The sequence below is a fragment of the Streptomyces sp. NPDC046349 genome, from assembly GCF_055587885.1.
In genome coordinates this window covers 278,870-334,019 of sequence record NZ_JBVJFK010000001.1, presented here as the reverse complement: position 1 = coordinate 334,019, position 55,150 = coordinate 278,870, and the positions used below count along the sequence as shown (strand labels likewise).

The 55,150-nt window shown below is 71.5% G+C and carries 56 protein-coding genes (2 of these 56 cut by a window edge); 24 read left to right on the top strand and 32 right to left on the bottom strand.

Annotated elements, in window-relative coordinates; all coding sequences use genetic code 11:
- Nucleotides 1–74 carry the 5' portion of an AAA family ATPase gene (locus ACZ6JS_RS01620; RefSeq protein WP_469295078.1) on the bottom strand. The gene continues 964 nt to the left of window position 1, outside the view, so 74 of the gene's 1,038 nt are visible here — the first part of the coding sequence; its start codon is at nt 72–74; its stop codon lies beyond the left edge, outside the window.
- Nucleotides 75–115: 41 nt separating this feature from the next.
- Nucleotides 116–2,269: a VMAP-C domain-containing protein gene (locus ACZ6JS_RS01615; protein WP_469295077.1), complete on the bottom strand. Its 2,154-nt coding sequence runs from the start codon at nt 2,267–2,269 to the stop codon at nt 116–118.
- Between the two features lie 134 nt (nt 2,270–2,403).
- Here ACZ6JS_RS01615 and ACZ6JS_RS01610 point away from each other — a divergent pair, with 134 nt between their 5' ends.
- Nucleotides 2,404–2,589, top strand: a complete 186-nt coding sequence (locus ACZ6JS_RS01610) for a DUF6104 family protein (protein ID WP_010061466.1) — start codon at nt 2,404–2,406, stop codon at nt 2,587–2,589.
- A gap of 135 nt (nt 2,590–2,724) precedes the next feature.
- On the opposite strand, the gene ACZ6JS_RS01605 is transcribed toward ACZ6JS_RS01610, so the two are convergent.
- From ACZ6JS_RS01605 to ACZ6JS_RS01580, 6 genes are read right to left on the bottom strand one after another with little or no spacing between them, the layout of a single operon-like run.
- A complete protein-coding gene (locus tag ACZ6JS_RS01605; protein ID WP_469295076.1) occupies nt 2,725–3,933 on the bottom strand; it encodes a GNAT family N-acetyltransferase in 1,209 nt (402 codons plus the stop codon).
- 11 nt (nt 3,934–3,944) lie between these two features.
- Nucleotides 3,945–5,243 carry an ATP-grasp domain-containing protein gene (locus ACZ6JS_RS01600; RefSeq protein WP_469295074.1) on the bottom strand — a complete coding sequence of 433 codons (1,299 nt, stop codon included), beginning with the start codon at nt 5,241–5,243 and terminating at the stop codon, nt 3,945–3,947.
- On the bottom strand, nt 5,240–6,562 hold the full coding sequence (locus ACZ6JS_RS01595; protein WP_469295072.1) for an MFS transporter: 1,323 nt from the start codon (nt 6,560–6,562) through the stop codon (nt 5,240–5,242). Before ACZ6JS_RS01595 ends, ACZ6JS_RS01600 begins: the two co-directional genes overlap by 4 nt.
- Nucleotides 6,559–7,950: a diaminopimelate decarboxylase family protein gene (locus ACZ6JS_RS01590; RefSeq protein WP_469295071.1), complete on the bottom strand. Its 1,392-nt coding sequence runs from the start codon at nt 7,948–7,950 to the stop codon at nt 6,559–6,561. Before ACZ6JS_RS01590 ends, ACZ6JS_RS01595 begins: the two co-directional genes overlap by 4 nt.
- Nucleotides 7,947–8,780, bottom strand: a complete 834-nt coding sequence (locus ACZ6JS_RS01585) for a class I SAM-dependent methyltransferase (protein WP_469295069.1) — start codon at nt 8,778–8,780, stop codon at nt 7,947–7,949. The genes ACZ6JS_RS01590 and ACZ6JS_RS01585 overlap by 4 nt, the downstream gene beginning before the upstream one ends.
- Before the next feature lie 5 nt (nt 8,781–8,785).
- Nucleotides 8,786–9,472, bottom strand: a complete 687-nt coding sequence (locus ACZ6JS_RS01580) for a 2OG-Fe dioxygenase family protein (RefSeq protein ID WP_469295068.1) — start codon at nt 9,470–9,472, stop codon at nt 8,786–8,788.
- 422 nt (nt 9,473–9,894) lie between these two features.
- Between ACZ6JS_RS01580 and ACZ6JS_RS01575 the strand changes: the two genes are divergently transcribed.
- Entirely contained in the window at nt 9,895–10,332 is a 438-nt protein-coding gene (locus ACZ6JS_RS01575) for a hypothetical protein (RefSeq protein ID WP_469295067.1), read from the top strand.
- Here ACZ6JS_RS01575 and ACZ6JS_RS01570 read toward each other — a convergent pair.
- On the bottom strand, nt 10,326–11,060 hold the full coding sequence (locus ACZ6JS_RS01570) for an IclR family transcriptional regulator (RefSeq protein ID WP_469295066.1): 735 nt from the start codon (nt 11,058–11,060) through the stop codon (nt 10,326–10,328). The genes ACZ6JS_RS01575 and ACZ6JS_RS01570 overlap by 7 nt on opposite strands.
- Nucleotides 11,061–11,247: 187 nt before the next feature.
- On the opposite strand from ACZ6JS_RS01570, the gene ACZ6JS_RS01565 reads away from it, so the two are divergent.
- The 3 genes from ACZ6JS_RS01565 to ACZ6JS_RS01555 are packed head-to-tail and all read left to right on the top strand — an operon-like array spanning nt 11,248 to nt 14,026.
- Nucleotides 11,248–12,237 (top strand): TauD/TfdA family dioxygenase, encoded by a 990-nt coding sequence (locus ACZ6JS_RS01565; protein ID WP_469295065.1) that lies wholly within the window; start codon nt 11,248–11,250, stop codon nt 12,235–12,237.
- A gap of 51 nt (nt 12,238–12,288) precedes the next feature.
- Nucleotides 12,289–13,056: a TSUP family transporter gene (locus ACZ6JS_RS01560; protein ID WP_469295064.1), complete on the top strand. Its 768-nt coding sequence runs from the start codon at nt 12,289–12,291 to the stop codon at nt 13,054–13,056.
- Between the two features lie 4 nt (nt 13,057–13,060).
- Complete coding sequence (locus tag ACZ6JS_RS01555) at nt 13,061–14,026, top strand: hypothetical protein (RefSeq protein WP_469295063.1); 966 nt, start codon at nt 13,061–13,063, stop codon at nt 14,024–14,026.
- Between the two features lie 2 nt (nt 14,027–14,028).
- Here the strand turns inward: ACZ6JS_RS01555 and ACZ6JS_RS01550 are convergent, their stop codons facing one another.
- A complete protein-coding gene (locus ACZ6JS_RS01550) occupies nt 14,029–17,037 on the bottom strand; it encodes an AfsR/SARP family transcriptional regulator (RefSeq protein ID WP_469295062.1) in 3,009 nt (1,002 codons plus the stop codon).
- Between the two features lie 324 nt (nt 17,038–17,361).
- On the bottom strand, nt 17,362–17,757 hold the full coding sequence (gene sodN / locus ACZ6JS_RS01545) for a superoxide dismutase, Ni (protein WP_030036761.1): 396 nt from the start codon (nt 17,755–17,757) through the stop codon (nt 17,362–17,364).
- 161 nt (nt 17,758–17,918) lie between these two features.
- Here sodN and sodX point away from each other — a divergent pair, with 161 nt between their 5' ends.
- Nucleotides 17,919–18,341: a nickel-type superoxide dismutase maturation protease gene (gene sodX, locus ACZ6JS_RS01540; RefSeq protein ID WP_469295061.1), complete on the top strand. Its 423-nt coding sequence runs from the start codon at nt 17,919–17,921 to the stop codon at nt 18,339–18,341.
- Here sodX and ACZ6JS_RS01535 read toward each other — a convergent pair.
- Complete coding sequence (locus ACZ6JS_RS01535) at nt 18,245–18,874, bottom strand: CGNR zinc finger domain-containing protein (protein WP_469295060.1); 630 nt, start codon at nt 18,872–18,874, stop codon at nt 18,245–18,247. The two genes, sodX and ACZ6JS_RS01535, sit on opposite strands and share 97 nt — an antisense overlap.
- Nucleotides 18,875–18,954: 80 nt before the next feature.
- On the opposite strand from ACZ6JS_RS01535, the gene ACZ6JS_RS01530 reads away from it, so the two are divergent.
- Nucleotides 18,955–19,746, top strand: a complete 792-nt coding sequence (locus ACZ6JS_RS01530; RefSeq protein ID WP_469295059.1) for a class I SAM-dependent methyltransferase — start codon at nt 18,955–18,957, stop codon at nt 19,744–19,746.
- A gap of 109 nt (nt 19,747–19,855) precedes the next feature.
- Here ACZ6JS_RS01530 and ACZ6JS_RS01525 read toward each other — a convergent pair whose 3' ends face one another.
- From ACZ6JS_RS01525 to ACZ6JS_RS01515, 3 genes are read right to left on the bottom strand one after another with little or no spacing between them, the layout of a single operon-like run.
- Complete coding sequence (locus ACZ6JS_RS01525) at nt 19,856–20,617, bottom strand: amino acid ABC transporter ATP-binding protein (RefSeq protein ID WP_469295057.1); 762 nt, start codon at nt 20,615–20,617, stop codon at nt 19,856–19,858.
- Nucleotides 20,617–21,558: an amino acid ABC transporter permease gene (locus tag ACZ6JS_RS01520; protein ID WP_381823521.1), complete on the bottom strand. Its 942-nt coding sequence runs from the start codon at nt 21,556–21,558 to the stop codon at nt 20,617–20,619. Before ACZ6JS_RS01520 ends, ACZ6JS_RS01525 begins: the two co-directional genes overlap by 1 nt.
- 39 nt (nt 21,559–21,597) lie before the next feature.
- A complete protein-coding gene (locus ACZ6JS_RS01515; protein ID WP_469295055.1) occupies nt 21,598–22,560 on the bottom strand; it encodes an ABC transporter substrate-binding protein in 963 nt (320 codons plus the stop codon).
- Nucleotides 22,561–23,086: 526 nt separating this feature from the next.
- Between ACZ6JS_RS01515 and ACZ6JS_RS01510 the strand changes: the two genes are divergently transcribed.
- From ACZ6JS_RS01510 to ACZ6JS_RS01495, 4 genes are all read left to right on the top strand, one after another.
- Nucleotides 23,087–24,289 carry an NAD(P)-dependent malic enzyme gene (locus tag ACZ6JS_RS01510; RefSeq protein WP_469295053.1) on the top strand — a complete coding sequence of 401 codons (1,203 nt, stop codon included), beginning with the start codon at nt 23,087–23,089 and terminating at the stop codon, nt 24,287–24,289.
- Between the two features lie 232 nt (nt 24,290–24,521).
- Nucleotides 24,522–25,484: a zinc-binding dehydrogenase gene (locus ACZ6JS_RS01505; RefSeq protein ID WP_469295051.1), complete on the top strand. Its 963-nt coding sequence runs from the start codon at nt 24,522–24,524 to the stop codon at nt 25,482–25,484.
- Nucleotides 25,485–25,541: 57 nt separating this feature from the next.
- A complete protein-coding gene (locus ACZ6JS_RS01500) occupies nt 25,542–25,751 on the top strand; it encodes a helix-turn-helix domain-containing protein (RefSeq protein ID WP_030013034.1) in 210 nt (69 codons plus the stop codon).
- The gene (locus ACZ6JS_RS01495) at nt 25,751–26,323 is read left to right on the top strand and encodes a Clp protease N-terminal domain-containing protein (RefSeq protein ID WP_469295050.1); all 573 of its coding nucleotides are present in this window, start codon (nt 25,751–25,753) and stop codon (nt 26,321–26,323) included. Before ACZ6JS_RS01500 ends, ACZ6JS_RS01495 begins: the two co-directional genes overlap by 1 nt.
- Before the next feature lie 196 nt (nt 26,324–26,519).
- On the opposite strand, the gene ACZ6JS_RS01490 is transcribed toward ACZ6JS_RS01495, so the two are convergent.
- Together ACZ6JS_RS01490 and ACZ6JS_RS01485 are read right to left on the bottom strand one after the other, a co-directional pair.
- Nucleotides 26,520–27,419, bottom strand: coding sequence for a helix-turn-helix transcriptional regulator (locus ACZ6JS_RS01490; protein WP_469295049.1), 900 nt, complete (start codon nt 27,417–27,419; stop codon nt 26,520–26,522).
- Nucleotide 27,420: 1 nt separating this feature from the next.
- Complete coding sequence (locus tag ACZ6JS_RS01485; protein WP_469295048.1) at nt 27,421–28,362, bottom strand: DUF4097 family beta strand repeat-containing protein; 942 nt, start codon at nt 28,360–28,362, stop codon at nt 27,421–27,423.
- 152 nt (nt 28,363–28,514) lie between these two features.
- Between ACZ6JS_RS01485 and ACZ6JS_RS01480 the strand changes: the two genes are divergently transcribed.
- Nucleotides 28,515–29,324 carry a hypothetical protein gene (locus ACZ6JS_RS01480; RefSeq protein WP_469295527.1) on the top strand — a complete coding sequence of 270 codons (810 nt, stop codon included), beginning with the start codon at nt 28,515–28,517 and terminating at the stop codon, nt 29,322–29,324.
- Nucleotides 29,325–29,340: 16 nt separating this feature from the next.
- On the opposite strand, the gene ACZ6JS_RS01475 is transcribed toward ACZ6JS_RS01480, so the two are convergent.
- The gene (locus tag ACZ6JS_RS01475) at nt 29,341–30,276 is read right to left on the bottom strand and encodes a LysR family transcriptional regulator (RefSeq protein WP_469295047.1); all 936 of its coding nucleotides are present in this window, start codon (nt 30,274–30,276) and stop codon (nt 29,341–29,343) included.
- A 210-nt stretch (nt 30,277–30,486) separates the two neighbouring features.
- On the opposite strand from ACZ6JS_RS01475, the gene snpA reads away from it, so the two are divergent.
- A complete protein-coding gene (gene snpA, locus ACZ6JS_RS01470; protein WP_469295046.1) occupies nt 30,487–31,155 on the top strand; it encodes a snapalysin in 669 nt (222 codons plus the stop codon).
- A 1-nt stretch (nt 31,156) separates the two neighbouring features.
- Here snpA and ACZ6JS_RS01465 read toward each other — a convergent pair whose 3' ends face one another.
- From ACZ6JS_RS01465 to ACZ6JS_RS01445, 5 genes are all read right to left on the bottom strand, one after another.
- Complete coding sequence (locus ACZ6JS_RS01465) at nt 31,157–31,357, bottom strand: hypothetical protein (protein ID WP_469295045.1); 201 nt, start codon at nt 31,355–31,357, stop codon at nt 31,157–31,159.
- Nucleotides 31,358–31,394: 37 nt separating this feature from the next.
- Nucleotides 31,395–31,979, bottom strand: a complete 585-nt coding sequence (locus ACZ6JS_RS01460) for a dihydrofolate reductase family protein (RefSeq protein WP_469295043.1) — start codon at nt 31,977–31,979, stop codon at nt 31,395–31,397.
- Between the two features lie 107 nt (nt 31,980–32,086).
- Nucleotides 32,087–32,680, bottom strand: coding sequence for a GNAT family N-acetyltransferase (locus ACZ6JS_RS01455; RefSeq protein ID WP_469295042.1), 594 nt, complete (start codon nt 32,678–32,680; stop codon nt 32,087–32,089).
- A gap of 126 nt (nt 32,681–32,806) precedes the next feature.
- Entirely contained in the window at nt 32,807–33,859 is a 1,053-nt protein-coding gene (locus ACZ6JS_RS01450) for a family 2 encapsulin nanocompartment cargo protein polyprenyl transferase (protein WP_469295526.1), read from the bottom strand.
- Nucleotides 33,856–35,262: a family 2B encapsulin nanocompartment shell protein gene (locus ACZ6JS_RS01445; protein ID WP_469295041.1), complete on the bottom strand. Its 1,407-nt coding sequence runs from the start codon at nt 35,260–35,262 to the stop codon at nt 33,856–33,858. The genes ACZ6JS_RS01450 and ACZ6JS_RS01445 overlap by 4 nt, the downstream gene beginning before the upstream one ends.
- A 235-nt stretch (nt 35,263–35,497) precedes the next feature.
- Here ACZ6JS_RS01445 and ACZ6JS_RS01440 point away from each other — a divergent pair, with 235 nt between their 5' ends.
- The 4 genes from ACZ6JS_RS01440 (at nt 35,498) to ACZ6JS_RS01425 (ending at nt 39,201) form a co-directional block, all read left to right on the top strand.
- A complete protein-coding gene (locus ACZ6JS_RS01440; protein ID WP_469295039.1) occupies nt 35,498–35,953 on the top strand; it encodes an RrF2 family transcriptional regulator in 456 nt (151 codons plus the stop codon).
- Between the two features lie 159 nt (nt 35,954–36,112).
- The gene (locus ACZ6JS_RS01435) at nt 36,113–37,309 is read left to right on the top strand and encodes a globin domain-containing protein (RefSeq protein ID WP_469295038.1); all 1,197 of its coding nucleotides are present in this window, start codon (nt 36,113–36,115) and stop codon (nt 37,307–37,309) included.
- A gap of 128 nt (nt 37,310–37,437) precedes the next feature.
- Nucleotides 37,438–38,028 (top strand): N-acetylmuramoyl-L-alanine amidase, encoded by a 591-nt coding sequence (locus tag ACZ6JS_RS01430; RefSeq protein ID WP_469295036.1) that lies wholly within the window; start codon nt 37,438–37,440, stop codon nt 38,026–38,028.
- A gap of 279 nt (nt 38,029–38,307) precedes the next feature.
- Complete coding sequence (locus ACZ6JS_RS01425) at nt 38,308–39,201, top strand: 1-aminocyclopropane-1-carboxylate deaminase/D-cysteine desulfhydrase (RefSeq protein ID WP_469295034.1); 894 nt, start codon at nt 38,308–38,310, stop codon at nt 39,199–39,201.
- Between the two features lie 223 nt (nt 39,202–39,424).
- On the opposite strand, the gene ACZ6JS_RS01420 is transcribed toward ACZ6JS_RS01425, so the two are convergent.
- Nucleotides 39,425–41,005, bottom strand: a complete 1,581-nt coding sequence (locus ACZ6JS_RS01420) for a Na+/H+ antiporter (RefSeq protein WP_469295033.1) — start codon at nt 41,003–41,005, stop codon at nt 39,425–39,427.
- Between the two features lie 55 nt (nt 41,006–41,060).
- Between ACZ6JS_RS01420 and ACZ6JS_RS01415 the strand changes: the two genes are divergently transcribed.
- The 3 genes from ACZ6JS_RS01415 (at nt 41,061) to ACZ6JS_RS01405 (ending at nt 42,962) form a co-directional block, all read left to right on the top strand.
- Complete coding sequence (locus tag ACZ6JS_RS01415; protein WP_469295031.1) at nt 41,061–41,321, top strand: UBP-type zinc finger domain-containing protein; 261 nt, start codon at nt 41,061–41,063, stop codon at nt 41,319–41,321.
- A gap of 205 nt (nt 41,322–41,526) precedes the next feature.
- On the top strand, nt 41,527–41,940 hold the full coding sequence (locus tag ACZ6JS_RS01410) for an ATP-binding protein (RefSeq protein WP_030012703.1): 414 nt from the start codon (nt 41,527–41,529) through the stop codon (nt 41,938–41,940).
- Between the two features lie 11 nt (nt 41,941–41,951).
- Nucleotides 41,952–42,962: an RNA polymerase sigma factor SigF gene (locus ACZ6JS_RS01405; RefSeq protein ID WP_469295525.1), complete on the top strand. Its 1,011-nt coding sequence runs from the start codon at nt 41,952–41,954 to the stop codon at nt 42,960–42,962.
- 7 nt (nt 42,963–42,969) lie between these two features.
- Here the strand turns inward: ACZ6JS_RS01405 and ACZ6JS_RS01400 are convergent, their stop codons facing one another.
- Nucleotides 42,970–43,416 carry a hypothetical protein gene (locus tag ACZ6JS_RS01400; protein WP_469295030.1) on the bottom strand — a complete coding sequence of 149 codons (447 nt, stop codon included), beginning with the start codon at nt 43,414–43,416 and terminating at the stop codon, nt 42,970–42,972.
- A gap of 85 nt (nt 43,417–43,501) precedes the next feature.
- Between ACZ6JS_RS01400 and ACZ6JS_RS01395 the strand changes: the two genes are divergently transcribed.
- Both ACZ6JS_RS01395 and ACZ6JS_RS01390 read left to right on the top strand, forming a co-directional pair.
- Nucleotides 43,502–44,467: a diacylglycerol/lipid kinase family protein gene (locus ACZ6JS_RS01395; protein ID WP_469295029.1), complete on the top strand. Its 966-nt coding sequence runs from the start codon at nt 43,502–43,504 to the stop codon at nt 44,465–44,467.
- A gap of 323 nt (nt 44,468–44,790) precedes the next feature.
- On the top strand, nt 44,791–45,048 hold the full coding sequence (locus ACZ6JS_RS01390) for a WhiB family transcriptional regulator (RefSeq protein ID WP_003953983.1): 258 nt from the start codon (nt 44,791–44,793) through the stop codon (nt 45,046–45,048).
- Between the two features lie 171 nt (nt 45,049–45,219).
- Here the strand turns inward: ACZ6JS_RS01390 and ACZ6JS_RS01385 are convergent, their stop codons facing one another.
- Nucleotides 45,220–46,689 (bottom strand): sensor histidine kinase, encoded by a 1,470-nt coding sequence (locus ACZ6JS_RS01385; RefSeq protein ID WP_469295523.1) that lies wholly within the window; start codon nt 46,687–46,689, stop codon nt 45,220–45,222.
- A gap of 356 nt (nt 46,690–47,045) precedes the next feature.
- Nucleotides 47,046–47,636 (bottom strand): TetR/AcrR family transcriptional regulator, encoded by a 591-nt coding sequence (locus ACZ6JS_RS01380; protein ID WP_469295028.1) that lies wholly within the window; start codon nt 47,634–47,636, stop codon nt 47,046–47,048.
- Nucleotides 47,637–47,720: 84 nt separating this feature from the next.
- On the opposite strand from ACZ6JS_RS01380, the gene ACZ6JS_RS01375 reads away from it, so the two are divergent.
- Nucleotides 47,721–48,482 (top strand): SDR family oxidoreductase, encoded by a 762-nt coding sequence (locus ACZ6JS_RS01375; RefSeq protein WP_469295027.1) that lies wholly within the window; start codon nt 47,721–47,723, stop codon nt 48,480–48,482.
- A 10-nt stretch (nt 48,483–48,492) separates the two neighbouring features.
- Here ACZ6JS_RS01375 and ACZ6JS_RS01370 read toward each other — a convergent pair whose 3' ends face one another.
- Nucleotides 48,493–49,374, bottom strand: coding sequence for a leishmanolysin-related zinc metalloendopeptidase (locus ACZ6JS_RS01370; protein WP_469295026.1), 882 nt, complete (start codon nt 49,372–49,374; stop codon nt 48,493–48,495).
- 260 nt (nt 49,375–49,634) lie between these two features.
- On the opposite strand from ACZ6JS_RS01370, the gene nagB reads away from it, so the two are divergent.
- On the top strand, nt 49,635–50,420 hold the full coding sequence (gene nagB, locus ACZ6JS_RS01365) for a glucosamine-6-phosphate deaminase (RefSeq protein WP_469295024.1): 786 nt from the start codon (nt 49,635–49,637) through the stop codon (nt 50,418–50,420).
- A 117-nt stretch (nt 50,421–50,537) separates the two neighbouring features.
- Here nagB and ACZ6JS_RS01360 read toward each other — a convergent pair whose 3' ends face one another.
- From ACZ6JS_RS01360 to ACZ6JS_RS01345, 4 genes are all read right to left on the bottom strand, one after another.
- The gene (locus ACZ6JS_RS01360) at nt 50,538–52,040 is read right to left on the bottom strand and encodes a glycoside hydrolase family 3 protein (RefSeq protein ID WP_469295023.1); all 1,503 of its coding nucleotides are present in this window, start codon (nt 52,038–52,040) and stop codon (nt 50,538–50,540) included.
- A 7-nt stretch (nt 52,041–52,047) separates the two neighbouring features.
- Complete coding sequence (locus ACZ6JS_RS01355; protein WP_206310033.1) at nt 52,048–52,938, bottom strand: carbohydrate ABC transporter permease; 891 nt, start codon at nt 52,936–52,938, stop codon at nt 52,048–52,050.
- On the bottom strand, nt 52,935–53,954 hold the full coding sequence (locus ACZ6JS_RS01350) for a carbohydrate ABC transporter permease (RefSeq protein WP_469295021.1): 1,020 nt from the start codon (nt 53,952–53,954) through the stop codon (nt 52,935–52,937). The genes ACZ6JS_RS01355 and ACZ6JS_RS01350 overlap by 4 nt, the downstream gene beginning before the upstream one ends.
- 126 nt (nt 53,955–54,080) lie before the next feature.
- Nucleotides 54,081–55,150, bottom strand: the 3' portion of a protein-coding gene (locus tag ACZ6JS_RS01345; RefSeq protein WP_469295020.1) for an extracellular solute-binding protein. Its footprint extends 211 nt past the window's final position; only the last 1,070 of its 1,281 coding nucleotides appear in the window; its start codon lies off the right edge, out of view; the stop codon is at nt 54,081–54,083.

Genomic DNA, 55,150 nt, shown 5'->3' with positions numbered 1-55,150 from the left:
GGCGGGTCGGGCAGGGCGTCGATGCCGTCGTGGGGCTCGCCCGCCCCGCGGTAGATGAGCCAGTCGTCGTTCATGGTGCGTGTTCCCTCCCTCGAATCCGCCGGGCCGGGCGCCGTCACAGGTCGCCGTGGAGCGGCTCGACGTCCGGCAGCGGCCGTGCCGGGTCCTCCCACACCAGCCCCGCCCCCGCAGCCCAGTAGGCGTCGGGGTCCGCCCCGTACGCCCGTCCCCGCAACGTCTGGAACCGCAGCGGCAGCACCTCCGCCCGGCCCGCGTCGGCCAGTTCCTCCCGCAGCCCGCGGTGGAACGGCGCGCACGACACCCCGGGGTCCGGCGGCGGCCTGCGGGTCACGGCCACCCCGTAGCCGGCGTCCCGTACCGCGTGCAGCGACCCCAGCGTGGGCTCCTGGTCGGCGGCCCGGCAGTGCACCGGGACGGTGGTCTCGGGCAGGCCCGACAGCCATGCGGCGGAGGGGGCGCGCGGGCGGCCGCCCGCGCAGTCGGCCCGTTCGTCCTGGAGCGGTCCCGCCTGTACCCGGGCCCACCGGGCGGCGGCCCGGCTCCCCTCGTGGTCCGCCGGGTGGGCGTCCGGACCGCCCGGGTGGGCGTCCTGAACATGGCAGTTCTCGCCACCGGGGTGGCGCAGCACCACGGGCCGCTGCACGCCCAGCGGAACCCCGCCTGCCACCACCCAGTCCTCGACCGGCAGTCCGAACAGTTCGGGGGCCACGGCCACTTCGAGCAGAGCCGCCGCCACGTGGGTGTCGCACCGGCGGAAGGCCTCCGCGAGCGGGGCCCGCAACCGCTCCGGCAGGTCCGCCACGGTGGCCCGGACGCCCGAGTCCACGGGGGTCAGCCGGCCGGGGTGGGCCGGGCCCGCCAGCACGGAGACCCGCCAGTCGTAGAGGTGCTCCCAGCCGTGCGCCCACACCTCCAGCAGGACCGACGCCCCGGGCGGCAGTCCGCCGTCCCGGCGGGCCGGGCCGCCCGCGGACCGCCCGGCCGAGGCCCGGCGGCGGCGCTCCCGCTCGGCGAGGCCCCGCTCGTGGCGTTCGCCGAGTTCGCGCCGCAGCGGCCGCCAGAGCCTCTCGGCCGTGGCCCGTACCCAGTCCCACAGTTCCTCGTCGGCTCCCGGTGTCGGGGGCTCGCGGTAGTCGGCCACGCTGACGTCGGTGGCGTAGCGGAGCATGGCCGCGGCCTCGCCGGTCAAACCCGGCGGGTCGTGCAGCAGCCCCAGCCCGTCGCGCCAGCTCAGCGGGGCCGGCGGCTGCGGGTCCGGCTCCTCGCCGCGGACGGCCTCGACCAGGGCACGTACGGCCTCGGAGGAGCTGGGCGGGGGCAGTTCGGCCAGGAGGCCGCACAGAGTGGTGCGCTCGCCGGGGGTGAGCCGGCCGCGGCCGCCGTAGGGGTCGCGCTCCTGCGGCGGGAGCTCGCCGTGCACGTCGGTCCAGGTGCGGCGGTTGTCGAGGTCGCTGAGGTGCTGGTCGTAGTGGTACAGGTCATGGGCCTGCATGATCCGGCGGTAGAGGCCGACCTGCCCCCGCGCGGCCATCGGGAGGGTGCGCAGCTGGACGACGGAGACGGCGAGGCCGCCGCCCCCCGTCTGCCGGCGGGCCTTGACCACGCCGACGACCTCCCCTCGGGCCAGGTCCACGACGGGCCCGCCGGACATGCCGGGGTCGATCTCGTCGTCGTCGGCGAGCCGGATGGCGGCGCCGTTCCCGGCGGTGCCGCGCAGCCGGGTGGTGCGGCCGGTGATCTCGGGGGTGCCGAGGTCCTCGGTGCAGCCGAAGTAGGCGACCTCGTCGAAGCGCGGCCGGGAGCGGTCGGTGAGCCAGACGCAGGCGTGGGACACGGGGGCCAGCACCCGGACCAGCGCCAGGTCGGGCAGGTCCCACAGGGCGTGCCGGCCGGGCCGCCGGTCCTCCAGGCGCTCGGGCAGTACGCACTCCACCCGCCCGGTGACCGTCCCGGTGACGGCGCCGGGCGCGCCGGTGCCGCCGTGGCGGTGCCTTGCGGAGTGGAAGGTGATGCCGACCTCGCGGCCTGTCAGACGCACGGCGGCCCCCCCTTCGCCGACCACGTGCGCGCACGTCAGGACCCAGCCGGGGGCGATGAAGAAACCGCTCCCCCAGGTGGGACCGGTCCGATGGCTGCCGGGGTTGTCATACCCGCCCGGCGGGGCGTGGACGCGTACCGTCGCCGCCTGGACGAGGGGTTCGAGGAGCTCGAAGGCGCGCGCCGTCCCGGTCGTGCGCCCGTCGGTCATCCACGCCCCCCGCCCGCTCGTGAGACATCCAGGCTAGCGGCGGTGGCGCCGGGGGCGGGAGGTCTCCCGGGCGTCGCGGATTATCCTGGCGGGAAACACCCCCTGCACATCCACATCACGGCACGGAGCCCGACTTGTACTTCACCGATCGCGGCATCGAGGAGCTGGAGAAGCGGCGCGGCGAGGAGGAGGTCACCTTCGAGTGGCTCGCCGAGCAGCTGCGCACCTTCGTCGACCTGAACCCGGACTTCGAGGTTCCGGTGGAGCGGCTGGCCACCTGGCTGGCCCGGCTGGACGACGAGGACGACGAGGACGAGTGATCCCCCGGGGCCGGGCGGCGGCCTGCCCGGCCCCACCCGGACCCCACTCCTACTGGCCGGTTCTGCCCACTCCGCGGTCCCGGCCCGGGCTCCAGGAACCGGTGGGGCGAGGCCGCGTGCGGACCCGGCCCGGCCTCAGGCGCTGTCCGACGCCGAGCTGCCGGACACCCCCGTGGCCTCGGTTCGGCGGCCGGTCGCGAGGGCCACCGCCTCCCGGTGGGCGGACCGTTCGGCGAGCCGTTCCAGCCGTTCCTGCAGCGCGGGGCGCCGGGCCTTGACGTAGGCGATCTGTCGGCGCGGGGTGCAGCCGCGCGAGAGTTTCGCCCGGTCCGAGCCGGTGGAGTAGTGGATGTGCGTGATCCCTTCGCGCAGCGCGAGACGCAGCAGCTCGTAGTAGACGAGGCCGAAGTAGAGCGGGATCCTGCCCTGTACGGCGTAGTCGAAGCCGGCCTGCCGTGCGTACAGCTCGCCGCGGTGGGTGAAGGTGAGCGCGAATCCCGCGAGCTGTCCCCCGACGTGCGCCGTGGTGACGCGGGCCGCGGAGGCGGCGTTGGCGGCGACGCTGCGTAGTACGGCCTCGAACGCCGTGGCGTCGGCGGGCGTGCCGTACTTGGCGTACAGGGAGAGTTCCAGCGGGGCGAGTTCCCCGATCAGCTCCTCGGTGAGCGGCTGGGTTCGGTAGCTCACGCCGGCGTCGTCCAGTGCGCGGAGCTCACGGTTCAGTTTGCCCCGGCGGCGGCGGTCGAAGCGGGCCAGGTACGCGTCGAACCCGCCTTGCTCGGGGACGGCGAGGGAGTACGCGGTCTGACCGGGCAGAGCGGCGTAGCCGCGCCCTCCGAGGACGGTGCGCAGCGGCGCGTCGTCCTCGTCGACGTAGAGGAAGGAGACGGCCTCCAGCCCCGCCCGCCGGGCTTCTCCTTCGGCGGCCTCCACCAGCGCGGCCAGTACCTCCTGCTGTGCGTCCGGTCCGAGGTCGCCGGCCAGGCCCGCCTTGGTGTGCGAGGGGTTGCGGCCGCCGCAGGCCAGGGCGGGCAGCAGTTCGAGGGCCCAGGGGGCGTCCTGCCCGGTGGTCTCGCGGTGGACGGTGTCGACGACGCGGCCGGGGCTGCAGAAGACGAACGGCGTGCCGGGGTGCAGCGGATAGCCGGGCAGGACCCCCACGGCCCGGCCGTCCCGTGACGCGGTGAAGTAGTAGGGCGAGGGGTCGGCGGTGGCCTGGGCGTGGCGGAGCCAGGGACTCGCGGCGTAGAAGCCGCGGGGTCCGAGGAGCTCGTCCCACTGCTGGGTGCACGACTCGTCCAGGACTCGGGCGACCGTCACGCCGGGCGCCGCGGAATGGGCCATGGGTGTGGCCATCACGCGCCGCCGGCCGCAGTGCCGGAGCCGTCGATCACGGGGGTCAGCTGGCCGAGGGCCGCCTCCGCGCTGCGTACCGCATCGCCGGTGGTGTCGCCGACGGCGACGACGTAGCCCAGCAGGTCGAGATTGCTCTGGGCGGGGCGGACGGTCTCTCCGGGGCCCGCTTCGAGGTCGACGTCGACGACACCGGGGACGCGTCGGGCCAGGTCTGTCCCGCCGATGGAGGCGAGGACACCGGTCCGGGCGGCCGCCAGGTAGCGGGACGCGGCCGCCCGGCTGCGGGTGACGGTCAGGTCGGCGGGCTGCGCCGCGTGCAGCCGGACCACCTCGCGCTGAAGGTAGATGCCGGTCGCCTCGCGGATCAGCTGGGTGATTTCGGCGCCGGGCATCCGCCCGTTGACCTCGACGACGAAGGGGCCGTCCGCGGTCACCTTGACCTCGACGTGCGCTGCGCCGAAGTCGTGTCCCACGGCTTCCAGCGCACGGCGGGCGAGGTCGGCGCACTCCTCGCGCACGGGCGCGGAAAGCATGGAGGGGAAGGTGTCGCCCATCTCCACGAAGTGCGGGTGCGGTCCGAGCGCCTTGTCCGTGACGCCGAGGAACACCCGCTCGCCTTCCACCAGCACGGACTCGACGCTCACTTCGAAGCCGATCAGGTACTCCTCGACCAGGGCTCCGGGCCGTCGGGGCTGGCCTCGGAAGTCGGTCGGCTTGGAGCTGATCTCGCGGTAGGCGGCGAGGACTTCGTCGGGGGTGCGGCACAGGGTCACGCCGATGCTCGCTGATTCCGTCATCGGCTTGACGACGCACGGGTACCCGAAACGGCCGGCGGCCGCCAGCGCGTCCTCCTCGCCCACCGCCTGGTGGAAGCCGGGGACCGCGACGCCCGCCGCCGCGCAGGCCTCCCGCATCAGCAGCTTGTCCCGGCACGTCGCAGCCGCCTTCGGGTCGAGCCCGGGCAGGCCGAGGCGGGCGGCCGCCTCGGCGACGATCGGGATGTTGTAGTCGGTGACCGTCAGCACGCCGCGCAGTCGGCCGTCCGCCCGGAACGGCTCCAGCGCGCTCACGACCGCGTCGACGGAGTTGGTGTCCGTGCACACGATCTCGTCGATGTGCCGGCTGAAGACCTCCTCGGCGAGACTCACGACGCGGTAGCGGTCGGGGTCGTTGCTCACGAGCACGGTGTGGAAGCCGAGTTCGTGGGCGGCGCGCAGGGGGGTCAGGCCGAAGTTGGACAACTGGCTCTCGACGACGGCGAGTACGCCGGGGCCGGCGGAGTGGGTGGGGGTGGTCATACGCGCTGTTCTCCGTGTTCGGGGGTGGGAGGGGTGGCGGGCCCGGGCGGGTCGGGTGGGGTCACAGCCGCGAGAATAGGCCCGCGGGCTGCCAGGCTCACCCCCAAGGCGGCCAGGGTGAAGGCGGCCGGCAGGGCCAGCGCGGCCGTCGGCCCCAGGCGCTCGGCCACGAGTCCCGCCACGGCGGAACCGGTCGCGCCACCGACCGCGATGAAACTGCCGACGCCCGCGAAGGCCTGTGTCGCCTTCTCCCGGGCGGTCATGTCGCCGATGAGCTGGAACTCCTCGGCGCCTGCCGGCGCCATCGGCAGCCCGCTCAGCAGCAGCAGACCGCCGAGCAGCACGACGGTCCAGGCGGGGTCGAGCCCCGCCGCGCGGGCAGGGTGGACCAGGGGCAGCAGCGCCAGTGCGAGGGTCAGGACGACGAGGAGCCTCATGTAGCGGCGGTAGGTGGTTCCGCCCCACGCACGGGCGCCGTACACCAGGCCGCCCAGCACGCTGCCCACGGACTGCATGGCGATGAGCGTGCCCGCGAACTCGGCGGGCGACCCCTGGTCCCGCAGGACGGCCGTGACGGCGACGGCCAGCGCGGCGGACAGCGCGGCGGTCAGCGCGATGGCGACCAGCACCGCCGCAGCCGCGACCCTCGGGGGTCCCTGGCGGGTGGCTTCCGCCGTCCCGTCGTGCGCGACGGCGATGCCCTTGCCACCGCCCTGGCGTTCCGCGCCGGCACGGTGGCGTACGGCGGGCGACTGCCCGTATCCCAGGCCGCCCGCGCCCAGCAGTACCGCGGTCACCAGCAGGGCGCTGTCGGCGTCCGCCAGGGCACCGAAGAGGGTGACCGCCGTCGGCCCGAGGACGAAGAGCAGTTCGCTCAGGGTGGCTTCGAAGGAGTAGGCACGCCGCCGCAGCAACGGGTCCTCGGTGAGGTGGGGCCACAGGGCCCGCATCGAGGCACCCACGGGTGCGGTGGTCAGCCCTGCGGCGAGGGCGCCGCCGAGCAGCACCGGCACCGGCGCCGCGTCGGCTCCCAGCGCCACCGCGATCAGCAGCAGCGCCGTGAGGGGGGCAGTCACGCGCAGCACCGTGCTCGGGCCGGTCCGGTCCATGAGCCGTCCGACGACGGGTCCGCCGACGGCGCCGCCCAGTGCGTACGAGGCGCCGGCGCTGCCGGCGACGGCGAGGGAGTGCCCCGCGTGGACCGTCGTCAGCAGCAGGGACAGCGGCACCATGGTGCCGGCCAGGCGCGCGAGCGCGGCGGGAGCCGCGGCCGCGCGCGCGCCCGGAAGCCGCAGCAGCTCTGCGTAGCCTTCGGTCACCGTTCGGTCCCGGCGGCGAGGGCCGCCGGCGCTGCGGACAACCTGGCGGGCGGTGTGGATGCCGCTGCCGGGTCGGCCCCCGGGTCGGCCAGCAGGAAGACGTCCGTTCCGGTCTCGGCGCGCCAGACCAGTGTCTCCTCGTCCCCGTCGAGGGCGACGACGGCCGCCCGTGTGCGGATGAAGTTGTTGCTGCGCCCCAGCGAGTACGCGCCCGTGTCGCGCAGGCACAGGAGGTCTCCCGGCCCGGTGTCGTCGGGCAGGTCCACTGCGGACGCGTGGATGTCGTTCTCGTAGCACAGCGGTCCGGACACCGACCAGGTGCTGGTTCGGGACGAGTAGGTCCGCCCGATCGGCTCCATCCGGTGGACCTCCCCGGACCCCGCCCAGGGGGCGACGTTGCTTCCACCGTCCAGGATCAGCCAGCGCGCCTCGGGCAGCTCCTTGCGCGACACCACCCTGGTCACCAGGCTCATGGCGTCGGAGACCAGCCAGCGGCCGGGCTCGCAGGCGAGGGTCACGCCGCCCAGGCCCGCGCGCTCCATGAGCTCGTCGACCGCGGGCAGCAGCCGCGCGACGTCCAGGAAGGGCTCGTCGTCCTGCACCGGGGTGCCGCCCTGCTGTGCCCACAGTGCGCTCAGCGGTCCGGTGCGCGGCCGGCGTATGCCCGGAACGCCGAATCCGCCGCCGATGTTCACCTCGCTCAGGCCGAAGCGGCGGTGCAGCTGCGCGGCCTCGTCCAGAACCCGTCCGATGGCTTGGAGCATCAGCTCCTCGTGGACGATCTGGCTGCTCAGGTGCGCGTGCACGGCGGTGAGCGTCAGATGGGGGGAATCAGCGATCAGGGCGACGATGCGCGCCAGTTCGGCCGAGCCCGCCGGCCAGCCGAAGCGGTTGCGCAGCGCTACGGCTGCGGCCTGGGCCCGGTAGGAGGGGTCGCTGGAGGTCGAGACCGGGATCCCGGGAGAGATCCGGATGCCCACCTCCACAGGACGACCGGCCTCGGCCGCCAACTGCTCCAGGGCCGCTATCTCCTGCTCGCCGTCGATGTGGACGCGTACGCCGTGGCGAACTGCGGCGGCGAGCTCCTCCGCCGTTTTGACCGGCCCGTTGAACACGATGTCCGCCGGGGCGAACTCGGCCGACAGCGCGGCGTCCAGCTCGTATCCGGACACGACGTCCGCGCCCATCCCGCGGGCCGCCAGCCTGCGCAGGATGAACGGCAGGTAGTTCGTCTTCACCGAGTAGTAGACGCGGGTTTCGCGGCTCAGGGTGGCGAGTATGTCGGCCAGCCTGTCCGCGGCCGCGTCGAGGCGGCCGCAGTCGAGGACGTGGAACGGAGTGGCGTGGCGCTCTGCGAGGCCGGCGAGGCGCTCGTGGTCGGCGCTCACGCGGACGCCCCGGATGCCCCGGCGGTCGAGGCGCGCGGGGAGACGCCCGTCACCAGGCGGAATCCGGCGTCGAGGTGGTCGCGGTCCAACAGGTCCTGGTAGCGGCTGTGCCACGCCCCTGAGGCGAGGTCCTCTTCCAGGCGGGCGACGCCGCGCGCGATGGCCACCGGGTCCGTCAGCGCGAACGCCGAGCAGGCCCGGCGGGTCGCGGGATCGAGGAACGCGCCGGGCCGTCGCCAGAACGCGGTCATGAAGCCGTCGGTGAAGTCGTGCCAGACGGGGAGGTCGGCGACCTCGCACGGTCCGAGCAGCGAGGTGAGGCGCTCCATCGAGGGGACGCGGGACCGTTCGGCGTCCGCGATCTCGGGCACGTAGTCGCGGGTGAACCAGAAGTCGGCCTGGACGTCCATGTCGTACGTGACGATGGCGAAACGGCGGGCGACCCGGTGGAGTTCCGCGATTCCCGCTTCGAGGTCGGACCAGTGGTGGACGGTGAGCACGGCCATGACGGCGTCGAAGCTCTGGTCGTCGAAGGGCAGGCGCTCGGCGCCCGCCGCGACACAGGGGGCGGCGTCCGCGGGCCGTTGGGACCGCATCTCCTGTGACGGCTCCACGGAGACGAGCCTGACGCCGGTCGGCTCGTAGGCACCCGAGCCGGCACCCACGTTCAGCACCGTACGGGCGTTGCCGAGCGCGCTGTGGATCAGCGCGGCCCAGCGGGGGTCGGGGCGGCGGACGGAGGAGTAGCCGATGCCGATCCTGTCGTACACGGCGGCGGTGGCACCGGCGAGGGAGACCGGCGAGGGCGAGGCGAGGAGCGGATTGGACATGGGGGTCATGCCTTCGCGCTGGCGAGGACGGCGGCTTCGTACTCCTCGCCGTAGCGGCGCTCGTCCCACGGGTTGACCGCCACCAGCCAGACGTCGCGGTGGCCGCCCTCCTCGGTGAGGTGCTCGATGTCGGTGACGTGGTGGAACATCAGGCGGTCGTCGAAGACGATCGCCTGGCCGTCCTGAAGGGTCGTCCGGAAGAAGGGCTCGCCGCCGCCGAGGGGCATCAGCTGCGTCTCGCCGCCGGATATGTTGTGGCGGCGTGTGACGGCGACGATCCCGTAGTGGTGGCCGTCGCGGTGCGGGCCTTCCGGCGCCGCGACGCCCTCGACGTCGGGTGTGGACACCACGCGGCACTGGTGGACGTTGAGCTGCCAGACGGTGTCCCGGTCGAGCCCGAGCGCGTCCGCGCCTGCCGCGATCAGCGGTGTCGGATCGGTGGTGAGCGGCTCCAGGGTGCGCAGTTGGCCGCCGACGAGGTCGTTGTACTGGCGCGGCTGCGCGAAGTGGCGGTGCGGCAGCAGTTCGAGCTTCCACGCCCCGTCGTGCTCGAGGCGGAACTGGGAGAAGCGCCGGTAGCGCTGGGTGGACCCGGTGTAGGGATCCAGTGGCAGCGTTTCGAACTCCCCGAGTACGTATTCATCGAGCGGAGGTGTGTCGATGACGGTGAAACCCTGCTCGTTGAGACTCATGCCGAACTCCCCGTTGTGTGCGCCCAGTCCTGTCCCTGGGGCGGCCAACTGCGTGGCCTATGAACTGATCTTGGCGATGCTAGGCAGCTGGACTCGAGGTGAACAAGATGGGTATCAGGCCAGAACAACAGGTGAATTTTCGGGTGCCTGCGCTGCTCAACCCATCCCGGGCGGGCGATGCGGAGCGGTTTCGAGCCTCGGTCCGCACGTCTCGGGGATGGCCGAAAAGTTGCCTGCGGCAGGGGCGGGACGGAGAGCCCGCGATCGGGACCGGGTCGCACCCCGGGGCCGCGACCAGGTGCCGTCCGGCCCGCACGGGACACGCGTCCGGTCGTCGGCGTCATTCCGCAGGCCTTCCAGGGATACGCCACCATGCTTTCGGTTTCGTTTGGGTCACCTGCTGACCTATTCGACTCACCGCATTGACCTTCATCGTGACGACCCGCTTGCATTCCGACGCAGGAGCAATTCCGCTCCGTTCTCGGCAGATGAAAGCAGGCGTGATGAAAATCGCTCGCAACCCCGTGAAGAAGGCCGTTTTCGGGCTGGCCGTCGCCGCCGTGTTCAGCGGACTTCCCGCGCTCACCTCCACGGCCGGCGCGGACCCGAGTTGCATCACCAGCGCGAACGCGACCGCCTCGCGCGACTCGGTGACGGTTCGCGTCTCCAGCAATCCGTGCAATCGCCAGGTGCGCGCCTGGGCGGAGTGCATAGCAGAAAACGGCGTGAAGTCCCAGCGGACCGGTTCGGCCATCACCGGTACCGGAACGGCCAGCGTCAGCTGTGGATTCGCGTACGTCAACCGCAAGGGGCACGAAGTGTACGTGCCCGGACAGGGCTGGGCGCGCTACGTCTACTGATCCGCTGCAGGCGCGAGGGAGCGGGCGGACAGATCGGCAAGCGAAAGCGCCGCCCGCTTCAGCGCCGGAACGTAGGACGGTATCCCGTTGCCGTCCTCTTCCGCTCCGGCTGTGATGCTCAGCGCCCCGACGGGCAGCCCGAAGCGGAGCAGCGGCACGGCGGTCATCCGCGATCCCGGTACCGGCCCGGGCGAAACGGCCCATCCGCGGAATCGGACGGCGTACCGCTCCTCCGGTTCGGGGTGGGGCAGCCGGAGGTGGGCGAGGATCGCCAGTCCGGCGGCGTCCTCGCCCAAGGGCCTCGGCACTCCGAGCAGTGTCCTCTGCGACAAGCCGCTCGGACCGTCCAGACAACTGACGCAGACCTGCACCGGAACGTCGGTCAAGACCGCGGCATGCAGAGCGGCGGTGTGTCCGGTCTGTTCGGAGAGGACGCCGAGGACATGGCGCCCGGCCGCCGATGCCGGAATCCACTGCCGGGGAAAGAACGCGTTCCTTTCCTGAAACGCGGTGAGCGCGTAGTAGCCGTGCCTCGGCTGCCATACCACATCGTTCCGCATGGCTGATTGAATCAGCCGCTGCACGGTGGAACGGCTTAATTTGGTGTGGCTGATGATGGAGTGGAGGGAATGAGGTCCGTTCCCTAGGCTGCGCATTGCTCCGAGAATCCTGAACGCACGGTCCGAGACATGCTCGCGTTCTTTGCTGCCGTCGGCCGGGGCATGCAAAAGAAGGCTCCTTACATGAGGGGGAAGTCGCAAGATCGGCTGGTCGAAATTAAGGGTGTCCTCGTCGGCCTGTCAAGGACAGGCAGATGACAGAGCTTTGACACCGAGGGGACATCGCTTCCTTCTACGGTCGGTTCAGCAAGCAGGCGACTCGGGGGTCGCCGGCTCTTCGTAAAAGGAGCATCCGATGGAACTGACGGTGTTGAAGCAGTCCGAGGTCCAGGTGTCCGCCGAGGACAGCCGGACGATGTGGGAGCTGTCCGTGCGGGCCGCAGCCCTTCCGGCGGCGTCGACCCCGCAGCTGGCCGACATGCTGCTCGACATACCCGCAAGCGTGCGGGATCCGCTCATGGGTTTCGCGGGGGGAACCTCGCATACGGGGTACCTTCTGCTCCGCGGGCTCGAGATCGGGGACCTGCCCCCCACGCCCACCGGGCACGGCTCACACCTGCTGGACGGTCACGGCACCTCGGGCACCATGGCGCTCGTCGCCGACCTCGTGGGATCGCTCATCGGCTACCAGGACGAGAAGAACGGCGCCCTGATCCACGACGTCCACCCCGTACGGGGCGAGGAAACCCGCATCGAGAACAGCGGGTCGGTGGCCTTCGACTTCCACACGGAGAACGTGCACCACCCGCTGCGGCCCGACTTCCTCGGTCTGCTCTGCCTGCGACAGGACCACGAGGGCGTGGCGGCCACCCGGGTGGCGTCCGTCCGCGAGGCGGAAACCCTCCTCACCGAGGAGCAGCGCCAGGTCCTGCGCACCCCGCGCTTCCAGAGCGCCTACCCGACCTCGTTCGCGCGGAACATCCCCGGTCCCCGTCCGACAGCCGGCCCCCACCCGGTCCTGTTCGGCCGAGAGGGCCAGTCGTTCATGCGGTTCAACTCGCACAACACCACCGCCGGCGACGCCGAGGGCAAGGCGGCCCTCGAAGCGCTGTCGGCCGCCCTGGAAACCGTGTGCCGCGACATCGTCCTGGATCGCGGAGACCTCGTCCTGGTCGACAACAACATCGCAGCGCACGGCCGCTCCTCGTTCACTCCCCGCTACGACGGCGCGGACCGATGGCTGCGACGGTGCTACTCGCTGCGCGCCACCCCCCGCTGGGCGGAGCACATGATGCACGGCCGGCGCGTCGTTCCGGAGCTGGCTCAGATCGCCGGCGTCTTCTGAGCGCCGCAGGCATCGCGAGGCCGAACGGGAACCAGGAACCAGGAAGAAATCGTGGACTTTATCGATGTCGCCGGCCTCTTGGCCGTAGCGGGAGCGGCCGGCTGGGTCGATGCGGTGGTGGGAGGCGGCGGCCTGATCCTGATCCCGGCCCTGCTCCTGGCCTTCCCCCAGCTTCCCCCCGCGGTGGCGCTGGGCACCAACAAGGCGACGGCCATCGCGGGCACCACCGTGGCGGCCGTCACCTACGCCCGGCGGACGAAGCTTCCCCGGTCGGTCGCCCTGCCAGCGGCGATGTTGGCCGTGCCGGCGGCCGGATTCGGGGCGTTGTCCGCGTCCATGGTGCCCAAGGACTGGTTCCGGCCCGTGGTCATGGCGCTGCTCGTCGGCGTGGCGGTCTTCGTGAGCATGCGCCCGACCTTCGGAGCGGTCGAGGGGGCGGACAGCGTCAGCCGGCGCAAGCGCATCCTGGTGATCGCGTTGGCAGGGTGCGGGATCGGCTTCTACGACGGTGTGTTCGGCCCGGGTACCGGCACCTTCCTGATCCTCGCGTTCACCGGGCTTCTCTCCCTCGAGTTCCTGCAGAGCTCTGCGTTGGCCAAGGTGGTGAACGTGGGCACCAACCTGGGCGCGTTGTGCGTCTTCGCCGCGCAAGGGCAGGTGCTGTGGACCCTCGCCGCGGGGATGGCGGTCTGCAACATCGCCGGTGCCGCCCTCGGCGCCAGGACCGCTCTGAGCCGCGGATCCGGATTCGTCCGTGCGGTACTGCTGATCGCCGTCGCGGGCATGGTCGTCAAGCTCGCCTACGACCAATTCGGATGACGGTGTGACGATCGACCAGCACGTCTTCGACCCGCAGGGCAGGGCGTTCCCCAACGCGGTGCGGCTGCGGCCCCGGTACGACGTGGAGCGCATGGCCGGGGAGCTCGCGCGGTTCGTGGCCGCCTCCGGGAACGCCTTCAGCGTGGCCAACGGACGCAGGGTCCTGCCCCTGCGCAGCCCCGACGGCGACCCTTGCCGTACGTCCACGGGCGGTCCCGGCATCGGGAGCTTCCGCGACACTCCCTGGCTGCGTCAGCTGCCCTACTTCGGCGACATTCTGGACGGCCTGCCCGCGCCCGTGCGGGGGGCCCGGCTGTGGGCGGCCGCTCCCGGGACCGAGGCCAGGGACATGCGGGCGCCGAAGATCGGGCCGCCCTGGGGGTTCTGCCGCCTCCACCTCCCGATCGCCGGAGGGCCGCTGGCCCGCTGTCTCTTCGTCGGAGAGCAGCACCCGTGGGATCCGGGCACCCTGTGGTTCGCGGCGTCCTGGCGCAGCCACACGATCGTCAACCGCGATGCCGCCGACCTCGTCCATCTCATCGTCGACGTCTTCCACACCCCCGAGACCGAGCTGCTGTTCCCCGCCCGCCTCCGTGCCGGGGCGTCCGGCCCGCGCGCTCTGCTGCACCGCCCCGAGGTCCCTCTGTCGGCCGGCGAGGCACAGCGGTACCGCTCCCGCTTCAAGCTGCCCGAGCTGTTCTCCAACTGGGAGTGCGCCGGGCACCGGGTCCAGTCCGGGGCGAGCGGCGCGGACATCGACGCGGAGATCGCCGTCCGGCGGGGATCTCCGGTGCTGCTTCTGGCCGGGCGGCTCTTCTGCGGGCTGGACCACGTCGGCGACGGCGAGTTCCGCCTGCGGAGCTGGAGCGACGAGCGGACCCTCCAGGTGACCCCGGCCCCCCGGCCCGCCGCCGTACTCCGCCTCCGCGAGGGATCGAACACGTACACGTTCCGGCTGCCACTCCTGTAGCCCTATCGCGAAGCGCGGGCCAGCTCGGCGATGGCTCCGTTGAACAGGTCGAGGCGGGCGGGCGCACCCATCAGCAGGCACATCTGCGCGCCCTCCCGCAAAATCGCACCGGCCGCCTCGAGGTCGCCCTTGCGCTTCTCGACCTCGGCCGTCGCGAGCAGGATCTGCGCCGCCATCAAGGGGTCGTGGATCGCACGGGCGAGTTCGAGGCCCGCGTGCAACCGCTCCTGGGCCTGCGAGAGCCGCCCTTGCAGGACGTCGGTCCAGCCCAGACCCCACAGTGCGTAGCAGTGGCCGCTGAGATCACCGTTCTCCTGCGTTTGCGCGAACCCCCGGGCGAACTCCGCCGCCGCCAGGTCCGGCTTGCCCTGTGCCAGGTGAAGGTCCCCCAGGCTCAGCCGCACCTGCGGCGCGCTCCGTCCGCCGAACGACGTGACGAGCTCCGCGGCCTCGAGGAGGAAGGAGGCGGCTTCGTCCGGCCGGCCCAGTTCGAGCAGCGTCTGCCCGGTCCACCGCAGGACCTGTGCCTGGACCTCGATGTCGCCGACCTCGCGCAGCGTCCGCATGGCCTTCTCCCAGCTTTGCAGGGCCTGCACGAAACGTCCTTGGACGCGGTCCGCGCACGCGGACTTGCGAAGGGCCAGGGCGAAGCCGTACCGGTCACCGACCTTCTCGAAGAGCTCCTGGGACCTGGCCAGCAGCGGAACCGCCTCGCCGTACTGCCGTTTGGTCAGGTGCAGGTCTCCGAGGCCCAACAGCATCGCGGCCGCGCCCCGTTCGTTGCCGTGCCGTTCCGCGGCCGCCAGGGCGACCTCGTGGGTCGCTTTCCAGTCGTCGAAATGGAACCTCAGGCTGAACAGGCAGCGGCAGGTGGCCGCCAGGTCCCATGCCAGTTCCTCGTGCCCCTCGACCGCGAGTTTTTGGCACAGGGCGGTGAGCGTCGGCCGGTCCTCCTCGTACCACCGCAGCCATGGGTGGCCGACCGTCTCGAGTGCCTCGGGTGCTGCCCGGGGCCGGGGGATGAGGCTGTGCACCGTGGCGAAGTCCCCACCGCACACGGCGCGGTGCGCATCGTCCGCGATGGCCAGGGCAACGGTGCCGACCCGGTGCAGTGCCGACGCACGCTCCTCGCCCGGCTCCATCTCGTCCGCCAGGGCGACCGCGTACAGCCAGACCAGGTCGTGCATCCTGTAGCGCGGCTGAGCGGCTCCGGCGGGCGTGGTCACGTCCAGAAGGCGCGTGTCCAGCAGCTCCTCCAGCAAGTCCTGCGCCTCGGTGAGCGGCAGGTCGACCAGGGGAGAGCAGACCCATTCGGCGAAGTCGGACGCGCTCACCAGGGACAGCCGCCTGAACAGGGTCCGAGCGGGAGCGCTGATCCCCTTGTACGACAGTTCGAGGCATGCCCTGACCTCGAGGTTCTCGTGCGACAGTTCGTTCAGCCGGCGCCGTTCGTCGGCCAGCCGGGATGCGGCCTTGCGCAGCGACCAGTGCGGCTTGGCCGCCAGTTTCGCGCCGACGATGCGCAGGGCAAGGGGCAGCATCCCGCAGTAGCGGATCAATTCCAGAGCGGTGTCCGGCTCCTCCTGCAGCCGAGCGGAGCCCACCAGGCCGGCCAGCAGCTCCAGCGCCTGGCCCTCGTCCAGTACCTCCAGCTCGAGCGTGCACGTGCTGGGGACGGTGGCCAGTCGCATCCGGCTGGTGACGATGACCGCGCAGCTGGGCGTTCCGGGAAGAAGCGGCAGCACTTGCCGGGTGTCGCTCGCGTCGTCGAGGACGATGAGCATGCGGCGGTGTGCGGCCAGGCTGCGGAACACCGCAGCGCGCTCGTCGAGGGTTTCGGGAAGCGGCCCCTGGAAACCGAGTTCGCGCAGGAACAGGGCCAGCGCCTTGTCCGGCTCCACGGCGGATTCGCCCATGCCGTGGAGGTTGACGTAGAGCTGCCCGTCGGGGAAGGCCGGCCGCAGGTCGTGGGCGGCGTGCACGGCCAGCGCGGTCTTCCCCGTACCACCCGCGCCTACGACCGCGACGACGGGAACGGAGGTCGCGCTCCTGGTCAGGGCTGCCGCGAGAGTACGGAGTTCCTGCTGCCGGCCGGTGAACTCCACGAGGTCGCCTGGCAACTGGGCCGGTACGGGACGCCCCGCGGGTGCGGCCGGTCCCGCCGGCGGGGTGGGTCCCGCCGGTGCGGTCGGCCCCGGCCGCCCTGCCGGCGTCGGGCGGCCGGTCGGGTCGGGGGCTCGGACGCCGGTGTCCCCGAGAAGGACCCGCTGGTGGAGCGCCTGGAGATCAGCCCCTGGCTCCACACCGAGCTCTTCTCTGAGCAGGTCGGCCGTACTGCGGTACAGGCGCAGGGCGTCCGCCTGCCGTCCGGACCGGTGGAGGGCCGTCATGAGGATGCCGCGGGGCTTCTCCAACAGGGGATGCTGCCGGATGAAGGCCGACAGGCTCGCGATGAGGTCCTCGTAGCGACCGAGCTCGAGCTGGATCTCGGCACACGCGATGCGGATCGCCGCTTGTTCCTCGTTCCAGCGGTGCACCTCCGGCTGCCACACACGGCGGTCCATACCGGAGAGGACGGGCCCGCGCCACAGCGCGAGGGCCTGTTCGAGGGCGGTCAGGGCCGCCTCCGGCTCGTTCTCGGCCATGCGCTGCTGGGCGACGAGCCTGAGGTCGCGGACGGTGTGGGTGTCCAGGCGCACCCCTGCCAGAGGAAACACGTACCCGGGCAGCTGCGTCACCACGAGTTCTCTGGTGCAGCCCGCCTTTCGGAACGCCCTGCGCAGCATGGACATGCACGCTGCGACCTGGTTGGCGGGATCGGACGGCGGTTCGTCCTCCCAGATGCATTCGACCAGGTGATGCAGCGGCACCACGTTGCCGGCCTGTAGCAGCAAAGCCCCCAGGGCGGCCATGAGCCTCGGCGCGGTGATCGAAAGAGGTGCTCCGCGGAAGCGAACCTCCAGCGGCCCCAGCAGGCCTATTTCCAGCACGTCGTCAGCGTCTTCCGACATGACTTCCCCCCGGGTCATGCTTCCTGCCACCCGACCGGATACGGCGATGTATGCAGGTCAGGCGCTTACGGGCCTGATCATATGCATGGCACATCTACCGAATCGGGCCAGGCGGGCCCCCCGCTGGCAACTGACCAAAGGACGCCGCTCTCTGGCTGATTCGAGTCCATCAACTGTCCACTTAGCCCGCTATTTCACGAAGAGGCATCCTTTATTGATCAATACACCCATGGGGAGTTGTTCACCACTTAACAAGGGCGAACACATGACAGCGGCCCGACCGCGTGATGCGGTCGGGCCGTCGTCGTCCTTCGGGCACCAGGCTCAGGCGGCCTTGGTCTCCCAGAAGATGCGGTCGATCTCGGCGATGAGGTCGAGGGCCTTCTGGCCGGTCGCCGGGTCGTTCGACGCCTTGGCGGCCGAGAGGGCCTTGAGGGTGTCGTTGACCAGGGTGTGCAGCTGCGGGTACTTCTCGAAGTGCGGCGGCTTGAAGTAGTCGCTCCACAGCACCGAGACGTGGTGCTTGGCGAGCTCGGCGCGCTGCTCCTTGATGGTGATGGCGCGCGCGCGGAAGTCGGCGTCGTCGTTGGCCTGGTACTTCTCCTGCACGGCCTTGACGGACTCGGCCTCGATGCGGGCCTGGGCAGGGTCGTACACGCCGCACGGCAGGTCGCAGTGGGCGGAGACCTTCGCCTTGGGGGCGAAGAGGCGGGAAAGCATGGAGTTTGTCCTCCTCGTGATCGTCTTCTCAAGGGGGACATTACTCGCTGGAGAACGGGATTTCGCGGGCGCCCCCATGGGCTTAGGACAAAAGTCCAGGGTCGCGGCCGGACCGGTGAGCGAATGTACGGGGCCGTGCGGGAGTGAGGAGGAGGACACGCATGGTGGAGAGCGCCCGCCCGCGCAAGCGGTTCGAGGTGGTGGAGGTGACGGGACCGTCGATGGTGCCCACACTGCTGGACGGGGACCGGCTCGTGGTCCGGTACGGGGCCGCCGTCCGGCCGGGTGACATCGTGGTGCTGCGCCACCCGTTCCAGCAGGACCTGCTCGTGGTCAAGCGCGCGGTGGAGCGGCGGCCGGGGCGTGCCTGGTGGGTGCTGGGCGACAACCCCTTCAACGAGTCCGGCGACAGCACCGTCTACGGGCCGGTGCCCGACGAACTGGTGCTGGCGACGGCGGTCCTGCGGTTCCGGCCGCGCGAGAAGGATCAGCGCTCGCTGAGGGCCCGGTTGTCCTGGGCGGCCTCGTCGCTGCGCGTGCTGCGGGCCGACGCCTCGGCCTCCAGCCGCTTGCGGGCACGGTAGGCGGCCACGTTCGCCCGCGTGGCACAGCGGTCGGAGCAGTAGCGCCGGGAGCGGTTGGTGGAGGTGTCGAGGTAGGCGTTGCGGCAGGGCGCGGCCTGGCACACCCCCAGGCGGTCGGGGCCGTGCTCGGTGAGGGCGAAGGCCAGACCCATGGCGGCCATGGCGGCGTAGCCGGCCGAGGCGTTCGAGGGGTGCTCGGCGAGGTGGATGTGCCAGTCGGGACGGCCGTCGTCGTCCAGGGTCTCGTGGCCGGAGACCTGGGGGCTGACGGGGAACTCCATGAGCAGCGAGTTCAGCAGGTCGACCGCGAGGACGTGGTCGCCGCCGTCGGCGGCCTCGAAGACGGCCCGCAGCCGGCCGCGCACGTTGCGGAAGCGGGTGATGTCGGTGTCCGTGACGCGGCGCGCCATCTGCTGGCTGGCGCCGAACAGGGCGCGGACGGCGTCCACCGAAGTGAGGGCGTCCTTGTTGCGGGCCGGCTCCTCGGTGTTGACCAGGCGCACGGCGAAGTCCGAGTAATGGGCCAGTTCCACTTGTAGTCCTTACGGCTGCGGATTAATGTCTCGTAACAGCTGAGACGTCTTCGAGGGTATTACGTAGGGAGGGGTTCGGGATGGCGGATACGACGGACACGGCGGACACGGCCGGCGCGGGGCGGACCGGTACCGACTGGCAGGCCTGGCAGGACAGCTGGGACCGCCAGCAGGAGTGGTACATGCCCGACCGCGAGGAGCGGTTCCGGGTGATGCTGGACATGGTCGAGGCACTGGTGGGCCCCACCCCCCGGGTGCTGGATCTCGCATGCGGTACGGGAAGTATTACGGACCGCGTCCTCAAGCGGTTCCCGGAAGCCACCAGTACGGGCGTCGATCTCGACCCCGCGCTGTTGACCATCGCCCGCGGCCACTTCTGCGGGGACAAGCGGGTCTCGTTCGTGACCGCCGACCTCAAGGACCCCGACTGGTGCTCGGCCCTCCCCCACGGCGACTACGACGTCATCCTGACCGCCACCGCCCTGCACTGGCTGCACAGCGATGACCTGGCCGTGCTGTACGGCCGGCTCGCCCAGCTTCTGGTCCCCGGCGGGGCGTTCATGAACGCCGACCACATGCCCGACCCGGCCACCCCGCGCATCAACGCCGCCGAGCGCGCCCACCGGCACGCCGGCATGGACCGGGCCAAGGCGGCCGGGGCGGTGGACTGGCGCGAGTGGTGGGCCCTGGCCGCCGCCGACCCGGCGCTGGCCGAGCCCACCGCACGGCGCTTCGAGATCTACGGCGAGCACGCCGACGGCGACACCCCCTCCGCGGCCTGGCACGCCGAGGCCCTGCGCGCCGCCGGATTCGCGGAGGCCCGTACCGTCTGGTGCTCGCCGTCCGACGCGCTGGTCCTGGGTCTGAAGTAGGGAATCAACGGGACCGGGAACGGGAACAGGGTGCGGCACGGCCGAGGGGCGGTACGGGAATCCGTACCGCCCCTCGGCCGTGTCCGCGTGCGGCGGCCTGCGCCGCCGGCTACAGCACCTTGGAGAGGAAGGCCTTGGTGCGCTCGTGCTGGGGGTTGCCCAGTACCTCGCGCGGGTGACCCGACTCGACCACGACGCCGCCGTCCATGAAGACGAGGTTGTCGCCCACCTCGCGGGCGAAGCCCATCTCGTGGGTGACCACGATCATGGTCATGCCCGACTCGGCGAGGTCGCGCATGACGTCCAGGACGTCGCCGACCAGCTCCGGGTCCAGGGCGGAAGTGGGCTCGTCGAAGAGCATCAGCTTCGGCTCCATGGCGAGCGCGCGGGCGATCGCCACGCGCTGCTGCTGGCCGCCGGAGAGCTGGGAGGGGTAGTTCCCGCCCTTCTCGCCGAGGCCCACCCGGTCCAGGAGGCGGACGGCGCGCTCGCGGGCCACCGCCTTGGACTCGCCCTTCACCATGACCGGCGCTTCCATGACGTTCTCTATGGCCGTCATGTGCGGGAAGAGGTTGAAGCGCTGGAAGACCATGCCGATGTCCCGGCGCTGGGCCGCGACCTCGCTGTCCTTCAGCTCGTAGAGCTTGTCGCCCTTCTGGCGGTAGCCGACGAGCTCCCCGTCGACGTACAGCCGTCCGGCGTTGATCTGCTCCAGGTGGTTGATGCACCGCAGGAAGGTCGACTTGCCGGAGCCGGACGGGCCGACCAGGCAGAAGACCTCACGCGGGGCGACCTCCAGGTCGATGCCCTTGAGGATGTGCGCCGCACCGTAGGACTTGTGGACGCCCTCGGCCTTCACCATGGCAGTCATCAGGCCACCGCCTTGCTGTTCGAGAAGCTGGACAGCTTCGCCTTGATCTTCTGCAGCGGCGTGGGCGGCAGGGTGCGCAGCGCGCCACGGGCGTAGCGGCGCTCCAGGTAGTACTGGCCGACGCTGAACACGCTGGTCAGTGCGAGGTACCAGATCGAGGCGACGAAGAACATCTCCATGACCGCGAACGAGGTCGAGGCGATGTCCTGCGCGGCGCGCAGCAGGTCGAAGTACTGCACGGCGACGACGAGCGACGACGTCTTGAGCATGTTGATGAACTCGTTGCCCGTCGGAGGCACGATCACCCGCATGGCCTGCGGCAGGACGACACGGCGCATGGTCTGCGTCCGGGTCATGCCCAGCGCGTGCGAGGCCTCGGTCTGGCCCTCGTCGACCGACTGGATGCCGGCGCGGACGATCTCCGCCATGTACGCGCCCTCGTTGAGGCCGAGGCCCAGCAGCGCGGCCAGGAACGGCGTCATGACCTGGGTCATCTCGTCCTTGTAGAACCCGAGGTTCAGGATCGGGAAGATCAGGGCGAGGTTGAACCAGATGAGGAGCTGGACGTACACGGGGGTACCGCGGAAGAGCCAGATGTAGAACCAGGCGATGGTGCTGGTCACCGGGTTCTTCGACAGGCGCATGACGGCGAAGAGGACGCCGAGCGCCAGACCCAGGGCCATGGCGGTGACGCTGATCCAGATCGTGTTGACGACTCCTCGCAGGATCGAGGGGTCGAACAGCTTCTCCGGCACGGTCGCCCAGCGCACGTTGCCCTGGGAGAAGGCGATGATGAGCGCCACGACCAGACCGATGACGACCACGGCACTGATCCAGCGGCCGTAGTGGCGGACCGGGATGGCACGGATCGCCTCGGGGGGGACGGAACCGGCCGGCGGGGTGTCCGCCGGACCCGGGTCCTTGTCGAGCTTGTCAGTCACAGTGACTGCCCTTCAGTGTGCTGCGGTGGTACGCGGAGGTCAGGAACCGGCGTTGATCTTGGCCTCGGTCACGGCGCCGGAACCGGCGTTCCACTTGTCCAGGGCGGCCTTGTAGGTGCCGTCCTTGATGATCGCGTCGAGGGCTTCCTTGAGCGCGTCACGCAGCTCGGTGTTCTTCTTGTCCACCGCGATGCCGAAGAGACCGGCGTCGGTCGGGTTGGCGATGGCCTCGAAGTCGTTGCCGCCGCCGGCGGTCTGCGCGATGTACGCGGCGACCGGGGAGTCGTTCAGGTCGGCGGCGGCGCCACCGGCCTTCACGCGGGTCTGGGCCTCGGCGTCGGTCGGGAAGGACTCGACCTTGAGCTCGCCCTTGCCGTCCGTCTTGCACTTCTCGGCCTGGGTCTTCGCGGACTCCTCGTACGTGGTGCCGCGCTGGACGGCGACCGTCTTGCCGCACAGGTCGTCGAGGGTCTTGATGCCCTGCGGGTTGCCCTTCTTGACCAGGATGCCGGTCGAGGCGGAGAAGTAGTCGACGAAGTCGACGCCCGCACCGGTCTTGGCGCCCTTGTCGTCCAGGCCCTCCTGGCGGGCCTTGGTGTCGGTGAGGGAGGACATGACCAGGTCGCTGCGGCCGGTCTGCATGCTGCCGATCAGCGTGTCGAAGGTGCCCGACTCGAACTTGAACTGAACGCCGAGCTGCTTGCTCAGGGCCGCCGCGATGTCGGGGTCGACACCGACGATCTTGCCGCCCTCGGTGAACTCCATCGGCGCGTAGGTCGCATCGGTGCCGACCTTGATCACACCGGCGTCCTGGATCTTCTTCGGGAGCTTCGAGAAGAGCGGCGCGCTGCTGTTGTTCGCCGCACCCGACGGGGTCGACGTCGCCTTGTCGGTCTGGTCGCCACAGCCGGTGAGGATCAGGGCGCCGGCGACCGCGATCGCGCCGACCGCGGCGATCCGGGACCGGGCGGCGGTCGTACGACGGGTGGTGCTTGCGGTCATGGCTTCGTTCCTCCGACAGGGGTGGAAAAGCATCGAAAAACGGTCGGACACGCACCATCGAGTGTCGCGACCTTGTGTGATTACGGCATCTTGCCATTCGGACTGAGACATTCAGGCTGCCCGTCAGGTCAAAATCGCATAACGGGCGACCCGGGTAGGCCAACAGGACTGCGGGCAAGGCGGTTCGAGGCCGCAGATACTGCCGTGACCAGGCCTTTTGGGCGCAGTTTCTCCGGAGTGTCTCGCCCACCGGACGCGAAGGTTTGGACTTTTCACCAAAAGGCGGGCAGTTGACCTACGGTTGAGCCGGAATCGACTCGTCTGAGCGAGTGTTCTTCGGGTAGAACAGATCCTTACACCCCTCATCCGGGGCTCAGGGCGCGCGTGCGGCGCGCCCGCGCGTACGAACCTCCCCTTCGCGGAGACGGGCCAACCGTCGATGCGGAGTACGGACGCGGTGCCCGCCCACCCCTTAACCAGGAGTGGCCACCCTCAACGAACATAAGGAATTAAGGGGTCACACGAAGTGGCAGCGGAGATCGTCAACCCTCGCAGCGACAGTGCGACGGACAACAACCCGGACGCGGTGTTCGCACTGCACCGGGGCGGCAAGATGGCCATCCAGGCCACGGTTCCGGTGAACGACAAGGACGACCTGTCCCTGGCGTACACCCCGGGCGTGGCGAAGGTGTGCACCGCCATCGCCGAGCAGCCGGAGCTGGTGAACGAGTACACCTGGAAGTCCAACGTGGTCGCCGTCGTCACCGACGGTACGGCCGTGCTCGGCCTCGGTGACATCGGCCCGGAAGCCTCCCTCCCCGTGATGGAGGGCAAGGCCATCCTCTTCAAGCAGTTCGGCGGTGTCGACGCGGTCCCGATCGCACTCGCCACCAAGGACACGGACGAGATCGTCGAGACGGTCATCCGTCTGGCGCCGTCCTTCGGCGGGGTGAACCTGGAGGACATCTCCGCCCCCCGCTGCTTCGAGATCGAGCGGCGCCTCCAGGAGGCGCTGGACATCCCGATCTTCCACGACGACCAGCACGGCACGGCCATCGTGACGCTGGCCGCACTGCGCAACGCCGCCAAGCTCACGGGTCGCACCCTCGGCGACCTGCGCGCCGTGATCGCGGGCGCGGGCGCGGCGGGCATCGCCATCGCCAAGATCCTGGTGGACGCGGGCATCGGCGACGTCTGCGTCACCGACCGCAAGGGCGTCGTGTCCGCGGACCGCTCCGACCTGACGGACGTCAAGGCGGAGATCGCCGGCCTGACCAACAGGACGGGCCAGACCGGCTCGCTGGAGCAGGCGCTCGCCGGCGCGGACGTGTTCATCGGCGTCTCCGGCGGCTCCGTCGCCGAGGAGGCGGTGGCCACCATGGCGAAGGACGCGTTCGTCTTCGCCATGGCCAACCCGAACCCGGAGGTCCACCCGGACGTCGCGCACAAGTACGCGGCGGTCGTGGCCACGGGCCGTTCGGACTTCCCGAACCAGATCAACAACGTGCTGGCCTTCCCGGGCATCTTCGCGGGTGCCTTCAAGGTGCGCGCCACCCGGATCACCGAGGGCATGAAGATCGCCGCCGCCGACGCCATCGCCGGTGTCGTCGGTGACGAGCTCGCCGCCGACTACGTGATCCCCTCGCCGTTCGACGAGCGCGTCGCGGAGGCCGTGGCCGCGGCCGTCGCCGCCGCGGCCAAGGCCGACGGCGTGGCCCGCCTGGCCTGACCGAGGGACCCGAGCAGGACGCGAAGAGGCCCGACCGGACCCGCTCCGGCCGGGCCTCTTCGCGTGCGTGCGCCGCTCGCGCGGTGCCGCGACGGGCGGACCCGGCTGGACCCGCACCGCCGCGACGGGCTCGGTCCGCCGTCCCCCGGACCGGGCCGGGTGCGACGAAGGCCTCACCCGTGCGGTCGCGGGGGGTCTGGAACCGGGACCTACCGAGCGGTAGCGTCGCCGCATGTTCGCTGCCTATGCCGCCCGAATCGACCGTGACCAGCCGCTGAACGGCCTTGTGCTGGGCGACCGCCCCGCCCCTCGGGCCCGCCCCGGCTGGGTGACCGTGAACGTCAAGGCCGCCTCCCTCAACCACCACGACCTGTGGTCGCTGCGCGGGGTGGGCCTCGGCGAGGAGAGCCTCCCTATGATCCTCGGCTGCGACGCGGCCGGGATCGACCAGGACGGCAACGAGGTCGTCCTGCACTCCGTGATCGGCCAGAGCGGCCACGGGGTCGGCCCGGACGAGCCCCGCTCGATCCTGACCGAGCGCTACCAGGGGACCTTCGCCGAGCAGGTCACCGTCCCCGCCTGGAACGTCCTGCGCAAGCCCGCCGAGCTGTCCTTCGAGGAGGCCGCCTGCCTTCCGACGGCCTGGCTGACCGCGTACCGGATGCTGTTCACCAACGCCGGGGTCCGCCCCGGCGACTCCGTCCTGGTCCAGGGCGCCGGCGGTGGTGTCGCGACCGCCGCGATCGCCCTCGGCAAGGCGGCGGGCCTGCGGGTCTTCGCCACCAGCCGCGACGAGGCCAAGCGCAAGCGGGCCGTGGAGCTGGGGGCGGTGGAGGCGTTCGAGCCGGGTGCCCGGCTGCCGCAGCGGGTGGACGCGGTGATCGAGACCGTGGGCGCCGCCACCTGGTCCCACTCGGTGAAGTCCCTGCGCCCCGGCGGCACCCTGGTGATCTCCGGCGCCACCAGCGGCGACCGCCCGGCGCACGCCGAGCTGACCCGGATCTTCTTCCTGGAGCTGAAGGTGGTCGGCTCGACGATGGGCTCGAAGGACGAGCTGGAGGACCTCCTCGCCTTCTGCGCCGCCACCGGGCTGCGGCCGGTGATCGACGAGGTGCTGCCGCTGGACCGGGCGCGCGAGGGCTTCGAGAAGCTCGCGGCGGGCGACCTCTTCGGCAAGATCGTCCTCAAGCCCTGACCACCCTGACGTCAACCAGGGTTGACACCCCTCCCGTGTCAACCTAGATTGACGTGCATGACCGAAGCCACTGATCTCGCCGAGCGGGCCGGTGACCGGGACCCGCGCGTGGGCCTGCGTGCCGTGGCCGCCCTCCGCAGGCTGCTGGAGCAGCTGGAGGCCGTCCAGGTGCGCAGTGCCCGCGCGCAGGGCTGGTCCTGGCAGGAGATCGCGGCCGAGCTCGGCGTGAGCCGGCAGGCCGTGCACAAGAAATACGGGAGGCTCTGATGTTCGAACGCTTCAGCCGTGACGCCCGTTCGACCGTGACCGGGGCGGTGGCCGAGGCCCGCCAGGCCCGGGCCGCCACCGTCACCGAGGAACACCTGCTGCTGTCCCTGCTGGCCCTGGGCGCCCTGGACCCCCTCGGTGTGGACCGCGAGGCGGTGACCGCCGACCTCGCGGCGGCCCGCCGCCGGGGCGGCATGTCCAGGGCCGACGAGGAGGCGCTGGCCGGACTCGGCATCGACCTCACCGAGATCGTCTCCCGCATCGAGGAGGCGCACGGCGAAGGCGTTCTCGCGGCCCCCGCGGCACGCCGCCGGACGCTGGGCGCCTCGCTCCGCTCGGTCCTGGGCCGTGCCGAGCCGGACGACCGCGGCGGCAGCCGCCACGTCCCCTTCACCGAGGGCTCGAAGAAGGTCCTGGAACAGTCGCTGCGCATCGCACTGGGCCGCAAGGACGGACACATCGGCACCCTGCACCTGCTGCTGGCCCTGCTCTCCCGCCCCGGCACGGTCTCCGAGGTCCTGACGGACCACGGCATCACCTACGCCACCGCCGAGACGCGCCTCGCGGCGTGATGGCCCCGGTGGCGGCGGACGGAACTGGGCGTGACCCGGCGGCCGCCGTTCCGCCGGGTCACGTCCAGGCGCGGGCGGGGCCGGGAGGGCGGGCGCCGGATCTCCTCGGGCGCCCTCCCGGCGGACCGGCCGGGCACCATCCGGCCCTGTCGGCGTCCGAGGCGCGGGGCCCGGGACGGGGGCGGCGGCGGGCGCGTTACGGCCTGGGGCCGAACGCGGTTGCCAGCCGGGCGGCGGCGGCCGCGAGATGGCCGCGGGCCTCGGCCACCTGGGCCGCGGACACCCCGCGGTCCCGCGCCGCGTCCCGCACCTCGTCGCGGAAGCGGTCCAGCAGCCGGTCCAGGTCACGGGCGGGGTCCCCGGTCGGCACCAGGTCCGCGGCCCAGCCCGAGGCCCGGTCCGCCCCCGCACCGGCGGCATCGGCCGGGGGTGCGGTCGGCGTGCCGCCGCCACCGAGCCACGCGCCGGCCAGGCTGCCCAGGACGCCGCCTGACCTGGCGAACTGCTCCTGGAGCTGGCCGGCGATGCGCTGGACCTCCTCGCGGGCGCGGTCCTGGGCCTCCTTGGCCTGGCGGCGGGCCGTCTGTGCCTCCTCGCGGGCCCGGCGGCTCTCGTCCTTGGCCCGGCGGGCCTGCTCCTTCCACTCCTGCCGCGCCTTGCGCAGCTCCTCCTTGGCCGCCACCCAGGAATCGTCCTCGCCCACCCTGGTCGCCGACGCCGAGGCCGCCGCCCGCATCTCGCGCCGCAGTTCGCCCGCCGCGCCCCGGACGTCGCTGCGGATCTCGGCGGCCAGTTCGGTGACCGAGTCGCGGATCTCCAGCTCCAGGTCGGCCAGTTCGCCGCTGCGGTCGGCCAGTTCGGCGCGGCCCGACTCGGTGATGGAGTACACCTTGCGCCCGCCCTCGGTGGCATGCGTGACCAGGCCCTCCGCCTGCAGCTTGGACAGGCGCGGGTAGACCGTGCCCGCAGAGGGGGCGTAGAGGCCCTGGAAGCGCTCCTCCAGCAGGCGGATCACCTCGTAGCCGTGGCGCGGGGCCTCGTCCAGCAGCTTGAGGAGGTAGAGGCGGAGGCGGCCGTGGGCGAAGACGGGCGGCATGTCAGAGCACCTTCTTGTCGGACGCGAGCGGCGCGGGGGCATCGGGGTCGGCCTGCGGGCGGCGCAGCAGGGCGATGCCGCCGGAGACCGTGGTCGCCCGCAGGGTGCCGGCGCCGGAGCCGAGCGTGCCGGTGATCCGCTTGGTGCCGAGTTGGCCGGAGACCCGCAGGTCCTCGAAGGCGTTAGAGACGCCGCCGGTGGCGGTGTTGGCCTCGACGCGTGCGTCGGCGGGGTGCGGGAGGCGGATGGCGACCTGGCCGGAGACGGAGTTCAGGGCGATGTCCACCGGGCGCTCCGCGTCCGGAGCGGGGTCCAGGTCGATCAGCATGTCGCCGCTGACCGAGTCGGCGCGCACGCTCACGCCCGCGCCGTCGACGACGGTCAGGCCGCCGGAGACCGAATGGAAGCCGAGGTCGCCGGTGACGGACTGGGCCTCCACGCTGCCGGAGACGGTGTGCGCCTTGACCCGGCCGGACAGTCCGACCAGCGTGGCGTCGCCGGAGACACCCTTGACGTCCGTTTCGGCGGAGATGCCGGACACGAAGGCGGCGGCGTCGACGGTGGCGACGTGGACGCGCGTGGCGGCGGGCAGGGTGAGGGTGACCGCCGCGCGGCGCTCCCAGAGCTTGCGGCCTGACGAGGAGGAGCCCGACCAGGCCTTCCAGGGCTTGTCCTCGAACCACTGCTTGAGGCCCTGGGAGCCGTTCCAGGGCACGTCCTCGTAGGAGACGGTGAGGGTGCCGCCCTCCTGCACGACATACAGGGGTGGTCCCTCGACCTCGGTCACCTCAAGGCGGGCCGGGCCCTCCTCGGCCGCGACGACGTTCACCGTTCCGCTGACGACGCGTACACGGAGCTCGGTCACCGGCTCCTCGAAGGTGAGCTTCTGCGGTTCGGCGATGTGCCACGTCGACCGCGACGGCTGGGACGACTGCTCTGACATGGTGCTGATCCTCCTCGTGCGCTCACGGACAGGCTCGACGCACGCAACATATCGCGTCTTCTCAGAACACGATATATCGCGGTCGTGGGAAGTCAAGCCTCGTGTCGCAATCCGCCATTTGGGGCGATTTGCCTTAGTGTGTGAGCATGTCAATTTCCAGGCCCCCGACCGGCGGGATGCTCCTCTGCCGTACCGAGCCCCTCGCCGTCCGCTCCCCCGCGCACCTGCTGCGCGTACGCCTGCTGCTCGCCCCGGCCGGCACGTGGACCGTGCTCGTGCCCGAGGAGAAGCCGTGGCTGACGGGCGCGGAGAGTGCGGCCGAGGTGTTCGCCGACTGGGGTGCGGCGATCGCCGTCGGCACCGACCGGCCGGTGCTGGGCCTGTGGTGGGAAGGCGGCCGGGCCGGATTCTCGCTGGCCGGCGGCTTCCGGCGGACCGTCGTCCAGGAGTGGGACGCCGCCGGTCGGGCGTCCGGTGATCCCGGCGCGATGCGCACCCTGGCGGCACGGCTCGGTCTGGATCCCGTACTCGACCTGGAGGAGCTGGAGCGGCTCACCCGCCCCGGCTCCGGGCCCGGCGCGGACGGCCCGGCCCGGTTGCGCGGGCTGACCGCGCTGCTGACCCGCGCGGGACTGGCCCTGCCGCCCGGCCTGACGCCGGGCGAACCGGCCGACCGGCTGAGGGAATCGGCCCGGATGGCGGCGGGCGCCGAAGCGCTGGAGTGGTCGGGCCGGCGCGACGCCCTGCGGGCCCGACGCGACGCGGTGGAGGCGGGCCCGCTCGGCCCGTGGATCCGCGGTCCGAAGGCCCGGCGGCTGGGCGCGGCGCAGGTCGCGGCGGGGGCTCCGCTCCTGCTGTGGGCGGCCCGGCGGCGGAGCCCGGCGTGGGCCGCGGCGGGTGCCCTCCTGCTGGGGCAGGGTGTCCTCTCACTGGCCTACGGCCGCGCCCGCGAACGGAGTTGACCCGCGCGGGGCCGGGTCAGGCCGCCTCCAGCAGGGGGCTCGCGTGGTGGTGGAGCCACGCCCGGTACGGGGGCGTGCGCAGGGCGGCCTCGCGGTAGGCCGCGCGGAGGTCCTCGTACACCTCGGCGTGCGCGCCCGGGCGGGTCGCCAGGAGCAGCCGCACGGCCAGGGGGTCCCCGCACAGCGGCCTTATCGCCATGTCCTCGCGCGGCCCGGAGGTCGGCTGGCAGGGCGCGACCGCCTCGCCGGAGATGATCAGCGAGGTCGCCGTGTGGTAGTCGGTGTGCAGCACCGGCGGGTCGAGCCCGGCTCCGGCGAAGACCCTGCGCAGGCCGTCCCATTCACCGTCGACCGACGGATCCACCGCCCAGCGGTCCGCGGCCAGGTCCCGTAAGGACACGATCTCCTGTCTCGCGGCGGGGTGGTCCCTGGGCATCGAGACGAACTGCGGCTCCCGCTCCATCAGGACGTGCGTCTGGAGCCCCTCGGGGACCCTCAGCGGACTGCCCTCCACCTCGTGCACGAACGCCACGTCCAGCTGCCCAGCGGCGACCATCCTGAGCAGCGCGTTCGCCGAGACGTCCACCAGGAGGGAGGTCTCGGTGGCCGGCAGCCGCCGGTGGAGGCGCCGCAGCCACCCCGGCAGCGCCCGGCTGGCCGTCGAACCGATGCGCAGCCGCGGCCCGTGGGCCTGCGCGCGGGCCTCGGCCACCAGGGCGGCCATGTCGGCGAGAAGCGGCCGGGCCCTGCCGAGGACGGTGCGGCCGAAAGGGGTGGGCCGACAGCCGGTCCGCTCGCGCAGGAACAGCTCGCCGTCCAGGGCCCGTTCGATGCGGCGCAACTGCGTCGTCAACGAGGGCTGGCTCACGCCGAGTTGCCGGGCGGCCTTGTGCAGACTGCCGGCGTCGGCGATGGCGCACAGCGCGCGCAGGTGCCTGACCTCAAGCTCCATGCCCCGAGGGTAGGCCGGGCCCGTGGACCGCACCAGCCACCGATAGCCCCCAGAATCCCGCCATTCTCACGCTAGTTGGGCTGACGAAATCTTCCCGATAGGCCGGCGCTATCGGCCAGTGACATCATCCGCCGGCCCGTTCCCCTCCCGCAGACTCCGGTACCGAACGACCCACCCCCCACCGCACCGGATGAGTAGGAGCTCCCCCACATGCGCCACTCCCGTAAGGCCCTGCTGGCGACCGCCGTCGGCATCGGCCTCGCCGCCACCCTCGGCGCCGTCCCCACCGCCGCCGCCGCACCCACCCCCGCCGGCAACGCCGCCGGCTACGCGGCGTACGAGCGGTCGCCGGAGAACGAGGCCGCCAACCGTGCCTTCTTCGAGGCCGTGCAGCGCTCGGTCGCCGAGCAGCGGGCCGCGAACCCGGGCGCCCTCGCCGTCACCGTCACGTACAACACCCGCAACGCGCCGAGCTTCCGTACCCAGATAGCCACCTCCACCCGCATCTGGAACAGCTCGGTCACCAACGTGAAGCTGCAGGAGGTCTCCTCCGGCGGCAACTTCTCGTACCGCGAGGGCAACGACCCGCGCGGCTCGTACGCGAGCACCGACGGGCACGGCCGGGGCTACATCTTCCTCGACTACCGGCAGAACCAGCAGTACAACTCCACCCGGGTGACCTCGCACGAGACCGGTCACGTGCTGGGTCTGCCGGACCACTACTCGGGCCCGTGCAGCGAGCTGATGTCGGGTGGCGGCCCGGGCACCTCGTGCACGAACGCCACCCCGAACTCCGCCGAGCGGACGCGGGTCAATCAGCTCTGGGCCAACGGCTTCGCCTCCGGCCTGGGCACGAAGGACCTCGCCCCCGCGGGCTGAGTCACCGCCCCTCGCGCTCCACGTGGTGCGCGCAGTCGGGGTTCCTGCAGGGACCCCGGCTCCACACCGGTACGAAGACCCCGAGGGACTTGCGCCGCCCGACCACCGTGTCGACGCGGAGCCCGCAGGCCGGGCACGTCTGCTGTTCGTGCCCGGCCTGCGGGGCCACGGTCTCGTGCGCGTGCTGCTGTTCACCGGCCATACCTCCACGGTAGGCCGGATTTCGCATGTCCGTCGGGTCAGCTCTTGCGGACGTAGGTGCTGATGATCTGGCCGCCGCCGAGGGTGGTCACCCCGGTGAGCTCCAGGGGCCGCACCCCGAAGCCGGCGCGCGTCATCGGCATGCCGGTGCCCGCGAAGACCGGGTAGGTCTTGACGACGAACTCGTCGATCTCGTCGATCAGCTGGGTGGCGAGGTCGGCGCCGCCGCAGAGCCAGATGCCGAGCCCGTCACGAGCCTTGAGCTCACGGACCCGGGCCGCCACGTCGCCGCTGATCAGCCGCACCTGCGGGTCGGGCGGGGTGGTGAGGGAGCGCGAGACGACGTACTGCTCGGGCAGGTGGCCGTACGGGCTGGCCATGCCCGCCTTCAGGCCCGGCTCGTAGGTGGCGCGCCCCATGAGCACCGCGTCGAAGCGCTTCGGCGGGGCGTCGGCGATCCCGAGCTGCGCGCGCCCCTGGGCGGCGATGGTCTCCGGGTACTCGCTCTTGAGGTGCTCGACGAACTCGCCGTCGAGGTGGCCGTAGAAGAAATCGCCGTCGCCGTCCGGGGCGCCGATGAACCCGTCGACGGTGGTGGCGACGAAGTACGTGAGCCTGCGCAAGCGATTCTCTTTCGTCGGACAGTGCCTCCGCACCGGGGCACGCCAAGGAAAGTACTTCAGGTGAAGTGGTTACGCAAGCTCCCACCCGGGACGCGTCCGACCGGGCCCTACCCCCTGGGCTTGCGCCACATGGGCCACATCAGCGGCCCGTCCGGCAGCCGCACCGCCTCGCCGGTGAACTCCCAGCCGAGCCGCTCGTACAGCCCCTTGCTGCGCTCGCTGCTCGCCTCCAGGTACGCCGGCACGCCCTCGCGGTCGCAGCGCTCCAGCACCGGGCGCATCAGCTCGGTACCGAGGCCCTCCCCCTGCCGGCCCGGGGCGACGGCGATCATCAGCAGATACTCGTGCTCCTCGGACGTCGGGTGCACCGCACCCGTCAGCCGCCCGACCAGCTCGCACCGCTCGTTGTCCGGGTCGGCCACCGCCCGCATCTTCGCGGGCACCTCGTCCTCACCCTCCGGCTCACCCGCGGGGATCCGCAGCCACAGCGCCGCCGCGGAGCCGTCCGCCGCGTAGTCGATCCGCCCCTCGGCGAGCGCGACGTCCACGAAGACGCCCAAGAACCTGCCGTGGACGGCGGCCCGGTGCTCCGGGTCCGGGAAGACCCAGCTGCTCACCGGGTCGGTGCGGAAGGCCTCGTCGAGCAGCCGCGCCACCGCGTCCCGGTCCGACTGATCCGCCTGACGTATCTCCAGCGCCACTGGTCACACCCTTCGCTCACGTGTCAACAACCGTCAGCGATCCTAGAGTTGGCGCCGCGATGCGGTAAGGCCCGTTCCGGCACCGTGCGGTGCCGGAACGGGCCTCCCCCCGTTTCTCGCCGGCGATCACCTCGTACGGCGCGTCACGAACTCCGCCAGTGCCAGCAGTCCGCCCGCCGCCCCGAGGTCGGGAACGGCCCGGGACAGCTGCTGGACCGCGCGGCCCATCCGGTCCGCGGCCTCGGCCTGGGCCCAGTCGCGGCCGCCGGCCCGCTCCACCGCTTCGGCCGCCCGCAGCACGTCGTCCCCGGTCATGGGACCCGCGTACAGCTCGGCCAGTTCCCGGCCCGCCCCGGTGCCCGAGGTGAGGGCGGCCACGACGGGCAGGGACTTCTTGCGGGCGATCAGATCCGCTCCGGCGGACTTGCCGGTGTGCCCCGGGTCCCCCCAGATGCCGATCAGGTCGTCGATCAGCTGGAAGGCCAGGCCCGCCTCCCGGCCGAAGGCGTCCATGGCGGCGACCTCCTCCGGTCCGGCCCCCGCGTACAGCGCGCCCAGTGCGCACGCGCAGCCCAGCAGCGCGCCGGTCTTGGCCGTCGCCATGGTCAGGCACTCGTCGAGCGAGACGTCCGGGCGCCGCTCGAAGGCGCAGTCGGCCTGCTGGCCCGCGCAGAGCTCGATGATGCAGGCCGAGAGCCGGGACGAGGCCGCCGCCGCGGCGGGGTGCGGATCGTCCGCGAGCAGTCGCTGGGCGAGCGCCATCATGGCGTCGCCCGTGATGATCGCGTCCGGCGTCCCGAAGACCGTCCAGGCCGTGGCCCTGCCGCGCCGGCGCACGTCCTTGTCGATGACGTCGTCGTGGAGCAGGGTGAAGTTGTGCGCCAGCTCCACGGCGACCGCGGCCGGTACGGCGTGGTCGACCGGGCCGCCGCCCGGCCCCTGCAGGGCCTGCGCCGCGGCGAGTACCAGGGCGGGCCGGATGGCCTTGCCGGGGCTGCCGTCGGCCGGGCTTCCGTCCGCGTGCTCCCAGCCGAAGTGGTACATGGCCACGCGCCGCATCCCACGGGGCAGGCTCTCGACGGTGCGGCGCAGTTCCGGGTTGACCGTTTCCCTCGTCCGTTCCAGGAGGGCCGCAGCCTCCTGGCCCTCGCCGGTCGCGATCGCGTTCACCTCGATCAGCGCCAACGGCCGATCTCGACGTTCTCCAGCACGCCGAGCGCGTCCGGCACCAGCACCGCCGCGGAGAAGTACGCGGTGACCAGGTACGAGATGATCGCCTGCTCGCTGATCCCCATGAAGCGGACCGACAGGCTCGGCTCGATCTCGTCCGGGATGCCCGGCTGATGCAGGCCGATCACGCCCTGCTCGTCCTCGCCGGTGCGCATGCACAGGATGGAGGTGGTGCGGGCGTCGCTGATGGGGATCTTGTTGCTCGGAAAGATCGGCACGCCGCGCCAGGTCATCACGCGGGTTCCGTCGACGTCCACCGTCCCGGGGTGGATCCCGCGCTTGTTGCACTCGCGTCCGAAGGCGGCGATCGCCTTGGGGTGCGCCAGGAAGAGCTTGGAGCCGCGCCGCATGCTGAGCAGCTGGTCCATGTCGTCGGGGCTGGGGCCGCCGTCGTGCGGCTGGATGCGCTGGTCGTAGTCGGCGTTGTGGAGCAGGCCGAAGTCGCGGTTGTTGAGCATCTCGTGCTCCTGGCGCTCGCGCAGCGCCTCGACCGTGAGCCGCAACTGCTGCTCGGTCTGGTTCATCGGCTGGTTGTAGAGGTCGGCGACGCGCGTGTGCACGCGCAGGACGGTCTGGGCGATGGAGAGCTCGTACTCGCGCGGGCGGGCGTCGTAGTCCACGAACGTGCCGGGGAGGAGGGCCTCGCCCTGGTGGCCGGCCGAGAGGTCGATCTCCGCCTCGCCGTACTTGTTGGTGCGTTGGGCGGGCGCGGAGCGTACGCGCTCCAGGTGTTCGCGCAGTGAGGGGACCCGGTCGGCCAGCAGTTGGAAGTCCTGCCGGGACAGGGCGAGGGCGGTGCCGGGGGTGGCGGCGCGGGCGGTGTACTCCCAAATCGATTCTTCATCGACGAGGGCGTCCTCGCCGAAGTACGCGCCGTCGGCGACGGTCCGCAGGACGGCGTCGTCCCCGTAGGGGCCGGGGCCGATCTGGTCGATGCGGCCGTGCGCGAGCAGGAAGACCTCGCCGGAGGGGCTGCCGAAGGAGGTCAGCTCCTGGCCGGCCTCGAAGTCGACCTGCTGGCACCGCTGGGCCAGTTCGCCGAGGACGTCGAGGTCCTCGTAGTCGCGCAGCAGCGGCAGTTCGCCGAGCTCGGCCGGGATCACCTGGACCTGGGTCCCGGTCTTGACGAACTCCACGACGCCGTTGCCGACCGAGTAGCTCAGCCTCCGGTTCACCCGGTAGGTGCCGCCCTGCACCGACACCCACGGCAGCGCCTTCAGCAGCCACCTCGAAGTGATCTCCTGCATCTGCGGCGCGGACTTGGTCGTGGTTGCCAAGTTCCGTGCGGCCGCCGTCCCCAGACTGCGCTGCGGTGTCTGGGCCTCGGACTCGGAACCTGCCTGGACCGACATGTCTTTCCCTTTCGATCACTCCATGGGTCTGCAGGAGGCAGCCTTTCAGCACGCAACGTGGTGGGACCATTACACAAAAGGGTGGGACTACTCCGTCGGGGGCGGGGCACTCTCTCGGATCGAACTCCGCGCCCGAGGGCTGGCTGACCCCTTCACCGCCCATCGGTTTCGGCCAAGCCCCGTCCCGGACGAGCTTTAATTTGTATCCTGGATGCGAATTTTCTACGGTGACCGCATGCGGCTGACCCGATTCACCGACCTGGCGCTGCGCACGCTGATGCGCCTGGCCGTCGAGGAGACGGACCTCCCCACCACGCGCGACGTGGCGGCGACGATGGAGGTCCCGTACACCCACACGGCCAAAGTGGTCGCCAGACTCCAGCATCTCGGCCTGGTCGAGGCGCGGCGCGGTCGCGGCGGGGGGCTGACCCTGACTCCGGCCGGACGGGCCGCCTCGGTCGGCGCGGTGGTCCGGGAGCTGGAGGGCGCCGGCGACGTCGTCGACTGTGAAGGCACCACCCCCTGCCCGCTGCGCAGCGCCTGCGTGCTGCGCGGCGCGCTGCGCCGGGCCCAGGAGGCGTTCTTCGCCGAACTGGACCCGCTGACGGTGAACGACCTGGTGGCAGCCCCGACCGGGCCGCTCCTCCTCGGCATTTCGAGCAGGGCGCCCACAGGGGCCGAAGGACCCTGACCGCCAGGGCCGAATGGCCGGTTACCACCGCCCGCCGGGCGCCATAGCCTCACCCCGACGGGAGTCGAACAGAAGTCCGCACGACAGCGGGCGTCTGCGATCAAAAATGCGCATCTAAGATGCCAATTAATGGACCGTTCCACCACGCGAGGAGTTCCCATGCTGTCCGAGAAGTCGACCGCGACCGTCCGAGCCACCCTGCCCGCCGTCGGAGCGGCCATCGGCGACATAACGGAGCTCTTCTACACGAAGCTCTTCACGGCCCACCCGGAGCTGCTCCGCGACCTCTTCAACCGGGGCAACCAGAACGCGGGCCTCCAGAAGCAGGCGCTCGCCGGCTCCATCGCCGCTTTCGCGACCCACCTGGTCGAGCACCCGGACACCCGCCCCGATGTGATGCTCGGCCGCATCGCGCACAAGCACGCCAGCCTCGGCGTCACCCGCGAGCAGTACGCGGTCGTCCACCGGCACCTCTTCGAGGCGATCGCCGAGATCCTCGGCGAGGCCGTCACACCCGACGTCGCGCAGGCATGGGACGAGGTCTACTGGCTGATGGCGAACGCACTCGCGGCCATCGAGGAGCGCCTCTACGCAGGCCACCGGATCGCCGCCGGCGACGTGTGGCGCGAATGGACGGTCACCGGCCGGTCGGAGGAGACGGCCGACTGCGCCACCTTCCGCATCACCCCCGCGGACGGCGCCCCGGCGCCCGCGCACCTGCCCGGGCAGTACGTCTCCGTGCAGGTCGAACTCCCCGACGGAGCCCGCCAGATCCGCCAGTACAGCCTCTCCGGCGCGCCCGGCTCCGCGGTCCGCGCGATCACCGTCAAGCGGGTCCACGGCCCGGCCGCCGGGGGCCCCGACGGCGAGGTCTCCAACCACCTGCACGCCCACGTGCACGCGGGCCACACCCTGCGGGTGTCCGCCCCGTACGGCGACCTGGTCCTGGAGGACTCCGACGCCCCCGTCCTGCTCGCCTCGGCGGGCATCGGCTGCACGCCGATGCTCTCGATGCTGGAGCACCTGGCCGAGACCGGGCACCCCGCTCCGGTGACGGTGCTGCACGCCGACCGCTCCCCCGCGGACCACCCGCTGCGGGCCGACCACCGCGCCCTGACCCACAAGCTGTCCGACGCCTCGGCCCGGTTCTGGTACGAGCAGGGGGCGGAGCCGGGCGACGGCACGGGCCTCATGGACCTGTCGGACGTACCCGTCGCCCCGGGCACCAAGGCCTACCTGTGCGGGCCGCTCCCCTTCATGAGGTCCGTGCGCGAGCAGCTGATCGCCAAGGGCGTGCCGGCAGCCGACATCCACTACGAGGTGTTCGGCCCCGACCTGTGGCTCGCCTCCGCGTGAGGCCTGTCCGGATCCGCTCGCTCGCCGTACGAAAACACTAGCCGCGGAAGGGCTGCCTCCACTAAACCGGAGCGTGACGACTCGGACACACGGGGTGTCCGTCGCGCACCGCACGAAGGGAGGCGGCCATGGCCGCACCCATGTCCGCGGACCGGTTCATCAACGCACTGAGGAACGAAGGCCTGACCGTCGTCGAGGTCGGCGCCTGGCGCACCCACAACCGCAACCACAAGGGGCCCTGGGGCCCGCTGCACGGGGTGATGATCCACCACACCGTCACGCGCGGCACCGCGTACTCCGTCGAGCTCTGCCGCGACGGCCACAGCGCCCTCCCGGGGCCGCTGTGCCACGGCGTGATCGGCAAGGACGGCCGCGTCCACCTGGTCGGCTACGGCCGCGCCAACCACGCCGGCCTGGGCGACCCCGACGTCCTGGCGGCGGTGATCGCCGAACGGCGGCTCCCCCCGGACAACGAGGCGACCACCGACGGCAACCGCCACTTCTACGGCTTCGAGTGCGTGAACCTCGGCAACGGCGAGGACCCGTGGCCCCCGGCCCAGATCGACGCCATCGCCCGCGCGGCGGCGGCCCTGTGCCGGGTCCACCGCTGGACGGCCCGGTCGGTCATCGGCCACCGCGAATGGCAGCCGGGCAAGGTCGACCCCCGCGGCTTCACGATGGCCTCCCTGCGCGACCGCATCGCCGAACGCCTGAAGTGACCACCCGACGAAGTGGCGGCCCGCCGCCACTTCGTCTTCCGGGGCGGGGCTCGCCCGGCGAGCCGTACCGGCGGCGCGACTCCCCGTCGCAGGACTCGACGATGTCCCTGGAATCCGTTTCCCGGACCGCGCAGCCGTCCGCGGCACGTTCGAGCGGGAGTTCGGCCGGGCGAAGGAGGCACGGCCTGTTTCCGGCGAGTGTTCACCGGTGGCGCCGGTGTCACCCGCGAGACGCGGCCCCGGGCCGTGCGACGGCACGGGGCGGCTCACAATGGACGGGTGGACCATCCCGAACTGCAGTCGCGGCCGCCCTCTCCGCTCGTCGAGGCGGTGGACGAGCGGTTCGCCGCGCGCGGCGTGCGACTGCTGTTGAAGCGGGACGACCTCGTCCATCCCGAGCTGCCCGGCAACAAGTGGCGCAAGCTCGCACCGAACCTGCGCGCGGCCCTGGAGGCGGGGCACGACCGGCTCGTCACCTTCGGCGGGGCGTACTCGAACCACCTGCGGGCCACGGCTGCCGCCGGGCGGCTGCTCGGCCTCGGGACGGTCGGCATCGTGCGCGGCGACGAGCTGGCCCGCCGGCCCCTGAACGACTCCCTCGCCCGGTGCGCGGCGGACGGCATGCGCCTGCACTTCGTCTCCCGCTCGCGCTACCGCGACAAGGCCGACGCGCGGACACAGGCGGTGCTGCTGGACGAGGCCGGCGCGAGCGGGGCGTACGTCGTCCCCGAAGGCGGCAGCAACGCCCTCGCCCTCGCCGGCTGCGCCGAGCTGGGCCTCGAGCTCCGCGGCGTCACCGACGTGGCGGCGGTGGCCTGCGGCACCGGCGGCACCCTCGCGGGTCTGGCCGCCGGCCTCGCGCCCGGGCAGCGGGCGCTGGGCGTTCCCGTCCTGGCCGGCGGCTTCCTGTCCGAGGAGATACGTTCCCTCCAGACCGAGGCGTATGGCGGACCGGTCGGCGACTGGTCCCTGGCGGAGGACTTCCACCACGGCGGGTACGCCCGCGTCCCGGCCGCCCTGGAGTCCTTCGCCGCCGACTTCGCCTCCCGCCACGGCCTCCCGTTGGAGCGGATCTACGTGGCCAAACTCCTCTGGGCCCTGACCGCCCTCACCAGCGCCGGCACCTTCCCGCCCGGCACGACCGTCACCGCGATCATCACGGGCCGCCCGTAGCGGGAGCCGTCGGGGACGGGGACGCGGCGGGGCGGTGTCCTGGCCGTGGAACGTGATGTGCAGCCGCGGCAGCAGCCCGTACCCGGCCTACCCGGCCGAGGCGCCATGCATCACGAGTCCAGGACGACACCCCCGCCACGGCAGCGGCCCCGACCCCGCCGCCGCCCGCCCGCCCTGAACCCCGGCCGAGCCCAGCCGCCCACCCGCCGCGCCCCCGCAGGGGTCAGGCCGACTCGCGGTACGCCGCCGCCTCCTCCAGGTCCAGCCTGCGCAGCAGCACCCGCAGCATCTCGTCGTCGATCCGCCGGCCGTCCCGCAGCGCGACGAAGACCTCCCGCTCCGCCTCGATCATCTCCCCCGCGAGCCGCCGGTAGAGGTCGTCCGCGGACTCGCCCGTCAGCGGATTGACCTCACCCAGCCGTTCCCACACCGCGTTGCGCCGCCGTTCCAGCACCGTGCGCAGCCGGTCCGCGAGCGGCGGCGGCAGCGTGGAGTTCTCCGGTTCCTCCAGCAGCTCCGCCAGCCGCTCCTCCGCCGCCCGCGAGGCCTCGCTCTGCGCCTGCGCCTCGGCCAGCGTCTCGGCCTGCACGTCCCTCGGCGGCAGCTTCAGCGCCCTGATCAGCGGCGGCAGCGTCAGACCCTGCACCACCAGCGTCCCGATGACCGTCGTGAAGGTCAGGAAGAGGATCAGATTCCGGTGCGGCACCGAGATCGGCACGGAGAAGGCGATGGCCAGCGACACCACGCCCCGCATCCCGGCCCAGCCCACGATCACCGGGGACTTCCAGTCGGTGTCCGGCTCCCGCTCCCGGATCCGCCGCGACAGCCCGCGCGGTACGAAGGTCGCCGGGAACACCCACACGAAGCGCGCCACCACCACCACGAGGAAGACGGCGATCGCGTACCAGGCCGCATCCATGCCCTCGTACTCCCCCAGCCCGGTGAGGACCACCGCCAGTTGGAGGCCGATGAGCGCGAAGACGACGGACTCCAGGACGAAGGCGACCATCTTCCACACCGCCTCCTCCTGGAGCCGCGTGGCGAAGTCGACCTGCCAGTTGCGGTGCCCGAGGTAGAGCGCGACCACGACCACGGCCAGCACACCGGACGCGTGCACCCGCTCGGCCGCCGCGTATGCCACGAAGGGGATCAGCAGCGAGAGGGTGTTCTGGAGGAGCGGCTCCCTCATCCGTTTGCGCAGCTGGTGGATCGGCACCATCAGCAGCAGGCCGACGCCGACCCCGCCGACCGAGGCCAGCAGGAACTCCGCGATGCCGCCCGCCCAGCCGGCACTCACCCCGACCGCCGCCGCCAGCGCCACCTTGTACGCGGTGATCGCGGTGGCGTCGTTGACCAGGGACTCGCCCTGCAGGATGGTCGTCAGCCGGTTCGGCAGCCGCAGCTTGCGGGCGATCGCGGTTGCGGCGACCGCGTCGGGCGGCGCGATCACCGCGCCCAGCACCAGCGCCACCGGCAGGGACAGCCCGGGCACCAGCAGGTACGCCGCGTACCCGACGACGACCGTCGCGAAGAGCACGTAGCCGACCGACAGCATCGCGATCGGCCTGATGTTGGCCCGCAGGTCCAGGTACGAGCTGTCCACCGCGGCCGTGTACAGCAGCGGCGGGAGCAGCAGCGGCAGCACGATGTGCGGATCGAGGGTGTAGGCCGGCACGCCGGGGATGTACGAGGCCGCCAGCCCGGCGGCGACCAGCAGGAGCGGCGCGGGCACCGGCGTGCGGCGGGCGAGCCCCGCGACGGCCGCACTGCCCGCGACGAGCGCCACCAGCTGCAATACGTCCATCGAAGATCCGTCCTCCGTCGTCGCGCGCCCGCACCCTGGTCGTACGCTGGCCATCATGAGCGAGTGCACCCACGTTGCCGAACTGCCGCGCCCCGAGCCGGTCCCGTCTGCACTGACCTGCGCCGAATGTCTGGCGGTCGGCAGCCACCCGGTGCAGCTGCGGATCTGCCTGGGGTGCGGGCACGTGGCGTGCTGCGATTCCTCGCCGTTCCGGCACGCGACGGCACACCACGCCGAGACCGGCCATCCGGTCATGCGGAGCTTCGAGCCGGGCGAGACCTGGCGATGGTGTTTCGTGGACGGTTCGATCGTCTGAGGCGGGGTAGTTCAACCCTCCGCCGGTTCCCCCGATTTGACCCCCGCAGACCCCTACCCACTGTGCGTGCCCATGGGCTTACCATCAGTCACTGGCCGCAGGGCAGGGTGCTCACAGCGGGCGTCACGAGGGGTGCCGCGACACGATCGCCCGGATCGCGGTAGCGTCACCGGCGAAAAGAGCTCGTACCACCTTGGAGGTGAGGGTGTCCCAGATCGCAGGCGAGCCCGGGACTCAGGACTTCGTGGAAGTCCGGCTGCCCGCTGCGGGTGCCTACCTGTCGGTGCTGCGGACGGCCACGGCCGGCCTCGCGGCACGTTTGGACTTCACCCTCGACGAGATCGAGGATCTCCGTATCGCGGTCGACGAGGCCTGCGCGATCCTGCTCCAGCAGGCCGTGCCGGGCTCCGTCCTCAGCTGCGTCTTCCGGCTGATCGACGACTCGCTGGAGGTGACCGTCTCGGCGCCGACCACGGACGGGCGCGCGCCGGAGCGCGACACATTCGCCTGGACGGTCCTGTCGGCGCTGGCCGGCAAGGTCGAGGCCACGGTCGAGGAGAACCGGACGGTGAGCATCAGCCTCTACAAACAACGCGGCGCGGGACCAGGCCCGGCGTGAGCGGCGGGGAGATCCCGGTGCGGGGCGGGGATCGGCCCCGGGTACGGCACGAGGTCGACGGCGGCATCCCGGAGCAGCAGCACGCCCGGCCGCACCCGGCTGACGCGGATGCGGAAGACGGCTTTTTGGACTCGGCGGAGCGACGGGCGGGCCCTATGAGCGAGAACCAGCACGAACAATCACAACCGGCACAGCCACCGGAAGCCGCTGCGCCGGCCCCGGCGGTGGGGTTCCCGGTGTCTTCGGCGCCTGCGGCGCTGCCCGATCCGCGCGACCGCAGCAGCGCGCGGGCCCTGTTCGTCGAGCTGCGGGCACTGCCCGACGGCTCGCCGGAGAAGGCGGAGCTGCGCAACCGGCTCGTACGGATGCACCTGCCCCTGGTCGAGCACCTGGCGCGGCGCTTCCGCAACCGCGGTGAGCCGCTGGACGACCTGACCCAGGTCGCGACGATCGGCCTCATCAAGTCGGTCGACCGGTTCGACCCGGACCGCGGGGTCGAGTTCTCCACATACGCCACGCCCACGGTGGTCGGCGAGATCAAGCGCCACTTCCGGGACAAGGGCTGGGCGGTCCGGGTGCCCCGGCGCCTGCAGGAGCTGCGGCTCTCGCTGACCACGGCCACGGCCGAGCTGTCCCAGCAGCACGGGCGCTCCCCGACAGTGCACGAGCTGGCCGAGCGGCTGGGCATCTCCGAGGAGGAGGTGCTGGAGGGGCTGGAATCGGCCAATGCCTACAGCACGCTCTCCCTGGACGTTCCGGACACCGACGACGAGTCGCCGGCGGTCGCGGACACCCTGGGCGCGGAGGACGAGGCCCTGGAGGGCGTCGAGTACCGCGAGTCCCTCAAACCACTCCTGGAGGGTCTGCCGCCCCGAGAGAAGCGGATTCTGTTGCTCCGCTTCTTCGGAAACATGACGCAGTCGCAGATCGCGCAGGAGGTCGGCATCTCCCAGATGCACGTCTCCCGCCTGCTGGCCCGCACCCTGGCCCAGCTCCGCGAGAAGCTCCTCGTCGAGGAGTGAGCGGACCTCAGGGGGACGAAGGCCCTCCGATGCCGAGGGCCTCGGTCGCCGTCGGGTTCACCAGGAGTGCGACGACGGCCACCGCGGCCACCGCGAGAGCCGCCGCGGCGGCGGTCACAGCACCGCCGGTGGTGTAGAGCGTCCAGGCCACCGGCAGCGCCATCAGCTGTGTGATCAGTGCCGGGCCGCGGCTCCAGCGGCGGCCCAGGCGCAGTCCGCGGGCGGCGACCAGCGGCAGCGCGGCGAGCGCGAGCAGGGTGATGCCGCCCGTCTCGGCCTGCTGCGGGGAATCGGGGTCGCCGGCGATGCCGACGAACAGCATGTACACGCCGAGGCCCGCGAGCGCCAGGCCCTCCAGGGCGGTGAGCACGGCTGCGGCGGTCAGCCGGCGGGGCAGCGCGGTGGGCGCTTCGACGGTGGGGGCGGGGGCCTTCGCGGGCTGCTTCTTACTCACCCTTGCAGGGTAGCGGCGCCCCGGCGGAGGCCGGAGGGGACGGGCAGTAGGGTCGGCTCGTGAAGGGGTGGGTAGTCTGGCGCTCATGCGTGCACTTCTCGTGGCCAACCCAGCAGCGACGACCACCAGTGCGCGCACGCGCGACGTCCTGATCCATGCCCTGGCCAGCGAGATGAAGCTGGAGGCGGTCACCACCGAGTACCGCGGGCACGCCCGGGACCTGGGGCGCAAGGCCGTGCACGAGGGGCTGGACCTGGTGGTCGCCCTGGGTGGCGACGGCACCGTCAACGAGGTGGTGAACGGGCTCCTGCACAACGGCCCCGATCCGGACCGGCTGCCCCGGCTGGCGGTGGTCCCCGGCGGCTCCACCAACGTGTTCGCCCGCGCCCTGGGGCTGCCGAACGACGCGGTCGAGGCGACGGGCGCGCTGCTGGACGCGCTGCGCGAGGAGCGCGAGCGGACGGTCGGGCTGGGGCTGGCGGCCGGCACCCCCGGCACGGAGGACGAGTCGGTTCCGGCGCGCTGGTTCACCTTCTGCGCGGGCTTCGGTTTCGACGCGGGTGTCGTGGGGCGGGTGGAGCAGCAGCGGGAGCGCGGCAAGCGTTCGACACACGCCCTGTACGTACGACAGCTGATGCGCCAGTTCTGGGAGGAGCCCAACCGGCGGCAGGGGACGGTCACGCTGGAGCGGCCCGGGGCCGATCCGGTGACGGGCCTGGTGCTGTCCATAGTGTGCAACACCTCACCGTGGACGTATCTGGGGAATCGTCCGCTTTACGCCTCCCCCGAAGCCTCCTTCGATACCGCACTTGACGTATTGGCACTCAACCGTTTGTCAACTCCGGCCGTCGCCCGCTACGCGACACAGCTCCTGACCTCCACTCCTGAGCGGGGTCCGCACGGCAAGCATGCGGTGTCTCTGCACGATCTGACCGACTTCACCTTGCATTCGAAGGTTCCCCTCCCGTTCCAGATGGACGGTGATCACCTCGGACTGCGCACCAGCGTTCGGTTCACAGGCGTACGCCGTGCACTGCGTGTGATTGTGTGAGTAGAAGGGCCCACAGGCCTTTCACTCGAACGTTTACACGCCGGTCCACCCTCACGATGTAGGGCTGTGACCTAGTAGACACCGACGAATCAAAAAAAACTTTCCGGAAGGGGTTGTATCCCCGTCCGAGGTTTGCGAATCTCTTCATGGCGATCGGGACAGCCCGCAGAACCGGCACCCACACAGACCGCCAGAACCCCTCCACGAATCTCTGACTGATCACCCGCGTGAAACCGGGCGGTCGCCCTTCCCTCACGGGGGGATTCGTGAAAGCGTTCACATTCACAAGCAAAGTGCCCGCAATACAAGGAGATGGAGCAGCCATGGACTGGCGTCACAACGCCGTTTGCCGCGAGGAAGACCCGGAACTCTTCTTCCCCATCGGCAACACCGGTCCTGCGCTGCTGCAGATCGAGGAAGCCAAGGCCGTCTGCCGCCGTTGCCCCGTCATGGAGCAGTGCCTGCAGTGGGCGCTCGAGTCCGGTCAGGACTCCGGCGTCTGGGGCGGTCTCAGCGAGGACGAGCGCCGCGCCATGAAGCGCCGCGCCGCTCGCAACCGGGCGCGCAACGCCAGCGCCTGACAAACGACTTTCGAGCCTCGACGCGCAGCGCGCAGTACCGAAGAAGCGCTCAGCAACGTGCTCTTGAGCCCCGGACCGAAGCATTCGGTCCGGGGCTCAGTGCTGTGCCGCGGCTACGCTGCGTGCACGCGGCCCGCGAGCCGCCACTCACGTTGAGTCACCGTTCGGCTGCTACTTCTGCGGGCTGGACGGCAGGTCGAGGACGACCTTGGTGCCGCGCGGCTCGGCCCGGACCATGTCGAACGTGCCGCCGAGCTCCCCCTCCACGAGGGTTCGCACGATCTGCAGTCCGAGGTTGCCGGCCCGCTGGGGGTCGAACCCCTCGGGCAGGCCGTTGCCGTCGTCGAGCACGGTGATCAGCAGTCGGCCGTCCTTGCGGCCCGTTCCGCTGCGCAGCGCGGCCACCTCCACCGTGCCCCGCTCCCCCTGGGTGAAGGCGTGCTCGAGGGCGTTCTGCAGGATCTCGGTGAGCACCATCGACAGCGGCGTGGCGACCTCCGCGTCCAGGATCCCGAAGCGGCCGGTGCGCCGGCAGTCGACCCGGCCCGGCGAGATCTCGGAGACCATCGCGATCACGCGGTCGGCGATCTCGTCGAACTCGACCCGCTCGTCGAGGTTCTGAGAGAGCGTCTCGTGCACGATCGCGATCGAACCGACGCGGCGCACGGCCTCGTTGAGGGCTTCGCGGCCCTGGGGCGAATCCATGCGGCGGGCCTGGAGCCGCAGCAGTGCGGCCACGGTCTGGAGGTTGTTCTTCACCCGGTGGTGGATCTCCCGGATGGTGGCGTCCTTGGTGATCAGTTCGCGTTCGCGACGGCGCAGTTCGGTGACGTCGCGGCAGAGCACCAGGGAACCGATCCGGGTCCCCTTCGGCTTCAGGGGGATGGCGCGCAGCTGGATGACGCCGCCGTTGCCCTCGACCTCGGTCTCGCGGGGGGCCCATCCGCTGGCGAGCTTGACCAGCGCCTCGTCGACCGGGCCGCGGGAGGGGGCGAGTTCGGCCGTGGTGGCACCGAGGTCCTGGCCGACCAGGTCGGAGGCGAGGCCGAGGCGGTGGTAGGCGGAGAGCGCGTTGGGGGAGGCGTAGGTGACCACGCCGTCGGCGTCGAGCCGGATCAGGCCGTCCCCGACACGCGGGGAGGCGTCCATGTCGACCTGCTGGCCGGGGAAGGGGAAGGCGCCCGCTGCGATCATCTGCGCGAGGTCGGAGGCGGACTGCAGGTAGGTCAGCTCCAGTCGGCTCGGTGTACGCACGGTGAGCAGGTTGGTGTTGCGTGCGATCACTCCGAGTACCCGCCCTTCACGGCGGACGGGGATCGACTCGACGCGGACCGGCACCTCCTCGCGCCACTCCGGGTCGCCCTCGCGCACGATGCGGCCCTCGTCGAGCGCGGCGTCCAGCAGCGGGCGGCGGCCGCGCGGCACCAGGTGGCCGACCATGTCGTCCTGGTAGGAGGTGGGGCCGGTGTTCGGACGCATCTGGGCGACCGAGACGTACCGGGTGCCATCGAGGGTGGGCACCCACAGCACCAGGTCGGCGAAGGACAGGTCGGAGAGCAGCTGCCACTCCGAGACCAGCAGGTGGAGCCACTCCAGGTCGGTTTCTCCGAGAGCGGTGTGCTGGCGTACGAGGTCGTTCATGGAGGGCACGTTGCGAGCGTACCCCGGGTACGCACGATGACTTTCCCCACGCCGGTACTCAGGAGTATCCAGGAGGGGCACGGGCCGCGTACTGTTGGAGGAAGTGACGGGTTTGCAGCTGCCGTCATTGGATGGACAGAACAGAATGGTCTAGTCCAGAATTGACTCAGAGTCTCCGCCCTCCCCGCACAGGAGGACGGATCGAGGTGGTCGCGCGCTCTGCCCTGACCGCGCAGACACCTCTCACCGGCCGCCGGGAACCGCACACCTGACGGCCGTAAGTACTCCGGGCTACGGTGCCGGACGGGTTGAGGGTCCCGTCCTGCACCGTGGCCCAGAGGAATCTCCGGGGCCTTTCACGGCCAGGCCAGCATGGCCCGCTCCGCCACCGCCTCCAGCTCTTCCCGGGTCGCCCCGTCGCGCGACTGCTGCGACATGCCCTGGAGCACGGCGCCGGCGTACCGGGCCAGCGCCCGCGCGTCCGTGTCCGCGGGCAGGACGCCGGTGGCGACGTCGGCGCGGATCCGGCTCTCGAAGAGTTCCAGGTTGGCGTTGCGCCGCTCGCGCAGCGCCTGGGCCACCTCGTCCGAGGTGGTGTTGGTCGCCGCGCTGATCACCATGCAGCCCGGCGGGTGGGCCGGGTCGGTGTAGACCTCGGCCGCCTCGCGCAGGATGCGCTCCACGGCGGCGCGGGCGGTGGGCTCCTCCGCCAGCGCCACGCCGGCGAAGTCGCCGTACCGGCTCCCGTAGACCGCGACGACCTCGTCGAAGAGCTTGCGCTTGTCGCCGAAGGCCGCGTACAGGCTGGGCGCGCTGATGCCGATCGAGGCGGTCAGGTCGGAGATCGAGGTCGCCTCGTAGCCGCGCTCCCAGAAGGCCGTCATCGCCTTGTCGAGGGCGGCGTCACGGTCGAAGGAGCGGGGCCTGCCGCGTTGTCCGGTCACCATTCGCAGATTCTATAGCGCCCGCTAGGGAATCTGATACGGTCCCTTTCTGTAGCGACCACTAATAATTTCGGAGGGGGGCGCGTCATGGGCGTGCTCAAGGGGAAGACGGCACTGGTCACGGGCGGCAGCCGGGGCATCGGCCGGGCCGTGGCGGAGCGGCTGGCGCGGGACGGCGCGCTGGTGGCGGTGCACTACGGCCGCAACGCGGAAGCGGCCGAGGAGACCGTGGCGGCCATCGGGGCGGCCGGCGGACGGGCCTTCGCCATCGGGGCCGAGCTCGGCGTGCCGGGGGATGCAGAGGCCCTGTGGGCGGCGTACGCGGCCCATCCCGCGCACACCGAGGCCGTGGACATCCTCGTCAACAACGCGGGCGCGGCGACCTTCGCGGGGATCGGGGACACCGACGAGGAGGCGTACGACCGGGCGCACGCGCTGAACGCCAAGGCGCCGTTCTTCGTGATCAAGCACGGCCTGGCGCGGCTGCGGGACGGTGGCCGGATCGTGAACGTCACCGGCACCCCGGACCTGGCGCTGCCGGCGATCCTCGCGACGGTCATGGCGAAGGGCGCGGCCAACGCCATGACACGCTCGCTGGCCGCCGAGCTCGCCCCGCGGGGGATCACCGTGAACTCGGTGGGGCCGGGGATCACCGAGACGGACCTGAACGCGGCCCTGCTCGCCGACCCCGCGACCCGGACCCACCTGGCCGCCCGATCGGTCTTCCACCGGGTGGGCACGGCGCAGGAGGTGGCGGACGTGGTGGCCTTCCTGGCCTCGGCGGACTCCCGCTGGGTCACGGGCCAGCACCTTGACGCCACGGGCGGCCTGCAGTTGGCACTGATCTAGCCGGACGGCTCTACGGCCGTTCGGAGGGGATGGAGCTGGGGACGGTCGGGAGCACGATGCCCCGCGGGGCCTCGGACAGCCGTTCGCCGGCCGCCGCGACCGCCATGAGGTCGGGCAGTTCGTAGGGCTCCGCGCCGTCGAGGTCGACCTCGTAGCCGATGTCCCCGAGGCTCGCCGCCGTGAGCCGGCTCAGCGGGTTGCCGGCCGCGGCGATCGTCGGCGACATCAGTTCGTGGTCGAAGACCGCCTCGCGCCAGTGACTGCCCGCACTGCCCGAGCCGCCGACGTTCGCCACCGGGACCGGCAGGGGCTGCCCGGCACCGCGGAGAACACCGAACTCCGCCATGGCGCCCGGGCCGACGAAGGTGGGGTTGCCGGGAGAGGTGACGGGGGGCCAGTCCTTCAGCAGGCCGAAGGAGCTCCACACGAATCCGCTGACGCCCAGGCAGTGGCCCATCTCGTGGGTGATGACGTCGAGCAGCGAGCCGTCGTCCTCCATCTGGCCGAGGTCGGCCCTGTCGAACCGCATGATGGCCTTCGCCGGGAGCCCCGCCCCGGCGAGCGCCGTCTGCGGCCGGAACACGCGAGGCCCGGCTTCTCCGAGGACGCCGGAGATGCCGTCGATGAATACTCCTTCTGCGTCGATCAGGATGTCGTCGACGATCACCTCGCCGCTGAAGTCGCGGACGACCGCGGTCTCCAGGTCACCGACGATGACCCGCGCCCAGCGCTCGGCCGCCTCGGCGAAGACGTCCTTCTGGCTGTTCGACAGCCCTCCGATGAAGCGGACCTCGATCTGGAACGGGGAGGTGGTCTCCGCCAGATCGGCGGCGCGCGTGGCACTCGCCACGGCTTTGTAACTCTCGAAGGCGTAGGTCGGATTCCTGGCCATGACTACCACTCCAATCGCACATAGCATGATTTACCCAACAAAGCCACCTTATGCGACAAAGGAGTTGTAGACAGGGCAACCAATCGCAGGTCAGGCCAGCTGTAGCACCGTGCTCCGCATCGGCCTCCCGGGTGACGCCACAGGAGGCCGGACGGCGCGATCGGCATCACCATGGAAAGCGGCGGGATCCCCGCCGCACCCGGCTCCCTCTGCTAGATTGGTCTATACCACACCACCCACTCCAGATCGGCAGGCCCCGCGTGGAAGTTGTCATCGTCCCGGACGCCAAGGCAGGCGGCGAGCTCATCGCGCAGGCCATGGCGGCCCTGGTGCGCCGCAAGCCCGACGCCCTGCTCGGCGTGGCGACCGGCTCTACCCCGCTGCCCGTCTACGAGGCCCTCACGCGCAAGGTCGGGGCGGGTGAGGTCGACGCCTCCGCGGCCCGGATATGCCAGCTCGACGAGTACGTCGGCCTGCCGGCCGGGCACCCCGAGTCCTACCGCGCCGTCGTCCTGCGCGAGGTCGTCGAGCCGCTCGGTCTGACGGAGGCCTCGTTCATGGGCCCCGACGGGTCGGCCGAGGACCTCGTCGCCGCGTGCGAGGCCTACGACCGCGCCCTCGCCGAGGCCGGCGGCGTCGACCTCCAGCTGCTGGGGATCGGCACGGACGGGCACATCGGCTTCAACGAGCCCTGCTCGTCCCTGGCCTCGCGCACCCGGATCAAGACGCTGACGGAGCAGACCCGCGTGGACAACGCGCGCTTCTTCGACGACGACCTGGAGCAGGTGCCGCACCACGTCATCACCCAGGGCATCGGCACCATCCTCGACGCCCGCCACCTGGTGCTGCTGGCCACCGGCGAGGGCAAGGCCGAGGCCGTCGCGCAGACCGTCGAGGGTCCGCTGTCCGCTCTGGTACCGGCGTCCGCGCTGCAGTTGCACCGGCACGCGACCGTCGTCGTGGACGAGGCCGCCGCCTCCAAGCTCAAGCTGGCCGACTACTTCCGCCACGCCTACGCCAACAAGCCCTCCTGGCAGGGGCTGTAGACCCCGGAGCGGGAGTAGGGCCGGGCACCCCCTCGGGGGAGCCCGGCCCTTGCGCGTACGCGGCGGAGCCGGGCACCACCCCTGTGACAAGGTGCCCGGCTCCGGTTCCGCGGCGCGTCACACCCCCGTGACGGCCCCCGCGACGACCTCGGCTGCAGCGCGACCGCAGACGCGCGCGGCGCCGTGCGTCGCGATGTGCAGGGCTCCGCGCGGCTCGGCGCGCGGCAGCCCCATCTCGACCACCACCGTGTCCGGCCGGGCCTCGACCAGATCGTCCAGCACCTCGGACATCCACGGGTGGCGGTGCGCGTCCCGGACCACCGCCACGACGGTGCGCTCCCCAGCGGCCGCCAGGATCTCCCCGGCCGTGGCACCCTGCGGGTAGAGGTCCGAAGCGGTGGAGGGCAGCAGTTCGGCCAGCTCGGCGGCCGGACCCCACGGGGTCTCGTCGCCGACGGCGATGTTCGCGACCGGGGTCAGGGTCGCCACGTACGGGCCGGTCAGCGGGCCGGCCGAGCCGGTGACGACGAGGGCCCGGCGGGCGGCGGTCAGGCCGATGCCGGACGCGCGGCTCCCCTCCGGCCGCACGGCCGGCCGGGCCCCCAGGGTCCACGCGGCGAGTGCGCGGACCCGCGCCGCGGCGTCGGCGAGCCGCTCCTGCGGGAGGGTGCCCTCGCGTACGGCCGCGACCAGCGCGTCGCGCAGCCGCAGGACGGTGTCCTCGTCGGCGAGTCCGCCGCCCACGCAAATGGCGTCGGCGCCCGCCGCGATGGCCAGCACGGAGCCGCGCTCGATGCCGTACGTCCCGGCGATGGCGTTCATCTCCATCCCGTCGGTGACGATGAGGCCCTCGTAGCCGAGCTCCTTGCGCAGCAGGCCGGTCAGGATCTGCGGGCTGAGCGTGGCCGGGCGGGTCGGGTCGAGGGCGGGCACCAGGATGTGCGCGCTCATCACGGCCTTCGTCCCGGCCTCGATGGCGGCCTTGAACGGTACGAGCTCCCGTGCGGCGAGGGTGTCGAGGTCCACGTCGATGCGCGGGAGGGCGTGGTGGGAGTCGACGTTGGTGTCGCCGTGGCCCGGGAAGTGCTTGGTGCAGGCGGCGACCCCGGCGGCCTGGAGCCCTTCGACGTAGGCCGCGGTGTGCCGGGCGGCGAGGTGGGTGTCGGCGCCGAAGGACCGTACGCCGATGACCGGGTTGTCCGGGTTGGAGTTGACGTCGGCGGAGGGGGCCCAGTTGAGGTTGACCCCGCACTCGGCGAGGCGGCGGCCCAGCTCGAGGGCGACGTCCCGGGTCAGGCCGGTGTCGTCGACGGCGCCGAGGGCCAGGTTGCCGGGGAAGGACGAGCCGCCCCGGACCTCCAGGCGGGTGACGTCGCCGCCCTCCTCGTCGATGGCGACGAGGACGTCGTCGCGTTCGGCGCGCAGCTGCGCGGTCAGCGCGGCGAGCTGCTCGGGCGAGGCGATGTTGCGGCCGAACAGGCCCACCGAGGTGAGGCCTTCGCCGATCCTGCGGAGCAGCCAGGCGGGGGCGGTGGTGCCCTCGAAGCCCGGCTGGAGGACGGCGAGGGCGTCGCGGGTCACCTCGTCGGAGGCGGTGGCGCGGTGCGCAAGGACAGTCATGACGGCGTCATCCCTTCACGGCGCCGGCGGTCATGCCACCGACGGCCTTGCGCTGGAGGAAGATGAAGATGAGCAGCACCGGGACCGCGAAGAGCGAGGAAGCGGCCATGGTGGCGCCCCAGTCGTTGCCGAAGGCCGACATGAACTCGGTCAGCCACAGCGGCAGGGTCTGCGCGGTCTTGTCCTTGTTGAGGATCAGGACCATCGCGAACTCGTTCCAGGCGGTGATGAAGCCGAAGAGCGAGGTGGACATCAGGCCGGGGGCCAGCAGCGGGAAGATGACCTTGCGGAAGGCCTGGCCGCGGGTGCAGCCGTCGATCTGGGCCGCCTCCTCCAGGGTCACCGGGACCGCGGCGATGAAGCCGCGCAGGGTCCAGATGGTGAAGGGCAGGATCATCACGAAGTAGATGGCGGTCAGGAGCGGAAGGCTGTTCAGCAGTTCGCCGTCGCGGGCGATCATGTACATCGCGATGACCATGACCTCCCAGGGGGCCATCTGGGCCATCATCACGGTGAGCACCAGGCCCTTGCGGCCCTTGAACCGCATGCGGGCGATGGCGAAGCTCGCGGCGAGGGCGACGAGCAGGGCCAGCACCACGGCGCCGACGGTGACCAGGACGCTGTTGGTGACGTACGTCCAGAAGTTCTCGACGCCGGTGGCCTTGCCGAAGTTGTCCAGCGTCGGCGTGAAGACGAAGACGGGGTCCTTCGTGAGCATCTGGTCGGCCGGCTTGAGGGCCGACGAGAACATCCAGTACACGGGGAAGACGAAGACCAGGGCCAGCAGGAGCGCGCCGAGGTTCTTGGCCACGGCTCCGGGGCGCACCGGGCGGCGGGTACGGAGCTGCTGTGCGGGCCTCTCGGGAGCCGCGGGCTTCGGGGCGGTGGTCGTGCTCACTGCTCCTCCTCCTGCTTCAGGATCAGGCGGAAGTAGAAGGACATGACGATCACGAGGATCACGATCGTCAGGACGGAGATCGCGGCGGCGAGGCCGTAGTGGGCCTGGCTCTGGCCCTCGACGTAGGCGAACACCGGGAGGATCTCGGAGGCGCGGTCCGGGCCGCCCTTGTTCATCGCGTAGACCTGGGTGAAGGCCTTGAAGACCCAGATCACCTCGAGGAACGTGGTGATGAGGAAGAAGGGCTTCAGGTTCGGGAAGACGATCTTCCAGAAGGTCTGCCAGCCGTTGGCGCCGTCCATGCGGGCGGCCTCGTACAGCTCGGCGCCGACCGTGGTGAGGCCGGCGTACATGTTGAGGGCGACGAAGGGGATGGAGCCCCAGACCACCAGGATCGTGACGATCACCATGGTGGAGAGGCCGGTCTCCATCCAGTTGTGCTGTTCGTAGCCGGAGAAGCCGGCGGTGCGCATGACCCAGTTCATGACGCCGAACTGCTCGTCGAACAGCCAGCGGAAGACCTGTACCGAGGCGACGATCGGCATGGCCCAGGCCATCACCAGCGCCATCGACAGGACCAGGCGCATCTTCTTGCCGAGCTTGTTCAGCAGGATGCCGATGAGGCTTCCCAGCAACATGATCAGCGCGACGTTGGCCAGGGTGAAGGCGAAGCTGCGGACGACGACGGTCCAGAAGGCCGAGTCGCCGAGGAGCTCGGTGTAGTTGTCGAGGCCGGCGAACGGGTACTTCCGCTGGATGAACTCGACCTTGTTGATGTCCTGGAGGGACAGGATCACGTTCTTGATCAGCGGGTACAGCAGGAGCGTCGCGAGGGCGAGCACCGCGGGCGCGACCAGCAGATAGGGCAGCCACCCCGAGGGGAGCGACTTCCTGCCTCCGCGAGGCGGCGTACGGCTGGCGCCGGTTGCTGGGGCCGGCGTCTCGGGCCGTCCGGCGGACTTCGGTGGTGCGTCCTGTGGAGCGCTGGTCACCGCTCCCTGGGAGTGCACGGTCATGGCTTGGCTTCCTCGCGGTTGACTGTGGAGTCAAATGCGCGACCGGGGGCGCGGCGGGTGTCCGGGCACCTGCCGCACTCCCGGTGCGTTCACACTGCTGGGTCGTGCGGGTGCTGCGGGGCGGGACTACTTGTTGATGCGCTTCGCGATCTCGGCGTCCGCGTCGGCGCCGGCCTTGGCCGCGTCCTCACCCTTCAGGACCTTGGTCATGAACTCCTTGATGGGGTTCGGCTCGGTCTCGACGTTCGCCCAGCCCGCGGTGACCGGGGTGATCCTGCCGTTGACGCCGCCCTTGCCCATGGCCTCGGCGAAGGAGCCCGCGGCGGGGGTGAAGTTGGCAGCGGCCTGGTTCGGCAGCAGCGCGCCCTTGGTCTCGGCGGCGTACTTGGTCATCTGGTCCTTGCCGGCGGCCAGGGCCAGCCACTCCTTGGCGAGCTCCTTGTTCTTGGAGCGCTCGGCCACGGCGAGGTTCGAGCCGCCGAGGAAGACGGTGCTGGTCTTGTCGGCGGTCTTGCCCGGGATCGGGAAGTAGCCGAAGTCGGCTTCCTTGCCCGCGTCCTTCAGGGCCTTCTCGGCACCGCCGGCCTCCCAGCCGAGACCGATCCAGGAGGCGACGCCGCCCTTGGGAACGATGTCGGTGGACTGCTGCGGGTTGGCCTCGTCCTTGTCCTTGGGGGCGGTGGAGTAGGACTGGAGCTTCTTGTAGAACTCCATCGCGGCGCCGGCCTGCGGGGTGCCGAGGCCGCCCTTCCACTTGGAGCCGTCCTTGACGGCGAGGTCGCCGCCCTCGTCCCAGATGAGACCGGCGAGGACGTACCAGCTCTGGCCGGGCAGGTAGATGGGCTGGGTGGCCGGGTCGGCCGCCTTGAGCTTCTCCAGGCCGGCTATCCACTCGTCGCGGGTGGTGGGCGGGGTGACGCCGGCCTTGGCGAAGGCCTTCTTGTCGTAGATGACGACGCGGTTGGCGGCGTACCACGGGGCGGAGTAGAGCTTGCCGTCGACCTCGGCCGAGGCGAGCATGCTCTTCTGCCAGGCGTCGGCGCCGAGCGCTGCCCTGTCCTTCGTCAGGTCGGCGAGACCGCCGGTGACCGCGTAGCCGGCGGTCTGGGTGTTGCCGAGCTCAAGAACGTCCGGAGGGTTGTTCTCGGAGAGGGCCGTGGTGACCTTCTCCTGGATACCGGTCCACTTCTGCTCCT

Coding starts and splice junctions, on each gene's coding strand:
- ACZ6JS_RS01350 (WP_469295021.1), bottom strand. CDS start 53,954: ATGACCGTGCACTCCCAGGGAGCGGTGACCAGCGCTCCACAGGACGCA.
- sodX (WP_469295061.1), top strand. CDS start 17,919: ATGGTGGAGAGCGCCCGCCCGCGCAAGCGGTTCGAGGTGGTGGAGGTG.
- sodN (WP_030036761.1), bottom strand. CDS start 17,757: ATGCTTTCCCGCCTCTTCGCCCCCAAGGCGAAGGTCTCCGCCCACTGC.
- ACZ6JS_RS01600 (WP_469295074.1), bottom strand. CDS start 5,243: ATGACCACCCCCACCCACTCCGCCGGCCCCGGCGTACTCGCCGTCGTC.
- ACZ6JS_RS01530 (WP_469295059.1), top strand. CDS start 18,955: ATGGCGGATACGACGGACACGGCGGACACGGCCGGCGCGGGGCGGACC.
- ACZ6JS_RS01440 (WP_469295039.1), top strand. CDS start 35,498: ATGCGGCTGACCCGATTCACCGACCTGGCGCTGCGCACGCTGATGCGC.
- ACZ6JS_RS01605 (WP_469295076.1), bottom strand. CDS start 3,933: ATGGCCCATTCCGCGGCGCCCGGCGTGACGGTCGCCCGAGTCCTGGAC.
- ACZ6JS_RS01550 (WP_469295062.1), bottom strand. CDS start 17,037: ATGTCGGAAGACGCTGACGACGTGCTGGAAATAGGCCTGCTGGGGCCG.
- ACZ6JS_RS01360 (WP_469295023.1), bottom strand. CDS start 52,040: ATGACTGTCCTTGCGCACCGCGCCACCGCCTCCGACGAGGTGACCCGC.
- ACZ6JS_RS01380 (WP_469295028.1), bottom strand. CDS start 47,636: ATGGTGACCGGACAACGCGGCAGGCCCCGCTCCTTCGACCGTGACGCC.
- ACZ6JS_RS01495 (WP_469295050.1), top strand. CDS start 25,751: ATGTTCGAACGCTTCAGCCGTGACGCCCGTTCGACCGTGACCGGGGCG.
- ACZ6JS_RS01475 (WP_469295047.1), bottom strand. CDS start 30,276: ATGGAGCTTGAGGTCAGGCACCTGCGCGCGCTGTGCGCCATCGCCGAC.
- ACZ6JS_RS01585 (WP_469295069.1), bottom strand. CDS start 8,780: ATGTCCAATCCGCTCCTCGCCTCGCCCTCGCCGGTCTCCCTCGCCGGT.
- ACZ6JS_RS01505 (WP_469295051.1), top strand. CDS start 24,522: ATGTTCGCTGCCTATGCCGCCCGAATCGACCGTGACCAGCCGCTGAAC.
- ACZ6JS_RS01435 (WP_469295038.1), top strand. CDS start 36,113: ATGCTGTCCGAGAAGTCGACCGCGACCGTCCGAGCCACCCTGCCCGCC.
- ACZ6JS_RS01500 (WP_030013034.1), top strand. CDS start 25,542: ATGACCGAAGCCACTGATCTCGCCGAGCGGGCCGGTGACCGGGACCCG.
- ACZ6JS_RS01515 (WP_469295055.1), bottom strand. CDS start 22,560: ATGACCGCAAGCACCACCCGTCGTACGACCGCCGCCCGGTCCCGGATC.
- ACZ6JS_RS01375 (WP_469295027.1), top strand. CDS start 47,721: ATGGGCGTGCTCAAGGGGAAGACGGCACTGGTCACGGGCGGCAGCCGG.
- ACZ6JS_RS01525 (WP_469295057.1), bottom strand. CDS start 20,617: ATGACTGCCATGGTGAAGGCCGAGGGCGTCCACAAGTCCTACGGTGCG.
- ACZ6JS_RS01395 (WP_469295029.1), top strand. CDS start 43,502: ATGCGTGCACTTCTCGTGGCCAACCCAGCAGCGACGACCACCAGTGCG.
- ACZ6JS_RS01445 (WP_469295041.1), bottom strand. CDS start 35,262: ATGTCGGTCCAGGCAGGTTCCGAGTCCGAGGCCCAGACACCGCAGCGC.
- ACZ6JS_RS01565 (WP_469295065.1), top strand. CDS start 11,248: ATGGAACTGACGGTGTTGAAGCAGTCCGAGGTCCAGGTGTCCGCCGAG.
- snpA (WP_469295046.1), top strand. CDS start 30,487: ATGCGCCACTCCCGTAAGGCCCTGCTGGCGACCGCCGTCGGCATCGGC.
- ACZ6JS_RS01485 (WP_469295048.1), bottom strand. CDS start 28,362: ATGTCAGAGCAGTCGTCCCAGCCGTCGCGGTCGACGTGGCACATCGCC.
- ACZ6JS_RS01465 (WP_469295045.1), bottom strand. CDS start 31,357: ATGGCCGGTGAACAGCAGCACGCGCACGAGACCGTGGCCCCGCAGGCC.
- ACZ6JS_RS01390 (WP_003953983.1), top strand. CDS start 44,791: ATGGACTGGCGTCACAACGCCGTTTGCCGCGAGGAAGACCCGGAACTC.
- ACZ6JS_RS01385 (WP_469295523.1), bottom strand. CDS start 46,689: ATGAACGACCTCGTACGCCAGCACACCGCTCTCGGAGAAACCGACCTG.
- ACZ6JS_RS01430 (WP_469295036.1), top strand. CDS start 37,438: ATGGCCGCACCCATGTCCGCGGACCGGTTCATCAACGCACTGAGGAAC.
- ACZ6JS_RS01370 (WP_469295026.1), bottom strand. CDS start 49,374: ATGGCCAGGAATCCGACCTACGCCTTCGAGAGTTACAAAGCCGTGGCG.
- ACZ6JS_RS01615 (WP_469295077.1), bottom strand. CDS start 2,269: ATGACCGACGGGCGCACGACCGGGACGGCGCGCGCCTTCGAGCTCCTC.
- ACZ6JS_RS01580 (WP_469295068.1), bottom strand. CDS start 9,472: ATGAGTCTCAACGAGCAGGGTTTCACCGTCATCGACACACCTCCGCTC.
- ACZ6JS_RS01490 (WP_469295049.1), bottom strand. CDS start 27,419: ATGCCGCCCGTCTTCGCCCACGGCCGCCTCCGCCTCTACCTCCTCAAG.
- ACZ6JS_RS01415 (WP_469295031.1), top strand. CDS start 41,061: ATGAGCGAGTGCACCCACGTTGCCGAACTGCCGCGCCCCGAGCCGGTC.
- ACZ6JS_RS01420 (WP_469295033.1), bottom strand. CDS start 41,005: ATGGACGTATTGCAGCTGGTGGCGCTCGTCGCGGGCAGTGCGGCCGTC.